Origin of the sequence: Streptomyces sp. NPDC055243, assembly GCF_044544025.1 — a bacterium.
GTDB lineage: Bacteria > Actinomycetota > Actinomycetes > Streptomycetales > Streptomycetaceae > Streptomyces.
Map to the genome: position 1 here is coordinate 286,641 of NZ_JBITWR010000002.1, position 57,671 is coordinate 344,311.

Annotated in this window: 46 protein-coding genes (1 of these 46 only partly in view); 21 read left to right on the forward strand and 25 right to left on the reverse strand. The window is 71.1% G+C overall.

The genetic code is table 11. From position 1 onward, the window contains the following. Positions 1-577: the start of a cytochrome P450 gene (locus tag ACIGXX_RS06155; protein ID WP_399973198.1), read on the reverse strand. 626 nt of this gene lie to the left of the window's left edge; the window shows 577 of its 1,203 coding nt (coding positions 1-577); the start codon lies at positions 575-577; its stop codon lies off the left edge, out of view. 251 nt (positions 578-828) lie between these two features. Between ACIGXX_RS06155 and ACIGXX_RS06160 the strand changes: the two genes are divergently transcribed. Next, entirely contained in the window at positions 829-1,671 is an 843-nt protein-coding gene (locus ACIGXX_RS06160) for a dienelactone hydrolase family protein (RefSeq protein ID WP_399973201.1), read from the forward strand. Here the strand turns inward: ACIGXX_RS06160 and ACIGXX_RS06165 are convergent. Then, complete coding sequence (locus tag ACIGXX_RS06165; RefSeq protein ID WP_351158635.1) at positions 1,641-2,666, reverse strand: AraC family transcriptional regulator; 1,026 nt, start codon at positions 2,664-2,666, stop codon at positions 1,641-1,643. The genes ACIGXX_RS06160 and ACIGXX_RS06165 overlap by 31 nt on opposite strands. A 69-nt stretch (positions 2,667-2,735) precedes the next feature. Between ACIGXX_RS06165 and ACIGXX_RS06170 the strand changes: the two genes are divergently transcribed. The 3 genes from ACIGXX_RS06170 (at position 2,736) to ACIGXX_RS06180 (ending at position 7,504) form a co-directional block, all read left to right on the forward strand. Next, entirely contained in the window at positions 2,736-4,358 is a 1,623-nt protein-coding gene (locus ACIGXX_RS06170) for a flavin-containing monooxygenase (protein ID WP_399973205.1), read from the forward strand. Positions 4,359-4,576: 218 nt separating this feature from the next. Next, on the forward strand, positions 4,577-5,704 hold the full coding sequence (rsgA, locus tag ACIGXX_RS06175) for a ribosome small subunit-dependent GTPase A (RefSeq protein WP_399973208.1): 1,128 nt from the start codon (positions 4,577-4,579) through the stop codon (positions 5,702-5,704). 447 nt (positions 5,705-6,151) lie between these two features. Continuing rightward, entirely contained in the window at positions 6,152-7,504 is a 1,353-nt protein-coding gene (locus tag ACIGXX_RS06180; protein ID WP_399974318.1) for a DNA-3-methyladenine glycosylase 2 family protein, read from the forward strand. A gap of 192 nt (positions 7,505-7,696) precedes the next feature. Here ACIGXX_RS06180 and ACIGXX_RS06185 read toward each other — a convergent pair whose 3' ends face one another. The 6 genes from ACIGXX_RS06185 to ACIGXX_RS06210 all read right to left on the reverse strand — a co-directional run bounded on the left by ACIGXX_RS06185 (position 7,697) and on the right by ACIGXX_RS06210 (position 12,218). Then, complete coding sequence (locus ACIGXX_RS06185; protein WP_351158643.1) at positions 7,697-8,065, reverse strand: PPOX class F420-dependent oxidoreductase; 369 nt, start codon at positions 8,063-8,065, stop codon at positions 7,697-7,699. Positions 8,066-8,074: 9 nt separating this feature from the next. Beyond that, on the reverse strand, positions 8,075-9,073 hold the full coding sequence (locus ACIGXX_RS06190) for a glycosyl hydrolase family 95 catalytic domain-containing protein (RefSeq protein WP_399974321.1): 999 nt from the start codon (positions 9,071-9,073) through the stop codon (positions 8,075-8,077). Further along, positions 8,961-9,953, reverse strand: coding sequence for a hypothetical protein (locus ACIGXX_RS06195; protein ID WP_399973213.1), 993 nt, complete (start codon positions 9,951-9,953; stop codon positions 8,961-8,963). The genes ACIGXX_RS06190 and ACIGXX_RS06195 overlap by 113 nt, the downstream gene beginning before the upstream one ends. 58 nt (positions 9,954-10,011) lie before the next feature. Next, entirely contained in the window at positions 10,012-10,473 is a 462-nt protein-coding gene (locus tag ACIGXX_RS06200; RefSeq protein ID WP_384311902.1) for a hypothetical protein, read from the reverse strand. A 209-nt stretch (positions 10,474-10,682) separates the two neighbouring features. Next, positions 10,683-11,165: a DUF456 domain-containing protein gene (locus ACIGXX_RS06205; RefSeq protein WP_351158646.1), complete on the reverse strand. Its 483-nt coding sequence runs from the start codon at positions 11,163-11,165 to the stop codon at positions 10,683-10,685. Positions 11,166-11,234: 69 nt separating this feature from the next. After that, positions 11,235-12,218, reverse strand: coding sequence for a helix-turn-helix transcriptional regulator (locus tag ACIGXX_RS06210; RefSeq protein ID WP_399973217.1), 984 nt, complete (start codon positions 12,216-12,218; stop codon positions 11,235-11,237). Positions 12,219-12,472: 254 nt separating this feature from the next. On the opposite strand from ACIGXX_RS06210, the gene ACIGXX_RS06215 reads away from it, so the two are divergent. The 3 genes from ACIGXX_RS06215 (at position 12,473) to ACIGXX_RS06225 (ending at position 19,668) form a co-directional block, all read left to right on the forward strand. Further along, positions 12,473-16,246: a S8 family serine peptidase gene (locus ACIGXX_RS06215; RefSeq protein WP_399973220.1), complete on the forward strand. Its 3,774-nt coding sequence runs from the start codon at positions 12,473-12,475 to the stop codon at positions 16,244-16,246. Positions 16,247-16,375: 129 nt separating this feature from the next. Next, positions 16,376-17,863, forward strand: a complete 1,488-nt coding sequence (locus ACIGXX_RS06220) for a protein phosphatase 2C domain-containing protein (RefSeq protein WP_383817345.1) — start codon at positions 16,376-16,378, stop codon at positions 17,861-17,863. 62 nt (positions 17,864-17,925) lie between these two features. Further along, a complete protein-coding gene (locus ACIGXX_RS06225) occupies positions 17,926-19,668 on the forward strand; it encodes a pyruvate dehydrogenase (RefSeq protein WP_351158655.1) in 1,743 nt (580 codons plus the stop codon). Positions 19,669-19,684: 16 nt separating this feature from the next. Here ACIGXX_RS06225 and ACIGXX_RS06230 read toward each other — a convergent pair whose 3' ends face one another. Beyond that, complete coding sequence (locus ACIGXX_RS06230; RefSeq protein ID WP_399973224.1) at positions 19,685-22,741, reverse strand: alpha-mannosidase; 3,057 nt, start codon at positions 22,739-22,741, stop codon at positions 19,685-19,687. A gap of 216 nt (positions 22,742-22,957) precedes the next feature. Here ACIGXX_RS06230 and ACIGXX_RS06235 point away from each other — a divergent pair, with 216 nt between their 5' ends. Next, positions 22,958-23,440: an ATP-binding protein gene (locus tag ACIGXX_RS06235; RefSeq protein WP_351158659.1), complete on the forward strand. Its 483-nt coding sequence runs from the start codon at positions 22,958-22,960 to the stop codon at positions 23,438-23,440. A 39-nt stretch (positions 23,441-23,479) separates the two neighbouring features. Here ACIGXX_RS06235 and ACIGXX_RS06240 read toward each other — a convergent pair whose 3' ends face one another. Beyond that, complete coding sequence (locus ACIGXX_RS06240; RefSeq protein ID WP_351158662.1) at positions 23,480-24,544, reverse strand: DUF2637 domain-containing protein; 1,065 nt, start codon at positions 24,542-24,544, stop codon at positions 23,480-23,482. Positions 24,545-24,776: 232 nt separating this feature from the next. Continuing rightward, positions 24,777-25,628: a (2Fe-2S)-binding protein gene (locus ACIGXX_RS06245; protein ID WP_361474279.1), complete on the reverse strand. Its 852-nt coding sequence runs from the start codon at positions 25,626-25,628 to the stop codon at positions 24,777-24,779. A 136-nt stretch (positions 25,629-25,764) separates the two neighbouring features. On the opposite strand from ACIGXX_RS06245, the gene ACIGXX_RS06250 reads away from it, so the two are divergent. Next, the gene (locus ACIGXX_RS06250; protein ID WP_351158668.1) at positions 25,765-26,550 is read left to right on the forward strand and encodes a GntR family transcriptional regulator; all 786 of its coding nucleotides are present in this window, start codon (positions 25,765-25,767) and stop codon (positions 26,548-26,550) included. A gap of 140 nt (positions 26,551-26,690) precedes the next feature. Here ACIGXX_RS06250 and ACIGXX_RS06255 read toward each other — a convergent pair whose 3' ends face one another. Together ACIGXX_RS06255 and ACIGXX_RS06260 are read right to left on the reverse strand one after the other, a co-directional pair. After that, positions 26,691-27,452 (reverse strand): hypothetical protein, encoded by a 762-nt coding sequence (locus tag ACIGXX_RS06255; protein WP_351158671.1) that lies wholly within the window; start codon positions 27,450-27,452, stop codon positions 26,691-26,693. A 154-nt stretch (positions 27,453-27,606) separates the two neighbouring features. Further along, a complete protein-coding gene (locus ACIGXX_RS06260) occupies positions 27,607-29,307 on the reverse strand; it encodes a PucR family transcriptional regulator ligand-binding domain-containing protein (protein WP_351159349.1) in 1,701 nt (566 codons plus the stop codon). A 348-nt stretch (positions 29,308-29,655) separates the two neighbouring features. Between ACIGXX_RS06260 and ACIGXX_RS06265 the strand changes: the two genes are divergently transcribed. From ACIGXX_RS06265 to ACIGXX_RS06290, 6 genes are all read left to right on the forward strand, one after another. Next, the gene (locus tag ACIGXX_RS06265) at positions 29,656-30,546 is read left to right on the forward strand and encodes an FAD binding domain-containing protein (protein ID WP_351158673.1); all 891 of its coding nucleotides are present in this window, start codon (positions 29,656-29,658) and stop codon (positions 30,544-30,546) included. Next, entirely contained in the window at positions 30,546-31,139 is a 594-nt protein-coding gene (locus tag ACIGXX_RS06270; protein ID WP_351158675.1) for a (2Fe-2S)-binding protein, read from the forward strand. The genes ACIGXX_RS06265 and ACIGXX_RS06270 overlap by 1 nt, the downstream gene beginning before the upstream one ends. Positions 31,140-31,141: 2 nt before the next feature. Further along, positions 31,142-33,532 carry a xanthine dehydrogenase subunit D gene (pucD, locus tag ACIGXX_RS06275; protein WP_351158678.1) on the forward strand — a complete coding sequence of 797 codons (2,391 nt, stop codon included), beginning with the start codon at positions 31,142-31,144 and terminating at the stop codon, positions 33,530-33,532. Between the two features lie 277 nt (positions 33,533-33,809). Beyond that, entirely contained in the window at positions 33,810-35,288 is a 1,479-nt protein-coding gene (locus ACIGXX_RS06280) for an NCS2 family permease (RefSeq protein WP_351158680.1), read from the forward strand. Between the two features lie 37 nt (positions 35,289-35,325). Then, positions 35,326-36,483, forward strand: a complete 1,158-nt coding sequence (locus ACIGXX_RS06285; protein ID WP_399973233.1) for an XdhC family protein — start codon at positions 35,326-35,328, stop codon at positions 36,481-36,483. 92 nt (positions 36,484-36,575) lie between these two features. After that, a complete protein-coding gene (locus tag ACIGXX_RS06290) occupies positions 36,576-37,802 on the forward strand; it encodes an FAD-dependent monooxygenase (protein WP_399973236.1) in 1,227 nt (408 codons plus the stop codon). A 226-nt stretch (positions 37,803-38,028) separates the two neighbouring features. Here the strand turns inward: ACIGXX_RS06290 and ACIGXX_RS06295 are convergent, their stop codons facing one another. The 3 genes from ACIGXX_RS06295 to ACIGXX_RS06305 form a co-directional block, all read right to left on the reverse strand. Next, positions 38,029-38,517: an SRPBCC family protein gene (locus tag ACIGXX_RS06295; RefSeq protein ID WP_351158686.1), complete on the reverse strand. Its 489-nt coding sequence runs from the start codon at positions 38,515-38,517 to the stop codon at positions 38,029-38,031. Positions 38,518-38,556: 39 nt separating this feature from the next. Further along, positions 38,557-39,360 (reverse strand): polysaccharide deacetylase family protein, encoded by an 804-nt coding sequence (locus ACIGXX_RS06300; protein ID WP_383817364.1) that lies wholly within the window; start codon positions 39,358-39,360, stop codon positions 38,557-38,559. 111 nt (positions 39,361-39,471) lie between these two features. Beyond that, positions 39,472-40,833, reverse strand: a complete 1,362-nt coding sequence (locus ACIGXX_RS06305; RefSeq protein WP_399974326.1) for an aminopeptidase P family protein — start codon at positions 40,831-40,833, stop codon at positions 39,472-39,474. 239 nt (positions 40,834-41,072) lie between these two features. On the opposite strand from ACIGXX_RS06305, the gene ACIGXX_RS06310 reads away from it, so the two are divergent. From ACIGXX_RS06310 to ACIGXX_RS06335, 6 genes are all read left to right on the forward strand, one after another. Next, positions 41,073-42,251, forward strand: a complete 1,179-nt coding sequence (locus ACIGXX_RS06310) for an NAD(P)/FAD-dependent oxidoreductase (protein ID WP_399973239.1) — start codon at positions 41,073-41,075, stop codon at positions 42,249-42,251. Beyond that, positions 42,248-42,595 carry a (2Fe-2S)-binding protein gene (locus tag ACIGXX_RS06315; protein ID WP_361472060.1) on the forward strand — a complete coding sequence of 116 codons (348 nt, stop codon included), beginning with the start codon at positions 42,248-42,250 and terminating at the stop codon, positions 42,593-42,595. The genes ACIGXX_RS06310 and ACIGXX_RS06315 overlap by 4 nt, the downstream gene beginning before the upstream one ends. Then, positions 42,592-44,244, forward strand: coding sequence for an FAD-dependent oxidoreductase (locus tag ACIGXX_RS06320; protein WP_366463684.1), 1,653 nt, complete (start codon positions 42,592-42,594; stop codon positions 44,242-44,244). The genes ACIGXX_RS06315 and ACIGXX_RS06320 overlap by 4 nt, the downstream gene beginning before the upstream one ends. Before the next feature lie 50 nt (positions 44,245-44,294). Further along, entirely contained in the window at positions 44,295-45,203 is a 909-nt protein-coding gene (locus ACIGXX_RS06325; protein WP_383817372.1) for a dihydrodipicolinate synthase family protein, read from the forward strand. A 49-nt stretch (positions 45,204-45,252) separates the two neighbouring features. Continuing rightward, positions 45,253-46,254: a proline racemase family protein gene (locus tag ACIGXX_RS06330; RefSeq protein ID WP_366463683.1), complete on the forward strand. Its 1,002-nt coding sequence runs from the start codon at positions 45,253-45,255 to the stop codon at positions 46,252-46,254. Positions 46,255-46,323: 69 nt separating this feature from the next. Beyond that, positions 46,324-47,019: a GntR family transcriptional regulator gene (locus ACIGXX_RS06335; protein ID WP_351158698.1), complete on the forward strand. Its 696-nt coding sequence runs from the start codon at positions 46,324-46,326 to the stop codon at positions 47,017-47,019. 24 nt (positions 47,020-47,043) lie between these two features. On the opposite strand, the gene ACIGXX_RS06340 is transcribed toward ACIGXX_RS06335, so the two are convergent. From ACIGXX_RS06340 to ACIGXX_RS06380, 9 genes are all read right to left on the reverse strand, one after another. Then, positions 47,044-47,985: a hypothetical protein gene (locus tag ACIGXX_RS06340; RefSeq protein WP_399973245.1), complete on the reverse strand. Its 942-nt coding sequence runs from the start codon at positions 47,983-47,985 to the stop codon at positions 47,044-47,046. Next, positions 47,982-49,733 carry a CotH kinase family protein gene (locus ACIGXX_RS06345; protein ID WP_399973248.1) on the reverse strand — a complete coding sequence of 584 codons (1,752 nt, stop codon included), beginning with the start codon at positions 49,731-49,733 and terminating at the stop codon, positions 47,982-47,984. The genes ACIGXX_RS06340 and ACIGXX_RS06345 overlap by 4 nt, the downstream gene beginning before the upstream one ends. A 119-nt stretch (positions 49,734-49,852) precedes the next feature. After that, a complete protein-coding gene (locus ACIGXX_RS06350; RefSeq protein WP_361472044.1) occupies positions 49,853-50,419 on the reverse strand; it encodes a hypothetical protein in 567 nt (188 codons plus the stop codon). 34 nt (positions 50,420-50,453) lie between these two features. Further along, positions 50,454-50,885, reverse strand: coding sequence for a hypothetical protein (locus ACIGXX_RS06355; RefSeq protein ID WP_351158708.1), 432 nt, complete (start codon positions 50,883-50,885; stop codon positions 50,454-50,456). Between the two features lie 33 nt (positions 50,886-50,918). Continuing rightward, a complete protein-coding gene (locus ACIGXX_RS06360; protein ID WP_351158711.1) occupies positions 50,919-51,734 on the reverse strand; it encodes a hypothetical protein in 816 nt (271 codons plus the stop codon). A gap of 57 nt (positions 51,735-51,791) precedes the next feature. Further along, a complete protein-coding gene (locus ACIGXX_RS06365; protein ID WP_399973253.1) occupies positions 51,792-52,337 on the reverse strand; it encodes a hypothetical protein in 546 nt (181 codons plus the stop codon). Positions 52,338-52,380: 43 nt separating this feature from the next. Beyond that, positions 52,381-53,958, reverse strand: a complete 1,578-nt coding sequence (locus ACIGXX_RS06370) for a hypothetical protein (RefSeq protein ID WP_399973256.1) — start codon at positions 53,956-53,958, stop codon at positions 52,381-52,383. 9 nt (positions 53,959-53,967) lie between these two features. Then, a complete protein-coding gene (locus ACIGXX_RS06375) occupies positions 53,968-55,494 on the reverse strand; it encodes an aminotransferase class V-fold PLP-dependent enzyme (RefSeq protein ID WP_351158719.1) in 1,527 nt (508 codons plus the stop codon). Positions 55,495-56,246: 752 nt separating this feature from the next. Next, positions 56,247-57,566 carry a phytase gene (locus ACIGXX_RS06380; RefSeq protein ID WP_351158722.1) on the reverse strand — a complete coding sequence of 440 codons (1,320 nt, stop codon included), beginning with the start codon at positions 57,564-57,566 and terminating at the stop codon, positions 56,247-56,249. Between the last annotated feature and the right edge of the window lie 105 nt (positions 57,567-57,671).

The following is a 57,671-nucleotide window of genomic DNA, read 5'->3' on the forward strand; positions in this document are numbered from 1 at the left end:
CGTCCAGTTCGTCCCGGGCGCGCTCGGTGTCCTCGGCGCGCGGACCGCGCAGCAGCCGGCGCGACTGCTCCTCGAAGAACTCGTGGTCGGCGTAGGGGACGCCGAGGAGGGCGCAGATCACCATGGAGGGCACCGGCAGCGCGAACGCGTTCACCAGCTCGGCCGGTGAACCCTGTGCGGCCATGGCGTCGATGAGCCGGTCGACCGTCTCCTGGATGCGGGGGCGCAGGGCGGCGATCCGCTTGACGGAGAAGCTGGGGATCAGCATGCGGCGCTGCGTGTTGTGCACGGGGTCGTCGACGCCGAGCAGGGCGACTCGGCGGTTGCTCACCTTCGCGAAGCGCTCGGTCGGCGCGGGGAACGCCTCGTTCTCGCGGTCGGTGGACAGGCGTGCGTCGATGAGCAGGTCACGGGCCGTTCCCTGTCCGGTGACCACCCAGACGGAACGGCCGTCGAACAGCCGGACCCGGGAGAGCGGCCGGGCTTCGCGGAGTGGTTCGTACGAAGTGGGCGGGTGGTAGGGACACGTGCGGTCCTGCGGGAAGGCGACTGGTTCGGACGCGACTGATTCCGTCATGGACGTACCTCACAAGCGGAGGGGCTCCTTTTACCTCTCTCATTGGATGCCTGGGGCATCTACTTGGTCCACGACAAGACAAGCCAGATAGCGGCCCGTTCGGCGGACGATTCTGGCCGGAATCACACCCTCCGCTCAACCTTCCCGCGTCCATGGCCGCAGGCCGGGGCGACCGGCGGGCGAAGCCGCGCCGTACGGTGATCCCGTACGACAACATCCTGTGCCGGACGCCGAGTTGGAGGCTGTGATCCGTGGCTGACCACGACCTGACGGGATTCACCCGGAGCCGGTTCACGCACGAGGGCACCACCCGCAAGATCCTGCGGCGCGGTGAAGGCCCCGCCGTCGTCGTGATGGCGGAGATCCCTGGCATCACCCCCAAGGTCCTCGCCTTCGCCGAGAAGGTCGCCGCCATCGGCTGCACGGCGGTGCTCCCCGTCCTGTTCGGCACGCCGGGCCGGGACGCCCACCCCACGGCCCACGGTTCGCTGCGGTCGGGGCTCTACACGGCGTCGTCCGTCCTGAAGGTGTGCGTGAGCCGGGAATTCAACCTGCTGGCCACCGGCCGCAGTTCGCGCGTGGTGACCTGGCTGCGCGCCCTGGCCGCGCACGAGCACGAGCGCTGCGGCGGCCCGGGTGTCGGGGCCGTCGGCATGTGCCTCACCGGCGGCTTCGCCCTGGCGATGGCCACCGACGACCGGCTCCTCGCGCCGGTCCTCTCCCAGCCCTCGCTGCCGCTGGCCGTCACCGGCCGCCGTGCGTGCGCCATCGACATCTCCGACGAGGAACTCGCCGTGGTGAAGGGCCGTTGCGAGCAGGACGGGCTGCGGGTCCTCGGGGCGCGGTTCCGGGGCGACCGGCTGGTTCCCGGCGACCGGTTCGCCTTCCTGCGCCGCGAGCTCGGCGATGCGTTCACCGCCGTCGAGCTCGACGACGGCGACGCCAACCCCGAGGGCGTCCTGCCGCCGCACTCCGTCCTGACCGAGCACCTCGTCGACGCGCCGGGGCAGCCGACGCGGGCCGCGCTCGACGAGGTCCTCGACCTCTTCCGTACGCGACTGCTTCAGGAGGCCGACGGCTCGGCGGCTCCGTAGCCGCGCGCCCGCACCGCTCGCGGCGTCACGCCCCACCAGCGCCGGCAGCAGCGGTTCAGGGCCGACTGCTCGGAGAGGCCGAGGAGCAGGGCGACCTGGCCCAGCGGCAGGTCGGTCTCCACGAGATAGCGGCGGGCGGCGCCGCGGCGTTCCTCGTCCAGCACCGCGGCGAAGGTAGTGCCCGCGGCGCGCAGCCGGCGCTGCAGGGTCCGCGGATGGACGTTCAGCAGGCGCGCGACGGTGTCGATCTCCGGCGGTGAGGTGCCCAGCGAGCGCTCGACGACGGCGCGGACGCCGCTGACGACGTCCGTCCGCTCCTTGGGCAGTTGCTCGTCCAGGTGCGCGAGCGCGAGGCGGCGCAGATGGGCGTTGCCGCCGTCGAGCGGCCGGTCGGCCAGGCTGAGCGGGACCCGCAGCAGGGCCGCGGGGCGGTTTGTCTTCACGGGTACGCCGAAGAAGTCCTCGTACACCGACAGCGGGGCGAGCAGCGGATGCGGCAGTTCGACGGAGCCGAGGCCGTACGGGCCGACCAAGTAGACGATGGCCCGGTGCATGAAGCCCAGGGAGAGGTCGATGCCCTGGGGCGGCGCCTCGACGCCCTCACGCACGCCGTAGCGCAGCGCGGCGACCCCCGGCGTGCCGTACGGATCGGGCTCCAGGCTGAGGCTCAGCGAGCGCGCGTGGACGAACAGATAGCGCGTGGTGCACTCCAGGGCGTCCCCGAGCGTCGCGGAGTTCTGGATGGCGAGCGCCAGGGCGCCGAGCATGCCCAGGTCCTGCCGGGCCGCCATGCGCAGACCGAGATCAGGACAGCCGAGATCCTCGGCGGCCAGTTCGAGTACGGCGGCCATCGCCTCCTCGGGCACCAGGAGGTCGTCACCGTCGAGCGCGGCGACGGGGCAGCCCGCCTGCCGGGCGTAGAACTCGGCGTCACCGCCGAGCTCCGCCACCGTGGCGCGGAAGCCGCGCAGCCCCGCCGATCTGATCACGGACATGTCGTCCAGGGTCAAAGATCTGTCGTCCCGGGTCAATTCCTGCCGGGTGTGCTTCCGGACACTGAAGGAATGACGCACTCCGTAGACTCAAGCACCGCCGGTACCGGCAGCACCGACGCCCCGGGCGAGCACGACGGCATCGAGCACATCGACGTGGTGATCGTGGGCGCCGGTCTCTCCGGCGTCGGCGCCGCCTACCGGCTGCAGACCGAGTGCCCCGAGCGTTCGTACGCGATCATCGAGGCGCGGCAGTCCATGGGCGGTACGTGGGACCTGTTCCGCTACCCCGGGGTGCGCTCGGACTCCGACATGTTCACCCTGGGCTACGCCTTCAAGCCCTGGCGCGAGTCGAAGGTGCTCGCCGACGGAGAGTCCATCCTGAGCTACATCAAGGAGACCGCCGCGGAGTTCGGCATCGACCGCCGGATCCGCTACGGGACCAAGGTCGTCGGCGCCGACTGGTCCACCGCGACGGCGCGCTGGACGGTGACCCTGGAACGCACCGGGGAGGACGGCAGCCGCACCCTGACCACCGTCACCTGCGACTTCCTCTACTCCTGCGCGGGCTACTACGACTACGACCAGGGACACGCCCCCGAGTTCGCGGGCGTCGACTCCTTCGCCGGCACGGTCGTGCACCCGCAGTTCTGGCCCGAGGACCTGGACCACGCGGGCAAGCGCGTGGTCGTCATCGGTAGCGGCGCCACCGCCGTCACGCTGGTGCCCGCGATGGCGCGGAGCGCCGCGCACGTCACCATGTTGCAGCGCACCCCGACCTGGATCGGCTCGCTGCCCTCGCGGGACATCCTGGCCGACGGCATCCGCGCCGTACTGCCCGCGAACGCGGCCCACCGGGTCGTGCGGACGAAGAACATCCTCTTCGCCATCGGCCTCTACCAGTTCTGCCGCCGCAGCCCGAAGGCCGCGCGGCGGGTGCTCACCGGCCTCAACAAGCGCATCGTCAAGGACGACCAACTGGTCGCCGACCACCTCACGCCGTCGTACGACCCGTGGGACCAGCGGCTGTGCGCGGTGCCCGACGCCGATCTGTTCCAGGTCCTGAAGACGGGCGAGGCCGAGATAGTCACCGACCACATCGACCGCTTCGTCCCCGAGGGCATCCGGCTGAAGTCCGGCCGCGTCCTGGAGGCCGACGTGGTCGTGACCGCCACCGGACTCCAACTGCTCGCCTTCGGCGGCATCGCGCCGCACGTCGACGGCGAACCCGTTGAGCTGAACCGGCAGTTCGTGTGGCGCGGCGCGATGATGACGGGCGTCCCGAACTTCGCCGTCTGCATCGGCTACACCAATGCGTCCTGGACCCTGCGCGCCGATCTCACGTCGCGCCTCGTGTGCAAGGTGCTCAACCACATGCGCGAGAACGACTACGCGGCGGTGGAGCCGAGGCCCACCAGCACCCTCAACGAACGCCCGCTGCTCGACCTGGCCTCCGGATACGTCCAGCGCTCCATCGACGCCTTCCCCCGGCAGGGCGACCGCGGCCCCTGGAAGGTCCGGCAGAACTACGTGCTCGACGCGGCGTCGACGATGCGCACCAACCTGCGCAAGACGCTCGCGCCCACACCGCTCTCCGCCGTGCGCGGGGCCCGTACGGCGGTCTCCGAGCAGCCCGCGGTGGGCGCGGCAGCAGCTGCCGGGCCCGGCCCCGAAAAGAGCTGGCGCTCCGCCTGAGCCCGGGGCTAGGGTTCCTTCTGTTCGCCCGGCGGCCTCTCTGGCTGCCGGTGCCGGTTGAGTGTGTACCAGGAGGTGTGACCGATGGCTGTCGTTGAGATGGGCGCTGCCCGCATCGAGAAGTCCGTTCATTCCACCTCCGTGGTCACCGGCTGACCTTCCTCTTTTCCGCGCCAGTGTGCGCGTGCGCCGGGGCCACCCCTGTGAAGGGTCCCCCCTTGTCTTCCTCTGCATCCCAGCAGCCTTCTTCTTCCTCTTCTTCTCCGACTTCGCACCCTCTCGCGCCCTACGGCTGGGACGAGAACTGGGAAGCCGACTTCACCCCGTACGCGGCGCAGGGCCTGCTGCCCGGCCGGGTCCTGCGGGTCGACCGCGGTCAGTGCGACGTGGTCACCCCCGACGGCACCGTGCGGGCCGACACCGAGTTCGTCGTGCCCCGCGACCCGATGAAGGTCGTGTGCACGGGCGACTGGGTCGCGCTCGACCCCGAGGGCGGCGACCCGCGGTACGTCCGTACGCTGCTGCCGCGCCGCACCGCCTTCGTGCGCTCCACCTCGTCCAAGCGGTCCGAGGGGCAGATCCTCGCGGCCAACGTCGACCACGCGATCATCGCGGTCTCGCTCGCCGTCGAGCTCGACCTCGGCCGGATCGAACGGTTCCTGGCCCTGGCCTGGGAGTCCGGGGCCCAGCCCCTGGTCGTCCTCACCAAGGCCGACCTGGTCCCGGACGCCACGGGCCTGTCCTACCTGGTCGAGGACGTGGAGACGTCGGCACCCGGCGTGCAGGTGCTCCCGGTCAGCGCCACGACGGGAGAAGGAGTCGACATCCTCTGTGCCGTCGTCTCCGGCGGCACGTCCGTCCTGCTCGGCCAGTCCGGAGCGGGCAAGTCGACCCTGGCCAACGCCCTGGTCGGCGAGGACGTCATGCACGTCAACGCCGCCCGTGACGTGGACGGCAAGGGCCGCCACACCACGACGACCCGCAACCTCCTGGTGCTCCCCGCAGGTGGCGTCCTCATCGATACGCCGGGCCTGCGAGGTGTCGGCCTCTTCGACGCGGGGTCGGGCGTCGGCCAGGTCTTCTCCGAGATCGAGGAGCTCGCGGCCGACTGCCGCTTCCACGACTGCGCCCACACCGCCGAGCCCGGCTGCGCGGTCCTCGCGGCCGTGGAGGACGGCACGCTCCCGGGCCGCCGCCTCGACAGCTACCGCAAGCTGATCCGCGAGAACCAGCGCATCGTCGCCAAGACGGACGCGAAGCTCCGGGCGGACATGCGCCGCATGTGGAAACTGCGGGGCGCGGAGGGCAAGGCGGCCATGGAGGCGAAGCGGGGGCGCATCCGCTAGGGGGCGGCATCGCGGTGCGGGGTGGTGAGAGCGCCCCGCACCGCACCGGCGGGGGTCGGCTGGGCGTGGCCCCGGGAGCGCCCGGTGGCGGCGCGGGATGCTGGCTGCTTGGCTCCTGGGCTTTGTGTATCTGCCTCCGGGGGAGAGTCTGTGCCTCGCCGGCTGGGGCTTGGCGGGGCGTGGCCCGGGAGTACCGGGTGACGGCGCGGGGTGTTGGCTGCTTGGCTCTCGGGTCCTTGCGCACCTGCCTCCGGTGGCGGAGAGGCTGGTGCCTGTCGGAGGGGGCTTGGCGGGGTGCGGCCCCGGGAGCGCCCCGGGACGGCGCAGGGCGCGGGCCGCTTCGCCCCTGGTTCCTTCGTCGTGTGCCCGGCCTGCCCCGTTCCGTCCAGCGTGGCGTCCGAATTCCGCCAGCCGAAGCGTCGGCGGCGTCGCACACTGGGAGACGTGATCGATGAAGAGACCAGGTACGAGGCGGTTCGCAGCCGCGACGCGCGCTTCGACGGGGAGTTCTTCTTCGCCGTCGAGACCACCGGCATCTACTGCCGGCCCAGCTGCCCCGCCGTCACCCCGAAGCGCAAGAACGTCCGCTACTACACCACCGCGGCAGCCGCCCAGGGCTCCGGATTCCGGGCCTGCCGCCGCTGCCGCCCGGACGCCGTGCCGGGGTCCGCGGAGTGGAACGTACGCGCGGACGTCGTAGGCCGCGCCATGCGCATGATCGGTGACGGCGTCGTCGACCGCGAGGGCGTCTCCGGTCTCGCCGTGCGGCTCGGCTACAGCGCCCGGCAGGTGCAGCGCCAGCTCACCGCCGAGCTGGGCGCGGGGCCCGTCGCACTCGCCCGGGCCCAACGCGCCCACACCGCACGGGTATTGCTGCAGACCACGGATCTGCCGATCACGGAGATCGCGTTCGCCGCGGGGTTCGCCAGCGTGCGGCAGTTCAACGACACGATCCGGGTGGTGTACGCCCTGACGCCCACCGCGCTGCGGGCCGCTGCGCCGCGTGGCGGGGGCGCGGGGCGGGCGACCCCGGCGGCCGGGGTGCCGCTGCGGCTCGCCTACCGGGGGGCCTACCAGGCCGGTGCGGTCTTCGACCTGCTCTCCGACGAGGCCGTCGCAGGCGTCGAGCAGGTGAGCGGGGAGCGGGGCGGTCGGACGTACCGGCGTACGTTGCGGCTGCCGTACGGCACGGGGATCGTGGCCGTCGAGGAGAGCGACCACGGGCCGGGCGGCTGGCTGGACGCCAGGCTCCACCTGACCGATCTGCGGGACCTCACGACCGCCGTGCAGCGGCTGAGGCGGCTCCTCGACCTCGACGCGGACCCGTACGCGGTGGACGAGCGGCTCGGCGCGGACGCGCGGCTCGCTCCGCTGGTCGCGGCGCGCCCCGGCCTCCGCTCGCCGGGCGCGGCGGATCCGGAGGAGTTCGCGGTGCGGGCGCTGGTGGGGCGGGGGGAGGCCTCGGTGCTGGTGGAGCGGTACGGGAAGGCGCTGGACGCGCCGTGCGGAGAGCTGACGCACGTCTTCCCGGAGCCGGGCGCACTGGCCGGGGAACCGGGGCCGCTGGGGGAGTTGGCCACTGCCCTTGCCGATGGGCGGGTGCGGCTGGACGCGGGGGCGGATCGGGAGGATGCGGAGGCGGGCCTCTTGGCCTTGGAGGGGGTGGGTGCGGGGGTTGCGGCGGTTGTTCGGATGCGGGCTCTGGGGGATCCGGATGTGGGTTTGCCGGGGGTGGATGTGCGTGAGGGGTGGCGGCCTTGGCGGTCCTATGGGGTCCGGCACTTGCTGGCGGCAGGGTAGGGAATTCTCCCCAACCCCGCCTTGGCTGCCGTCATCACCGGCTTCGCCGAGTTCGTCCTCACACGCCGGACGGGCTGGAAATCCAGCCCGTCCGGCGTGTGAGGACATCTTGTCCGGGGTCTGGGGCGGAGCCCCAGGTAGGCCCGGGGCGCAGGCACGGTTTTCGGGAAGGGGCGGGGTCGGGGGGACTCCTCACTCCTCCAGCCCCCAGCTGTGGATCCGCCGAGGATGAATCCGAATCAGCTCCTCACTGAAGTGAGGGCCCAACTCGTGCGGCCCCGTGAGGAGTTCCGCATCGCCCCGGATGTCCACCCCCCGCACCTTCCACGGCCTCTCGCTCACCACGTCGTCCACCACCAGCGACACCTTCGGATTCCCCTGTAGGTTCCGCCACTTCTTGGTGGTCCCCAGCGCATAACCACCGATCAAGATCGTCCCGTCGTCCTGCGGGAAGAACCCGACAGGATTCGCCTGCGGCTGCCCCGTCGCGTCGACGCTGGCCATCCGGCCCAGACGCTGGGACTTGAGGTACGCCCGCTCGGCCTCGCTGAATTCGGTCATGGCGCGAGCCTAAGCCGCGGGCAGGCCCCACCGCGGCGCCTCCCCGTTCGGTTCGACCGGCGCGATCCGCAGATCCGGCCGGTCGCCCCTGGCCGTGATCAGCGCCGACTCGCCCCGCCCGATGGCCACCTTGACGGCGCCCCCTCCCACGTCCTCGTACGACAGCCGGCGCCCCCGCCCGTCCCGCACCTCGATCGCCCCCGCGATCCCGTGCCGCACCACGCACGGTGCCCCCGCCTCGCTCACGAGCCGTACCCACCGGGTCGTCCCGCCCTTCCGCACCGCGCTGAGCAGGAACGCCCCCTGCGTACGGAAGTTGTGCACCGTGAGGTCCGCCCACGCCGCAGGCAGGGCGGGGAAGACGCGGATGACGTCGCCCCAGGACTGGCAGACCATGTCGTGCAGGGACTGCGCGGCGGAGAGCGGGGTCTCGATGACCGGGCCCGACTCCTTGTACATGGTGTTGGGCTGGATGAAGCGCGACATCAGCTGCCCGAGGTACTTCAGCGCGTCCTCGCCCTTGCCGAGCAGCGCCGACATGGACGCGGCGCCCGTGAACGTATAGCCCTGCAGGGCCCCCTCGAAGCCCACCCAGTGGGCCAAGGACCGTTCGATCAGGGCGCGTTCGTCCGCCGTGCGGCCCGTCACCTCGTACAGCGGGTACACCGCGAGCATGTGGGAGTAGTGGCGGTGCGACTTCGCGAAGGGGATGTCCGCGCCGATCATGTAGCCGTTCGCGTCGGCCGGGTACGCGGCCAGCCTGCTGCCCACCTCCCTCCAGCGCGGCACCAGATCGTCTTCCACGCCCAGGATTTCAGAGGCCTCCAGCAGGGTGCGGCAGCCCCACCTCAGGAGCATCAAGTCGTAGTTGCAGTCGCGCGAATTGCCGCCGTACTCAGGCGAGTACGTCGCCGGGAGGTGCAACTTGCCGTCCGCGCCCGGCTCCAGGAAGTGCAGGTAGTAGTTGATCGCCTTGCGCAGGAGCGGGAAGAGCACGTCGCGCAGGATCGACTTGTCCATGGTGTGGCGGTAGCTCAGCCAGACGTTGTGCAGAGCCCACGTGAGGTTGCCCACCTCGGGAGTTGGGGGTCCCCCCTGCTCCTTGAGAGTTTGGGGGAGGGTCCTGGCCGGGGATGCCGACTCCGTACCCGCCGTCCGTGACCGATGCCCCGTTCACCAGGGACGGGTCCGTGGTGCGCGGGATGCCGAGCGAGTCGGCGCGGTAGGGGGCCGCCATCTCCTTGGTGAGGTTGGACCGGAACTCGCTCAACGCGCGCGTGACGGCGTCCAGTTCGAGGTGGTTGGAGCCGTGGATCAGCCAGTACTCCAGCTGCACGTTCAGGTTCCACCAGGTGTTGGGCCACGGCGTCGGCTCCAGCCAGGGACCGCAGGTCGCCATCACCGGCGCGTCGCGGCGGGCGGCGGCCGCCGTCTTGTAGAGCTGGATCCAGTAGAAGCGCTGCATCCGGGCGTCGGGCAGCGACAGGAAGCTCTTGCGGTAGTACGCGTGCCACCAGGCCCGGTGCGACGCCGCGAGACCGTCGTACGAGAGGCCCGCCGCACTCCGCACCGCCCGCACCGCACGGTCGCGCGCCGTCGTCCCGGGGTGCGAGTGCGCCACGTTCACGTACAGCGTCCTGGCCGCGCCCCGCGTCCGCTCCCGCCACGCGGTGACGTGCTGGCCGCCCGCGAGCAGCGGCTGCACGGCGGCCGTGACACCGTCGTACTCCTTGACCTCGGCGGGCGGGTTGCCCCCGTACCCCTCCGGCAGCGGCTTGAACGTGGCGCGCGGGCTGATCGCATCCGCCGGGTGGAACACCCACCGGAAGCCGCGCTCGCCCGCGCTCGGGGTGACCTCGACGGCGAGGACGGAGCGCGTGGTGTGCACCTGCGCGCGGAGCTCCAGGGTGCCCTTGTCCGTGGTGAGGGTGCCGGTCAGCTCGGCGTCACGCAGCCGCAGGCGCCAGTCGATGCCGGTGATCGCGCCGACGGGTTCGAGCGTGAAGTGGCCGATCGGCAGGCGGGCGAGCCCGAAGAGGGAGCCGAACTCGGGATGGGGGTCCCCCCTGCTCCTTAAGAGCTTGGGGGAGGTCCTGCACCTCGGAGTGCTGGACGTTGAAGCGCAGTGCCGTCGTCGCGCCGTCCTGCTGTGCGCCGGGCTGCGTGCTCGGCCGCGTGCTCGGCTCGGCGTAGATCCCCGAGCCGAGGAAGCCGTTGCCGAGGTAAGGGCCCTCGTACCAAGTCTTCGGCAGCTTTTGCCAGACCAGATCGGCGTCGTCGAGCACGGTGCGCCAGGGGTCGCCGGGCGCGCTCACCTCCGTGGGCTCATGTGACGCGGCGGCGGCCTGGGCGGGCAGGCCGCCCGCCATCAGTGCGCCGCCGACCGCGGTTCCGGTGGTGGCGAGCACGGTTCTTCTGGACGGGCTTGGCATCGCTTCTCCCGGAGTCATCGGCTGAGTCATCGGAGCTTTACCTCGCTGAAAGCTAGAGAGGGTGCGGCATCCAGTCAATGAGTCGGGATAGATCCGATGGGAAGACATGTACGTGAACGTGCGTGGGGGGTGTGTGGGCAAGTGGGCATGTGCGCGCGTGGCGAGTGGGTGGCCGGCGGGGCTGCTCAGCCCCAGATCACGGCCCCCAGCCACGCCCCCGCGATCAGCAGGCACGCGAACAGCTCGGTCAGCACGCTCCAGCCGCCCGCCCGCATGGCCGTCCGCGTCGCCGCCACCGCCTCCCCGTGCCTGCCGAGCCGCAGCCGCTCCGCCAGGTAGATCCCCCCGACGAACCCCGGGAGCGATCCGATCACCGGCACCACGCAGAACCCGACCAGGGCCCCGGCCCCCGCGTACACGGCCGTCCGGCGCGTGGCGCCGCTCTGCCGGAAGCGCCGGGGCGGCAGCAGCCATCGGATGCCCTGTGCCACGAGGAGTACGACGGACGCGCCGACCAGGACTCCCCAGGCGACCGGCTCCGGGTCCTGCAGCGCCCACCACAGAATGGCGGCCCACACCAGCCACGGTCCCGGCACCCCGGGCACAAGCACTCCGCCGATTCCCAGCAGCAGCACCACTGAGACCAGCAGGAGTTCCCACGCTCCCATCTGCCAAGCGTGCAGGAAACGGGAGAAAACCGCAGGTCGCGCGAGCCCCGTCGGCCCCGTTCCGGCCGACTACCGGGCCACCCAGCCCCGCTCGTACGCGTGCCAGCCCAGCTGGAGCCGTGTCGTCACGCCCGTCAGCTCCATCAGGCGCTTGACCCGGCGCTGCACCGTCCGAAGGCCCAGGTCGAGCTGTTTGGCGACGCTCGCGTCCGTCAGGCCCGCGAGCAGCAGCGACAGGATCTCCAGGTCCGCGCCGTCCGGCCCCTCGGGGGCGTCCTCGGTGACCGCGTGGCCGCCCTCGCCGAGCCGCAGCGGCAGCGCGTCCCGCCACACCGCCTCGAAGAGGCCCGTCAGGGATTCGAGCAGGCCGCTCGCGTGCACCACGAGCGCGGCGGGCTCCGCCCTGCGCGAGGTCAGCGGCACCATCGCGAGCGAGCCGTCGGCGATCACCAGCTTCGTCGGGACGCGGTCCACGACGCGCACCTGTTCGTCGCGGCCGATCGCCGTCGACAGTTCGACGAGGCCGGTGGGGAGCGCGAGGACGGAGCGTTCGACCACCACGCGGTAGGTGACGCCGCGGCCCGCGGCCTGCTCCTCCGCGTCGTTCTCCATGCCGGTGATCGCCACGGGGTTGCCGGTGACCAGGGCGCACACCTCGTCGCTCGCGCCCAGCTGGAGCTGGAGGAAGCGCTGTGCGACCGCGCCGGCGCCGGTGACCACCTCGACCAGGTCGTGCACCGCGGGCTCGGCGGCCTGGGCGCGGTACTCCTCGGCGAGCAGTTTCGCCGCAAGCTCGGCCTTCTCCAGTTCGTGCCGCTGCTGGGTCAGGAGCGCGCCGAGAGCGACACCCGGCGGGCCAGCCACCCACCGGCCCGCCTTGCCGGACGCCTGGGCCGCGAGGCCGTGCAGTTCCAGGTGGCGCAGCGCGCGCACCGTCTCCGGCTCGCCCAGCGAGAGCCGCCGCGCGAGATCGGGCACGTCGGCGGCGCCCACCGCCACCAGGGCGCGGTACGCCGTCTCGTGCGTCTCGTCCAGACCTATCGCAGCCAGCATGCGGCGACGTCCCTCCCCAAGGATGCGTTCCGACGGCGCCCTGGCGGAAAACAGCCACGGCGTAAACCCGCCCCGGGACATCATCCCCGCACCCCCCGCCTCTCTGCCAAGGTGACGCCACCGCAGCACCAACGGCAGCCGCGAATACGGCCATTGGTCCCGATTTCGGCTGTGGTTCCGCATGCCCGACAGCCTTCATGCCCGACAACCCGCATGCCCGACAACCCGCATGCCCGACAACCCTGGGGAGAGCGATGCGCCCGATATCGCGTACGGCCTTGGGGGCGGCGACCGCCGCCGTCCTCGCCGTCACCGCGGCCGTCCCGTCCGCGGCCGAGCCGCGCGCGGCCACGGCGGACACGAGTGCGCCGGTGGGAAGCGCGGGCGGCGCGGGGGGTGCCTCGCGCGGCGAGGGAAGCTCCCTCGTCACCCTCGTCACCGGCGACCGCATCCTGGTCACGTCCGACGGCAAGGACCGCGCGGGCGCGAGCGCGCTGCCCGGCGCCGACGGCACGGCGCCCCTGGTCCAGACCAGACAGTCCGGCAAGGACCTGTACGTCTACCCCGAGGGCGCCGTCCACGCGATCGCCGAGGGCAAGGTCGACGAGGAGCTCTTCAACGTCACCGGGCTGGTCCGCCAGGGCTACGACGACGCGCACGCCAAGAAGCTGCCGCTGATCGCCGTGTACGACACGTCCGTCGACGTCACGCGCTCGGTGCCCGCGACGCCGCGCGGCGCCGAACGCGGGACCGTCCTCGAACCCGTCGACGGCGTCGCGCTGAAGACCGACAAGAAGAAGGCCGCGGACTTCTGGGCGGACATCACGTCACCCACGTCCCGGTCCGCGTCCGACCTGAAGAAGCTCTGGCTCGACGCCAAGGTCGAGGCCACCCTCGACCGGTCGACGAAGCAGGTGCACGTCCCCGAGGCCTGGGCCGCGGGCTACGACGGCAAGGGCACCAAGGTCGCCGTCCTGGACACCGGCGCCGACGCCGGGCATCCCGATCTCAAGGGCCGTATCGGCGCCACCAAGAACTTCACCGACTCCCCGGACGGCGAGGACCGCCAGGGCCACGGCACCCACACCACCTCCACCGTCGGCGGCACCGGCGCGGCGAGCGACGGCAAGAAGAAGGGCGTCGCGCCCGGCACCGAGCTGCTGCACGGCAAGGTCCTCAACGACAGTGGCTCCGGCGCCACTTCGTGGATCATCGCGGGCATGCAGTGGGCCGTCGACGAGAAGGCCGACGTCGTCTCCATGAGCCTGGGCAACCCGGCGCGGACCGACTGCACGGACCCCATGAGCACGGCCGCGGAGGAGCTCGCGCAGGCGAGCAAGGACACGCTCTTCGTCCTCGCCGCGGGCAACACAGGACCGAGCCTCAACTCCGTGTCCTCGCCCGGCTGCGCGCCGAGCGTCCTGACCGTCGGCGCCGTCGACCGCGACGACTCGACGGCCTCCTTCTCCAGCCGGGGGCCCGCGTACGGCTCGCACACCCTCAAGCCGGAGATCGCCGCGCCCGGCGTCGACATCTCCGCCGCCGCCGCGGGCGGCAGGGGCGTCTACGCGTACCGGTCCATGAGCGGTACGTCGATGGCGGCCCCGCACGTCGCGGGCGCGGCCGCCCTGGTCAAGCAGCGCCACCCGGACTGGAGCGCGCAGCAGATCAAGTCGGCCCTCGTGTCGTCGGCGGACAGCGCCATCCCCGGAGACGTGACCGAGACGGGCGGTGGGCGCCTGGACGTGAAGGCGGCCGTCGACCAGAAGGTGCTCGGCTCACCCGCCGTGCAGGGCGGCAGCTTCGGCTGGCCCCAGGACGCCTCGGACCGCACCACGGTCGACGTCCCGTACACCAACACCACCGACAAGGAAGTGGAGTTGAAGCTGTCCGTGCAGGGCGTCACCGGCAACGACGGCTCCGCCGTGCGCTCGGACATCGCCAGGCTCGGCGAGCGCTCCGTGAAGGTTCCCGCCGGGGCCACGGTCGAGGTCCCGCTGAAACTGGACCCCGACGCGGACCTCAAGAACGCCCAGTACGGCGACGTCACCGGCCGCGTCCTGGCGAAGGCCGACGGGGGCGTCGCGGTCTCCACGCCCTTCTCCCTCTACGTGCAGCCCCAGACCGTCAGCCTCCGCGTGAAGCTCGTCGGCCGCGACGGAAAGCCCGCCGACGGGCCCTCGTCCGTCGACCTCATCGGCACCGACGACGCCACCGGCGAGCGCCGCTTCAACGAGGGCGCGAACGACCAGACGTACCAAGTCCGCCCCGGCTCCTACTTCCTGACCGGCTTCATCGCGACCCCGGACGCGGACGGCGGCACGCTCACCGACTCGCTCACGCACATCGCCCGGCCCCAGGTCGAGGTGAAGAAGGACATGACCGTCACGCTCGACGCCCGCAAGGCGCACCGCCTCACCGTCAGGACGGACAAGGAGTCCGAGGTGCGCGGCGCGACCCTCGGGTTCGCCCGCACCTGGGGCACCGACAACTGGCTGCACGCGGGCACCGCTTCGGGGCCGCGCTCCATCCGCGGCTTCTACCAGTCCGTCGAGGGCAAGGCGACCGACGGCACCTTCGAGTCCGGCAGCTACTGGCGCGCCGCGGCGCCCCTGCTCTCCGAACTCGCCGTGGTGGGCGGCAGGTCGCTGCACGCCGTGACCGCGTCCACCGGCTCGGCCAACCTCGACGGCACGGGCAGGGCGGCGCTCGTGGACGCCGGGTCCGGTACGCCGGCGGAGCTCGAGGCCGCCGGGGTCAAGGGCAGGATCGCCCTCGTCAAGGTCCCGGACGGCGGCAGCGCGAACGCCGCCGCGACGAACGCGAAGGCGGCCGGAGCGCTCGCCGTCGTCGCCCACCGCACGGCCCCGGGCCGCTGGTACCCCTCGGTCGGCCTCGGCGGCTCCCCGCTGCCGGTCCTCGGCATCGAGACCGGCGACGCGGCAGCGCTCCTCGACCAACTCTCCGACGGGCCCGTCGAGTTGAAATGGAAGGGAACGGCGAAGAGCCCCTACGTCTACAACCTCGCCTTCCCCGAGACCGGCCAGATCCGCGACGACCGCACCTACCGGGTGCGCGACAAGGACCTCGCCGCGAACGAGGCGACGTACCGCGCGATGGGCACCGCCACGGACTACGTGGACCTGCCGTCCGCCGTCCGCCCCTCGGGCCTCGAGGTCTACTTCGCCGACATCGAGTCGGTCCCGGCCCCCGGCAAGCGCACCGAGTACTACTCGGCGGGCACGACCGGCTGGGGCCACCAGGTGTCCAGCAGCTTCCCGTTCGGCGAGTTCATGATCGACCCGGTGCGGACGTACGAGAAGGGGGAGCGGCGCAGCGAGAAGTGGTACGAGGGAGTCCTCACGCCCGTCGCGCCGCGGGACGCCGACGGCGGGCTCGGCCTCGCGGGAGAGCGGCAGGGCAACCTGATCGGTGTCGCGCCCGGATTCTGGGGCGACGGTGAGCACATGGGAATCCAGGGCGGGTTCGGCGACATCGGCGGTGTGCAGCTGAAGCGGAACGGCGAGATCGTGGGCGAATCGGGCTGGCCGTTCGGGGTGTTCACGGTTCCGGCGGAGGACTCCGCGTACGAACTCACGCTCCACACCCAGAAGATCGGCTCGAAGGTCTGGAAGCGGTCCACGGGCACGCGGACCACCTGGGCGTTCCGCTCGCACCTCGACGAGGAGGTCCACTCCCAGGGCATCCCGATGCTGTTCCCGCGCTACCGGCTGCCGGAGGACGGCATGAAGACGCTGGCGGCGAAGGACGGCCAGAGGATTGGGATCACGGCGACAGGGCACTCGGGCTACAAGCCGGGGCCGATCAAGTCGGCGGCCCTGTCCTACTCGTACGACGAGGGCGAGACCTGGACCGAGGCAACGACGTCCGCGTCCGGTGGGAAGTGGACCGCGACCGTGGACCACGCGGGCGCCTCGGGCAAGCAGGTCTGGCTCAGGGCCGAACTGACGGATGCGAACGGAAGTTCCGTCACTCAGACGGTGGCCCGCGCCTACGACGTGCGCTAAACACACAGACACCGCCGGGCGGTCCTCCCGTGGGGGGTGGGCCCGCCCGGCGGCCCCCATCACTCTTCCGGTGGCCGGAATTTCCGGATGAACCGTTTTCGTGCGGCCTTCGCGGTGGACAATAGGGGCATGAGCCAGCAGGGGGAGAGGCACTCCGGGGCCTCCGGCCAGGAGGACGACTGGTGGGGTCAGCTGTACGACGACTCCGCTCATGACACGGGTCCGGCCGAGGCGGCCGACACCCTCGACGACAGGTTCGCCTCGGCGGTCAGCGCGTCCGCCGGCGAGGACGAGGGCGGGGGCGCGAGCGGCGACGCGGTGGCGGACGCGGTGCCGCCCGGAGCCCGCAGCGGCGAAGGAACACTTCCGCGGTCCCCGGAGCCCGCGCCCCCGCGCGAGCCCCCCGCTCCACCCCCCGCCCCGCCCCCGGCCCGCACCCCCGGCGCCGCCCCCTGGGAGCCGCCCGCCGCACCCACAGGACCGGTGACCTTCCCGCCGGGGCCCAGGCCGCCGAACCCCGAGCCGGAAGCACCGTCCAGCCGCACCACCGCCGTCCCCGCGCCCCGCCCGCCCGACGTGTCCGCGGTCGCGCCCAGCGGGCCTGCCCGGGAGGCCGCCGCCGTGTCGGCGCCCGCCGTGGACGCCGTCGCGTACGTGGGGGACGGACCGCCCACCTACGACGCCGAGCCCACGGTCCTGCCCGTCGCCGACCCGGACGACCTCGGCGATCTGGTCGCCGACACCGTGCTCGACGGCGCCCGCTACGGAAACTCCACGCTGCGCGCCGTCTCCGTGCGCGGCGACTCCGCGCGCTACCGGGGCGAGCCGCGGCGCGACTCACTGCTCACTGCGCGGTTCGGCACCGGGGAGAGCGCCCTGGTTCTGGTGGCCATGGCCACCGGCGCGCGGGCCACGCCGGGCGCCCACCGCGCCGCCGCCGAGGCCTGCGCCTGGATCGGGCGCGCAGTGGGCCGCAGCCACCAGCGGCTCTCCGAGGACATCAGGGCCGCCCGGCGCGGGGACCTCAAGAGCGGCCTGCACCGCCTGACGGACCGCAGCCTCGGCAAGCTCCGCGCGCACGCGGCCGACCTCGGCATCGAGCCCGAGGAGTACGCGGCGTCCCTGCGCTGCCTCCTGCTGCCCGCCGACCCCGAGTGCCGCACCCGCGTCTTCTTCGGCGTCGGCGGCGGCGGACTCTTCCGGCTGCGGGACGGAGCCTGGCAGGACATCGAGCCCCAGGTCAGCGAGTCCGCGAGTGACGCCGGGCCCCCTGTCGTCGGCTTCGGGTCCGTGCCTCCGGAGACCCCGGACGGCGATCGGCTCACCATGGACATGGGGATCATCACGCCCCCGAGTCCGTACGAGCCCGCCCCCGAGCCGCCGCCCCGCGAACCCTTCCGCTTCCGCGCCTCCGTAGCCCGCCCGGGTGACGCCCTGGTGCTCTGCAGCGGCGGCCTCGCGGAGCCCCTGCGCGGCGAGCCCGAGCTCGCCGCGCACCTCACCCAGCGGTGGGCCAAGAGCGGTCCGCCGGGTCTTGCGACCTTCCTCGCGGACGTCCAGGTCAGGGTCAAGGGGTACGCGGACGACCGAACGGCGGCCGCCGTTTGGGAGGCGTGAGCGCCCCAACCGTGAATTCATGGACCCAAGAGAGTCCAGGGGACTGAAGGGTTCGTGAAGCCATGGCCAAGCAGAACGTCGCCGAACAGTTCGTCGACATCCTCGTCAGCGCCGGCGTGCGCCGCATGTACGGAGTCGTGGGCGACAGCCTCAACCCGGTCGTGGACGCGATCAGGCGCACCAAGGGCATCGACTGGGTGCAGGTCAGGCACGAGGAGACCGCGGCCTTCGCGGCCGGTGCCGAGGCCCAGATCACCGGGAACCTCGCCGTCTGCGCCGGTTCCTGCGGGCCCGGCAACCTCCACCTGATCAACGGCCTCTTCGACGCCCACCGCTCCATGGCGCCCGTCCTCGCCCTGGCGTCGCACATCCCGTCGAGCGAGATCGGCCTCAGCTTCTTCCAGGAGACGCACCCCGACCGGCTCTTCCAGGAGTGCAGTCACTACAGCGAGATGATCTCCAGCCCGAAGCAGATGCCGCGGCTGCTCCAGACCGCCATCCAGCACGCGATCGGGCAGTCCGGCGTCAGCGTCGTCACCCTGCCCGGCGACATCGCCGACCAGGCGGCCCCGGACAAGTCCCCCGAGAGCGCCCTGGTCACCTCGCGCCCCTCCGTACGCCCCGGCGACGCGGAGATCGACAAGCTCGCCGCGATGATCGACGAGGCCGACAAGGTCACCCTCTTCTGCGGCAGCGGCACGGCCGGCGCGCACGCCGAGGTCATGGCGTTCGCCGAGAAGATCAAGTCCCCGGTGGGCCACGCCCTGCGGGGCAAGGAGTGGATCCAGTACGACAACCCGTACGACGTCGGCATGAGCGGGCTGCTCGGCTACGGCGCCGCCTACGAGGCCACCCACGAGTGCGACCTGCTCATCCTGCTCGGCACGGACTTCCCGTACAACGCCTTCCTGCCCGACGACGTCAAGATCGCCCAGGTCGACGTGCGTCCCGAACGCCTGGGCCGCCGCTCGAAGTTGGACCTCGCCGTCTGGGGCGACGTACGCGAGACCCTGCGCTGTCTCACCCCGCGCGTCACGCCCAAGACCAACCGCAAGTTCCTCGACAAGATGCTGAAGAAGCACGCGGACGCGCTCGAAGGCGTCATCAAGGCCTACACGCGCAAGGTCGAGAAGCACGTCCCGATCCACCCCGAGTACGTCGCGTCCGTGGTCGACGAACTCGCCGCCGACGACGCGGTGTTCACCGTCGACACGGGCATGTGCAACGTCTGGGCCGCGCGCTATCTCTCCCCGAACGGCAAGCGCCGCATCATCGGCTCCTTCAGCCACGGCTCGATGGCCAACGCGCTGCCGCAGGCGATCGGCGCCCAGTTCACCGACCGCGGGCGCCAGGTCATCTCCATGTCGGGCGACGGCGGCTTCTCCATGCTGATGGGCGACTTCCTCACCCTGGTCCAGTACGACCTGCCGGTGAAGATCGTGCTCTTCAACAACTCCTCGCTCGGCATGGTCGAGCTGGAGATGCTGGTGGCCGGGCTCCCTTCGTTCGGCACGGCCAACCACAACCCCGACTTCGCCGCCGTGGCCCGCGCCGCAGGTGCCTACGGCGTGCGGGTGGAGAAGCCCAAGCAGCTCGCGGGCGCCCTGAAGGACGCCTTCTCGCACAAGGGTCCCGCCCTCGTCGACATCGTCACGGACCCGAACGCCCTCTCCATCCCGCCCAAGATCAGCTCCGAGATGGTGACCGGCTTCGCGCTCTCCGCCAGCAAGATCGTCCTGGACGGCGGGGTCGGCCGCATGGTCCAGATGGCACGCTCCAACCTGCGGAACGTGCCGCGTCCCTGACGCTCCGTCGAGCGGCTCAGGCGGGCCGCAGCCGCAGCGTCACGATCTGGAACGGGCGCAGGGCGAGCACGAGCCCCGCGTCGTCGGTGTGGGCCGCCTCCAGCGGGCGCTCCAGGAGGTCGGTCACCTCGGCCGCGCTCACCGCGAACGACGTGGTGAGCGTGGCCGCCGCGCGCCCGCCCCGCGACTCGTAGAGCCGCACCACGACATCGCCGCTCCCGTCGTCCGCGAGCTTGACCGACTCCACGGTCACCGCCGGATTGTCGACGCTCACCAGGGAGGGCAGGACGGGCGCCGCGGCGACCCGCAGCGGCAGGTTCAGGGCGAGCCCCTCCTCGACCGCGTCGCCCGTCGTCGCGCCGGGCAGCAGGGCGTACGTGAACCGGTGCACGCCCAGGTCCGTCTCCGGGTCGGGGCTGTGCGGGGCGCGAAGGAGCGTGAGCCGCACGGTGGTGCCGAGCCCCTCGCCGTGCGGCGTCCGCGTCACGTCATGGCCGTACGTCGAGTCGTTGAGCACCGCCACTCCGTACGCCTCCTCGGCGACCCGTAGCCACCGGTGCGCGCAGATCTCGAAACGGGCCGCGTCCCAGCCGGTGTTGGCGTGCGTGGAGCGGTGCACGTGCCCGAACTGGATCTCGGCGGCGGACCGTTCGGCGTGCACGTCCAGCGGGAAGGCGGCCTTGAGCACCTTCTCCGACTCCCGCCAGTCGACCTCCGTGACGACGTCGATGCGACGGCTGCCCGCCGCGAGCCGGATCTCCTGGGTGATGCGTGACTTCCCGAAGGCCCGCACCACGCGCACGGCGACCCGCAGTGGCCCGTCCTCGACCAGCTCCACGGACTCGGCGTCCGTGAGGTCGGTGTGCGTGTTGCGGTAGTGCTTGTCGAGGTCCCACGCGTCGTAGTGCGTGGGGTGGTCGGGGTGCAGCTGGAGGAGGTTGCCGCGCGCGCCGGGGGAGAGGACCTCGCGGTGCGCGTCCACGTCGTGCACGGAGGTCAGCAGGCCGTCCGCGTCGATCGCGACGTGGAGGTGCTCGTTCAGGAGCCGGATCTCGCCGTCGGCGAGGAGAGCGGTCGCGCCGGTCTCCCGCGTGTACGAGGCGGCCTCATCGAGGCTCTTGCTCCCCAGGGCCGGGACGTTGACGTGCACCAGGGTGCCGTCTTCGGCCGTGACGACCTCACTGCGCGGGTACGGCGACGCGTTGAGCGCGGCGGGGCCTCCCGCGCCGAGGGAACGGACCGCCGACGCGGTGAGCTCGTCCAGCTCGGCGAGCACGCGCGCGTAGGTGTCGCGGGCCTCGCGGTGCACCCACGCGATCGACGACCCCGGCAGGATGTCGTGGAACTGGTGCAGGAGCACCGTCTTCCAGAGCCGGTCGAGGGTCGCGTAGGGATAGACGTACGCGGGCTCGCGCACCGCGGCGGCCGTGCACCACAACTCGGCCTCCCGCAAGGCATGTTCGGTGCGGCGATTGCCGCGCTTGGTCGCCGCCTGCGTCGTGTACGTCGCGCGGTGCAGCTCCAGATAGAGCTCGCCGGACCAGACCGGTGCCTTGGCCCCGTACTCCTCCTCGGCGGCGGCGAAGAACGCCGACGGCTTCTCGATCTCGACGCGCGGCGATCCCTCCAGGGAGCGCGTGCGCCGCGCCTTCTCCAGCATTTCGCGGGTCGGCCCGCCACCGCCGTCGCCCCAGCCGAACGGCACCAGGGAGCGCGAGGCGCGGCCCTTCTCGGTGAAGTTCTTCTCCGCGTGGGCGAGTTCGGCGCCGTGGATCTGGGAGTTGTAGGTGTCCACCGGAGGGAAGTGCGTGAAGACGCGGGTGCCGTCGATGCCCTCCCACCAGAAGGTGTGGTGCGGCATCTTGTTGGACTGGTTCCAGCTCAGCTTCTGGGTGAGGAACCAGCGCACGCCCGCGAGCTTGGCCAGCTGCGGGAACGCCGCCGTGTAGCCGAAGGAGTCCGGCAGCCAGATCTCCTCCGTCTCCACGCCCAGTTCCTCGCGGAAGAACCGCATCCCGTGCGTGATCTGCCGGGCCAGTGCCTCGCCGCCCGGCATGTTGGCGTCCGACTCGACCCACATGGAGCCCACCGGAGACCAGTTGCCGTCCGCGACGGCCTTCTTGATCCGCTCCCAGATGTGCGGCTGGTGCTCCTTGACCCAGGCGTACTGCTGGGCCTGCGAACAGGCGAAGACCAGCTCGGGATAGTCCTGTGCGAGAGCCGTCACATTGGCAAAGGTGCGGGACGCCTTGCGCACCGTCTCGCGCAGCGGCCACAGCCAGGCGGAGTCGATGTGGGCGTGCCCGGTCGCCGAGACCCGGTGTGCGCTGGCGTGGGCGGGACTCGCCAGGACCTCCGTCAGCTCGGCACGGGCGGCCGCGGCCGTGCCCGACACGTCGTGCAGATCCAGCGCGTCGAGCGACCTCTCCAGGGCGCGCAGAATCTCGTGGCGCCGCGGACGCGCGGCGTCCAGTTCGTACATCAGCTCGGAAAGGACCTCGATGTCCAGGGTCAACTGCCAAACGTCCTCGTCCAGTACGGCAAGGTCGGCAGACGCGAATCGGTAGATGGGGCCATCGCCCGCGGTCAGTACGTCGCCCAGGGGTGTTGGTTCGAAGTCATGCAGAACGGTCGGGTTGGCCGCGGCCTCCAGGAGGAGGTGCACCGGCTCACCGCCCTGTGCGGCAGCTGCCACGGGAATGTGCCGGTTGCGGGGGTGAATCCCCTTGATGGGGACGCCCGCCGCGTCGTACACCAGACCCTCCGCCTGGAAGCCGGGACCGTCACCGGTGAAGCCGGGGTCGACCACCACCTCGACGTGGCGCCCGCGCCATGTGTCGGGCACCTGACCGCGCAGCCGGAACCAACTGGTTGACCAGGGTTTTCCCCACGCGGTCCCCGTCTCGAAGGGCACGTACGAGGCGTCGAGGGCCTCGGCGACGGGGACCGGTTCGCCCGGCGCGTGCCAGACGGAGAGGGTGAGCGGCACACGGTCCGCGTACTGGGCGGGGCGGATGAACTGCCGCAGGGCGTGCTCCAGGCGTCCCTCCACCAGCAGTCGGTCGTCGTGCACGGCGGCTCCTCGGAATGCTCGGGCGGGCCCGGTGTGGCGCGTGCGGGCCCGGTCGGGATCAAGCAGAAACGGTCCACCGCTTCACTTCCCCGCCGGGCTCGGGTGCACCCACTCCAATGGTTGATAAATGGACATGAGTGCCGCCAACCGGGTGGGGCATGCATTCCGTGAGCGTGTTCGAGCGGGGAGGAACTGACTCGTTTGTGGGCGGGGATCATGACAAGGCAGGTAAGAGGGGGCGGTCCCATTCATCTTGGGGCCTCCTCGCCGAAAGCAAGGGACGAGCCGACCGACAACAAGCCGGTGGAGCTCCACAGAGCTCAACTCCGCCGCAGATTGGGGCGATCCGACCTGCGGGCGGTGCCCGAGGTGAGGGGCGCGCTGCGCGAACTGCTCCGGTCCTGGGGGAGGCCCGGACGATCCGAGATAGCCGAGCTGCTGACCAGCGAACTGGTCACCAACGCACTGGTGCACACCGACCGTGACGCCATCCTGACGGCGACCTTGCGGCCCGGCAGGCTGCGGGTCGAGGTCAGGGACTTCGTGGGGCGCCGCCCCAAGCTGTGCGTGCCGAACGCCGACGACAGCACGCACGGCCGGGGTCTCATGCTCGTGCAGTCCCTCGCCGACGCGTGGGGCGTGCGGGCGCACGGGGTCGGGAAGGTGGTGTGGTTCGAACTGGACGGCGGCCCGGCATGATCCGGACCGCCGCCCGATTCCCGTCGCGCGCTGCTGACATCAGCCGAACTGCTGCTCCAGATCCTTGAGCTTGCGCTCCAGGGAGTCGAGCCGTGGCAGCGCCTGGGTGTCGTCCTCGGCGGTGAGGTCGACGGTGACGGGTTCAGGGCCGTTCTGTACGGCCTGGAGGGAGGGACGGGAGCGCAGCGGCAACTGATCTTGCTCCTGCTGCGCTATGACAGGGTCCGCGCCGACCTGCGCGGACCCGGTGGCCGGTGCGACCGCCGGCAGGTCGACCTGGCGCCCGCCACCGCGACCGGGGAGGCTGCGATGGCCGCGGCTGATCGCCTTGAGCTGCGCGCGCTCCAGCTTCTCGCGGCCCCGCCTGGTGATCCGGGTGCGCTCCTTCTCGCGCCGGTCCTCGCGGACCTCCTCGACCGCCTCGTCCAGGGTGCGTACGCCTTCGAGGAGCATCAGCGACCAGGCGCCGAAGGTCTCCCGGGGCGCGCGCAGCCACCGCACGATCCGGATCTGCGGCAACGGCCGTGGCACCAGGCCCTGTTCACGCAGTGCCGCACGGCGGGTCTGCTTCAGGGCGCGGTCGAAGAGCACCGCTGCCGAGAGCGACATCCCGGCGAAGAACTGCGGGGCGCCCGCGTGGCCGAGTCCCCTGGGCGCGTGCACCCAGTTGAACCAGGCGGCCGCGCCCGCGAACGTCCACACCAGGAGCCGCGAGCCCAGGGCCGCGTCACCGTGGCTCGCCTCGCGCACGGCGAGTACGGAGCAGAACATCGCCGCGCCGTCGAGCCCGAACGGGACCAGGTACTCCCAGCCGCCGGTGAGGTTGAGGTTCTGCCGGCCGAAGCCGACCAGGCCGTGGAAGGAGAGTGCGGCGGCGACCGCCGCACAGCAGAACAGCAGAACGTACGAGGCCGTGCCGTAGACGGCTTCCTTGCGCCTGCGGCGCTCCTCGCTGCGTTCCCAGGAGTCGTCGTTGGAGGCGCCGGCGGCGGCCTTGTGGCCGGCGCGCTTGCCGCGTGCGAGTACCGCCACCGCCACCAGCATGCCCAGGAGCAGGACGCCGCCCGGAAGCAGCCAGTCCAGCGATATGTCGGTCAGTCTCATCTGGGGTCCCTTGCGTCGCGGTAGGGCGTTCGGGCGCCATAGTGACCCAATCCCGATGGCCCCCAGAGGGGTTTTCGGGCAAGAGAACGCCTAGGGGGGTGCAAAGGGGTGCGGCGCGCGCCGTTTTGCTCGAACTCAGGGCCCGGTCGGGGGAGTTCAGTTCGATTAAACGAACACGAAAGGGTGGTTCAAGGGGGAGGGGTTGCGATTTCGGTTCGGAGCGGGGCTCCGGTCAGGCCGCCGCGGCGGCGCTCAGGCGTGCGACACGCTCCGTGTCGCAGGTGCGCGGGCAGGTCACACAGGTGTCCTCGGGGCGCAGCGTGTAGAACATGCAGCAGCTCGCGCGGTCCCGCGTCGGCAGGGACTCGCCGTTCGGCCCCCTGAGCTCACGGAACCCCGCCGTCCCCACGTACGGCTTGGTGGCGCCCGGAAGCAGCCGCTCCAGCTCGGTCGTGGCGCGCTGCTCCTCGCCGAGCAGATGGGCGATGTACCAGAGCCCCTCGACGATCTCGTCCGTGGCGACGCTCCACAGGGCGCGCGAGCGGCGCCGCATCCGGGGCCCGAAGGCGTCCAGGAGCGGTCCCAGGTGCTCGGCGACGGCGGCCCGCACCTCCGCGCGCAGGGCCTCCTCGTCCGGCACGACGTGGGCGCCGGGCAGCGAGGCGGCCGGGTCGTCGGGCAGGCAGGCGAAGCCCGTGCTGCGGACGGCCAGGCGGCCCAGGGTGCGCTGGAAGGCGACGTTCTGTACGGGGAAGCGGGGCACGCGGCGGTGCAGGAACCACGGCATGGTGATCAGCAGGGTGGCCGGCCAGGCGTAGCGGTGCAGCGCGAAGCTCGCGATGACGTCCGGACGCCCCGCCTGTCCGTAGTCCTTCAGTACCTGCGCCTCGTCCCACGCGAGAAACGCGTCGAGGTCGGCCCCGCCCTCCGCGAGCCGGGAGGCGGTGACCCAGCCGCCACCCTGTGGGGCCTGTTCCTCGTCGCCGAGCTCGGTCACGCGCAGTCCGGGGAACACCTCGTTGAGGCGTGCGTAGGCGTCCGCGAGGGCGCTCGGGGCGCGCTTGGCCAGGGTGGGAACGGACATAGGGGGGACCACCGAATCGCGATCGATTGCAGGTAAGCCTAACCTTACCCGGAATGATCGAGGTTTCAACTGCGGGGCTGTCCGCCTATGGTGCCTCTCGTACCTTTCGGACCGAGCGGACTTTGGGGTGGACCTCGTGGAGCAGGCCGGAGCGCATGACGCGTACCGCCTCGCCGTCCGTGTGCCGGAGCAGGTGCGGGCCTCGTCGGCCCGGGGCGAGCACACGCACGGGGAAGCGGCGGGGCCCGACGTGCCGGTGGTGCCGACCGTGCCGGTGGTGCCCGCGCCCCGTAAGACGGTGCGGCGCAACTCGGTCCGCGGACAGGTCCTGGACGCCCTGCGGGCCGCGCTCGTCGGGGGCGACCTCGCGCCGGGCGAGGTGTACTCGGCGCCCGTGCTCGGCGAGCGCTTCGGGGTCTCGGCGACTCCCGTGCGCGAGGCCATGCAGCAGCTGGCGATCGAGGGAGCGGTGGAGGTCGTACCGAACCGCGGCTTCCGCGTCACCGAGCGGAGCGCGAGCGAGCTGGGGGAGCTGGCGGAGGTGCGGGCGCTGATCGAGGTGCCGGTGATGCTGCGGCTGGCCCGTACGGTGCCCGCGGCGCGGTGGTGCGAGCTGCGGCCGCTGGCCGAGGCGAGTGCGGTGGCGGCGGCCGGCGGGGACCTGGCCCGGTACGCGGAGGCGGACCGGGCCTTTCACGGGGCCGTGCTCGGCCTCTCGGGCAACCGGCAGCTGGTGCAGGTCGCGGACGACCTGCACCGCCGGTCGCAGTGGCCCCTCGTGAGCGGCCCCGTCGCCGGACGGCGCGCGGATCTCGTCGCCGACGCGGCGGAGCACATGGCGCTGCTGGAGGCGCTGGTGGCACAGGATTTCGGGGTCGTCCAGGTCTTGGTGCGGGAGCACTTCGCGGGGGCGGGGGACTAGGCTCGGGCGGTCCCGCGGGGGCTCCGCCCCTGGCCCGGTGCAAGATGTCCTCAAACGCCGGGCGGGCTGGAGATCCAGCCCGCCCGGCGTTTGAGGACGAACTCGGCGAAGCCGGTGATGACGGTACGCAAGGCCCTGCCTCAGGCCGCCGGCGCCGGCGGCGACAGATGCTGCGCCAGCCAGGACGGCACCCCGCCCATCAGGCGGAACAACCGCGCCGCCTCGGCCCGCAGACGCCCCGCCTCGGGCTCCGGCTCCGCGTCGGCGAGAGCCGCGAGCGCGGGCGCCGTGCCGATCAGGTACCCCAGCTCCTCCCGGATCCGCAGCGACTCCGCGAAACCGTGCCGCGCCTCCGCCAACTCCCCCTCCCGCAGGGCGAGTCCGGCCAAGTGGCGCCAGGTGAAGGACAGCAGCAGGGGATCGCCGTGCGCCGTCGCCCCCGCATGCGCCCGCCGGTAGGCGGCCCGCGCCGCCTGGGGCGAATCCGCGATGTGCTCGGCGATCAGGCCCCGGCGGAAGTCGAGGAGAGGGCGCCCCGAGGCGTTCGGGGCCAGCAGCGCCGCCGCCCGCCCCAGCGCCGTACGCGCCTCGTCCGCCCGGTCCCGCACGGCCAGCACCGTGGACGCGTACGCCAGCTGACCGCGCTCGCACGCCGCCGCCCCGCGGTCGTCGTCCGCCACGGCCTGCGCCTCGGCGCTGCGCAGGCCGTCCTCCGCCTCCGCCCAGCCCTCGCCCGTGAACAGGCAGCGCTCGACCAGGAGCGAGGTTCTCTGGAGCGCTGCCGCGGGCCCCTCGCGTGAGGCCAGCAGCGCGGCCGCGTCGGTCCAACAGCCGCGCGAGCGCAGCCGCCATACCGCGGTCTGGAGTGGATCGTCCCCTGCAGTCGTTCCGGAACCAGACATGGCGGTATGCGCCACGTTGCCCTCCCCGAGCACGCCATTGAGCTGTTGAGTCGTGGGCGCATCTCAGCACGGATCGGCGCACCCGGCCAAGGGGCTGGGTGAAAGAATTCACAAAGGGCTGGCCATGAAAGGTGTTTGACCGAGGTCGCCCGTGTCAGCTCATCCGCAGTGCCAGGAAGAAATCGAGCTTGTCCTCGAGCCGCGAAAGGTCACGACCCGTCAACTGCTCGATACGGCCCACCCGGTAGCGCAACGTGTTGACGTGCAGGTGCAGCCGCGCCGCGCAGCGCGTCCAGGAACCGTCGCAGTCGAGGAACGCCTCCAGGGTCGGGATGAGCTCCGCCCGGTGGCGCCGGTCGTAGTCCCGCAGCGGGTCCAGGAGGCGGGCCGTGAACGCCCGGCGCACGTCGTCCGGGACGAAGGGCAGCAGCAGGACGTGCGAGGCAAGCTCCTGGTGGCCCGCCGCGCAGACCCGCCCCGGGCGCGCCGCCGCGACCCGCCGGGCGTGCCGCGCCTCCTCCAGGGCGCCGCGCAGGCCCTCCGCCGAGTGCACGGACGCGCTGACGCCGAGCGTGAGGCGCCCGTCGCCGTCCAGGCCCGCCGACAGGGGGTCGCGGACGGACTCCAGGAGAGAATCGGCCAGCAGGCCCGTCTCCGAGCCGTCGTGCTCCGAGGAGACCGCGGGCAGCGGCACGAGGGCGATCGCCTCGTCACCCGTATGGGCCACCGCGATGCGGTCGGACGGTTCGGGGCCCGCGGAGAGCGGGTCCACGAGGATCTCCTCCAGGAGGGACTGGGCCACCGGGCCGCCCTCGATCTCGCCCCCGTCCCACTCGACGCGGGCCACCACGACCTGCCAGTGCGGTGCCGCGCCCAGGCCGGGCAGCAGCACGGGGGCGGCCACCCGCAGGCGCGCCGCGATCTCCGCGGGGGCCGCGCCCGTCTGGACCAGTTCGAGCACCTCCTGGGCCAGCCTGCGCCGCACGGTGCGGGCGGCGTCGCGCCGGTCGCGCTCCACCGAGATCAGCTGGGTGACGCCCTGCAGCAGGTCGAGCCGCTCCTCGGGCCAGTCGCCCGCGTCGGCCTCGACCGCGAGGAGCCAGTCCGAAAGGACCGTCTCGCGTACGTCGCGCAGGGCCGCCGTGCTCGCGGCGGCCGCGGCGGAAGTCGCACCGCGCCCACTGCTCCGGACGGGGAACAGGGAGTACGTCGCGCCCTCCACCTGGACCCGGTGCGGGCCCCGCCGCCCCGTCCTGGCCGCGGCCAGGTGTTCGGCTGCCAGGCGCGCGCACACCGCCGTGGGCAGGGCGGGGCCCGCCGCGCTCGACCCCGCGATGGCGCGGCCCGCGGAGGACAGGACCCAGGCCCGCAGGTCCAGGTCGGAGCCGAGCAGGTCGAGGACGACGTCGGGGCCGCCGCCGGTCGGGCCCGAGGTCATCAGGCGGCGGTGGCGGTCCACGACGGCGGCCAGGTCACCGGCCCGCTCGCCGGAGACCTGGCGGACGACGTGCTCGGTGATCGTGGCGAAGGCGACCGACTCGTTCACGGCGAACAGCGGCAGGCGGTGGCGTGCGCAGGCCTCGACGATGTCGTCCGGGATGTCGCCAAGCTCGGCCTCGCCCGCGGCGAGCGCGGCCACCCCGGCGCTCGCGAGAAGGCGTACGAAGGGCTCGGTGTCCGAGGCGTCGCGGCGCCAGGCGAGGCCGGTCAGGACCAGCTCGCCGCCCGCGAGGTACCGGCTGGGGTCGCGCAGGTCCGTGGTCATCACACCGCGCACGGTGCGGTCGAGCTCTTCCTCACCGCCGAGCAGCCGCAGGCCCAGCGCGTCGGTGTCAAGGAGTGCGCGCAGCCGCATGGTGGTCGCCGCCGATCTTGTCTCGAATGGGATGTACAGACAGTTCACGTCTGTCGACTCTGTGTCGCCGACAGTCGACCCGGGCCCCTCGTGTCCTGGGGTGCCTCCGGTTTCCAGGGGGAATCCGCGAGGTTACTGAGGCCCGTTCTTCATACGAATCTACAAGACGCGCGGCTTGGCCAGCCAACTCCTTCATGGTTTCGGTGACTGACCCCATCGGACGACGGGGCGGTGTACTTGGCCCACTCCGCGTTAACAGCACATGAACGAGCAGTCGAGGGACCTCCGGTCCGACTTGGCTGGATCTCTCGAACGAACGACCCTCGATATGAAGAAGAAGAGAGCCTCATGGACTTCCTTCGCCCCGCCAGCTGGGAGGAGGCGCTCGCCGCGAAGGCCGAGCACCCCACCGCTGTGCCGATTGCGGGTGGCACCGATGTGATGGTCGAGATCAACTTCGACCACCGTCGTCCCGAGTACCTGCTTGACCTCAACCGCGTCGCCGAGCTGAGCGAGTGGTCGGTGGGCGAGGAGACGGTCCAGCTGGGCGCCTCGGTTCCCTACACCACGATCATGGAGGAGCTGCGCACCGAGCTCCCCGGTCTCGCGCTGGCCTCGCACACGGTCGCATCCCCGCAGATCCGCAACCGCGGCGGCGTCGGCGGCAACCTCGGCACGGCGTCCCCGGCCGGTGACGCCCACCCGGCGCTGCTCGCCGCCGACTGCGAGGTGGAGGTGGAGTCCGTGCGGGGCTCGCGCCTCATCCCCATCGACGACTTCTACACCGGCGTGAAGCGCAACGCGCTCGCCCAGGACGAGCTCATCAAGTCCGTCCACATCAAGAAGGCGGACGGCCCGCAGCAGTACTCGAAGGTCGGCACCCGCAACGCGATGGTCATCGCGGTGTGCGCCTTCGGCATCGCGCTGCACCCCGAGACCCGGACCGTGCGGACCGGCATCGGCTCCGCGGCCCCGACGCCCATCCGGGCGAAGGCGGCCGAGGAATTCCTGAACGCCGCGCTCGACGAGGGCGGCTTCTGGGACAGCAAGAAGATCATCACCCCCTCGATCGCCAAGCAGTTCGCGGAGCTCGCCTCCGGTGCCGCCAACCCGATCGACGACGTCCGCGGCACGGCGAACTACCGCCGGCACGCCGTCGGCATCATGGCCCGCCGCACGCTCGGCTGGACCTGGGAGTCGTACCGCGGCAACGGCCGCAGCACTGAGGGAGTCGCATAATGCGCGTGAACTTCACGGTCAACGGCCGTCAGCAGGAAGCCGACGACGTCTGGGAGGGCGAGTCCCTTCTCTACGTCCTGCGCGAGCGCATGGGGCTTCCCGGTTCGAAGAACGCCTGCGAGCAGGGCGAGTGCGGATCCTGCACCGTCCGCCTCGACGGCGTACCGGTCTGCTCCTGCCTCGTCGCGGCCGGTCAGGTACAGGGCAGGGAGGTCGTCACCGTCGAGGGCCTGGCGGACTACGCCAAGCACCGCGACGACGCCCACCCGGGCGGCGCCTGCGGCTCCGTCTGCGGCGGCACCAGCCTCCAGGAGGCCCGCCAGTGGCAGGCCAAGGGCACCGACGGCCAGACGGGCGAGGGCGGCGAACTCTCCCAGATCCAGCAGGCGTTCATCGACGCCGGCGCCGTCCAGTGCGGTTTCTGCACCCCCGGTCTCCTCGTCGCGGCCGACGAGCTCCTGGAGCGCAACGCGTCGCCGTCGGACGCCGACATCCGTGAGGCGCTCTCCGGCAACCTCTGCCGCTGCACCGGTTACGAGAAGATCCTGGACGCGGTCCGCCTGGCGGCCGCCCGTCAGGAAGAGACGGTCTGATCATGGCTGGAACCAAGACCACCACGGGCGCGCCCACCGACGTCACCCAGAAGCACAACAAGGGCGGCATCGGCGAGTCCACGCTCCGTCCGGACGGCACCCTGAAGGTCACCGGCGAGTTCGCCTACTCCTCGGACATGTGGCACGAGGACATGCTCTGGGGCCAGACGCTCCGCAGCACCGTCGCGCACGCCGAGATCGTGTCGATCGACACCGTCGAGGCCCTCAAGACGCCCGGCGTCTACGCCGTCCTGACGTACGACGACCTGCCCGCCGCGATGAAGAACTACGGCCTGGAGATCCAGGACACCCCGGTGCTCGCGCACGGCAAGGTCCGTCACCACGGTGAGCCGGTCGCCCTCGTGGCCGCCGACCACCCGGAGACCGCACGCCGTGCCGCCGCGAAGATCGTGGTCGAGTACAAGGAACTGCCCGTCATCACCGACGAGGCGTCGGCGACCGCTCCGGACGCCGTCCTCGTGCACGAGGACCGCAGCGACGAGTACATCCAGCACGTCCCGCACCCGAACATCGTGCACAACCAGCCGATCGTCCGGGGCAACGCCGAAGAGGCCGCCAAGAAGGCCGACTTCATCGTCAGGGGCGAGTACACCTTCGGCATGCAGGACCAGGCCTTCCTCGGCCCGGAGTCCGGCCTCGCCGTACCGGCCGAGGACGGCGGCGTCGACCTGTACGTCGCCACCCAGTGGCTGCACTCGGACCTCGAACAGATCGCCCCCGTCCTCGGCCTGCCCGAGGAGAAGGTGCGTATGACGCTCTCCGGCGTCGGCGGCGCGTTCGGCGGCCGCGAGGACATCTCGATGCAGATCCACGCCTGCCTCCTGGCGCTGCGCACCGGCAAGCCGGTCAAGATCGTCTACAACCGCTTCGAGTCCTTCTTCGGCCACGTGCACCGCCACCCGGCGAAGCTCTACTACGAGCACGGCGCCACCAAGGACGGCAAGCTCACGCACATGAAGTGCCGGATCGTCCTGGACGGCGGCGCCTACGCGTCGGCGTCCCCGGCGGTCGTGGGCAACGCCTCGTCCCTGTCGGTCGGCCCGTACGTGGTCGATGACGTCGACATCGAGGCGATCGCCCTCTACTCCAACAACCCTCCGTGCGGCGCGATGCGCGGCTTCGGCGCCGTCCAGGCCTGCTTCGCCTACGAGGCCCAGATGGACAAGCTCGCCGACAAGGTGGGCATGGACCGGGTCGAGTTCCGCCAGCTCAACGCCATGTCGCAGGGCACGCTCCTGCCGACCGGACAGCCGGTCGACTCGCCGGCCCCGGTCGCCGAGATCCTGCGCCGCGTCAAGGCCCGCCCGCTGCCGCCCGAGCGCCAGTGGGAGTCCAGCGAGGGCGCGGACGTCCGCGCGCTGCCCGGCGGACTCTCCAACACCACGCACGGCGAGGGCGTCGTCCGCGGCGTCGGCTACGCGGTCGGCATCAAGAACGTCGGCTTCTCCGAGGGCTTCGACGACTACTCCACCGCCAAGGTGCGCATGGAGGTCATCAACGGCGAGCCGGTCGCGACCGTGCACACCGCGATGGCGGAGGTCGGCCAGGGCGGCATCACCGTCCACGCGCAGATCGCCCGCACCGAGCTCGGCGTCCAGCAGGTGACCATCCACCCCGCCGACACCCAGGTGGGCAGCGCCGGCTCGACGTCCGCGTCCCGTCAGACGTACGTCACCGGTGGCGCGGTCAAGAACTCCTGCGAGCTGGTGCGCGAGAAGGTCCTGGAGATCGGCCGCCGCAAGTTCGGCTCGTACCACCCGGCGTGGGCCACCGCCGAACTCCTCCTGGAGGGCGGCAAGGTCGTCACCGACGGCGGCGAGGCCCTCGCGGACCTGGCCGAGCTGCTCGAAGGCGAGAGCGTCGAGGTCGAGGCCGAGTGGCGGCACCGCCCGACCGTGGCCTTCGACAAGAAGACCGGTCAGGGCAACGGCCACGTCCAGTACTCGTTCGCCGCGCACCGCGCGGTCGTCGAGGTGGACACCGAGCTCGGCCTGGTCAAGGTCATCGAACTGGCCACCGCCCAGGACGTCGGCAAGGCGCTCAACCCGCTCTCCGTGGTCGGCCAGATCCAGGGTGGCACCACCCAGGGCCTGGGCGTCGCGGTGATGGAGGAGATCATCGTCGACCCGAAGACCGCGAAGGTGCGCAACCCCTCCTTCACGGACTACCTCATCCCGACCATCCTCGACACGCCGACCATCCCGGTGGACGTGCTCGAACTGGCCGACCCGAACGCGCCCTACGGCCTTCGCGGCATGGGCGAGGCCCCGACCCTCTCGTCCACCCCGGCCGTCCTCGCGGCGATCCGGAACGCGACGGGCCTGGAGCTGAACAAGACGCCGGTCCGTCCGGAACACCTCACGGGTACCTGACCGGCGCCTGGTCCCACGATCTCTCCGGGCGGCGCGTGCCTCCCACGGAACGTCACACTTCCCGTCGCCCGTGCCGCCCGGAGAACCCCAGTACCGCACCGCTCGCGGTCATCGCAGTACCTACGCAGCACCCATGCTCCTCGGAGCCCCAGTTCGTCTCGGGCCGTCCCCCGGGTCGTGCAGCCAAACGCACCATCCCAAATCCCGCAGTCTCCACAGGTCCCGGTAGGGAACAGCCTGTTGCGGGTGCCCCTTTGAACCTTGGGAGTTAGGCACCATGACCCAGCAGTCAACGGAGCCGAAGACCACGGCAGAGGACGCGGGCAACGGCTCACGCGTCCCGGCCGGCAGGTCCTGGCTCGACCGGTATTTCCACATAACGCACAGAGGATCGACGGTCGGTCGGGAGGTGCGTGGCGGCATCACCACCTTCATGGCGATGGCCTACATCATCCTTCTGAACCCGGTGATCCTCTCGGTGCCCGACGCCACGGGACACCGGCTCGACGGTGATCAGCTGACCACCGCCACCGTCTTCGCGGCGGCCGCCACCACCCTCGTCATGGGCATCCTCGGCAATGTGCCGCTGGCCCTGGCGGCGGGACTCGGTGTCTCCGCCGTGATGGCCTTCCAGGTCGCCCCGGAGATGACCTGGGGCAACGCGATGGCGATGTGCATCATCTACGGCGTCATCATCATCCTGCTGGTCCTGACCGGTCTGCGGACCCTGATCATGGACGCGATCCCGCTGGCCCTGAAGCACGCCATCACCATGGGCATCGGCATGTTCGTCACGCTGATCGGCCTGGTCCAGGCGGGCTTCGTCACCTCCATGCCGTCCAAGCACGGCGACATGGGCGCGAAGCCGATCCAGATGGGCATCGACGACAAGCTCATCGGCTGGCCCGTCCTGTGCTTCGCCGTCACCGTCCTGCTGATCTTCCTGCTCCAGGTCCGCAAGGTCCCGGGCGCGATCCTCATCGGCATCGTCGGCGGCACCGTCTTCGCCGCGATCGTCAACCAGGTCGCGGGCATGAGCCAGCAGGACTGGGGCCTCAACGCCCCGGAGCTCGACGGCTCCATCGTCTCGTCGCCCGACTTCGGCCTCTTCGGCGAGGTGTCCTTCAGCGGGATCGGCGACATCGGCGCCATCACCGTGGGCGTCATCGTCTTCACCCTGGTCCTCGCCGGCTTCTTCGACGCCATGGGCACCATCATCGGCATCGGCCAGCAGGCCAACCTGGCCGACAAGGACGGCAAGATGCCGGGCCTGAACAAGGCGCTGGCGATCGACGGTGCCGGTGGTGTCGTCGGCGGTTTCGCCGGTGCCTCCGGGCAGACCGTCTTCGTCGAGTCCACGGCGGGCGTCGGCGACGGCGCGCGCACCGGCTTCGCGAGCGTGATCACCGGTCTCGCCTTCACCCTGTGCCTCTTCTTCACCCCGCTGGCCCAGCTCATCCCGACGCAGGTCGCGGCCGCAGCGCTCGTGGTCATCGGCGCGATGATGCTGAGCAACGCCCGGCACATCGACTGGACCGACCAGGCCACCGCCATTCCGGTGTTCCTGACCACCGTCCTGATGCCGTTCACGTACTCCATCACGGTGGGTATCGCGGCCGGTGTCATCGCCCACGTCCTGATCAAGGCCGCCCAGGGCAAGGTCCGTGAGATCGGCTGGCTCATGTGGGTGCTGGCGCTCGTGTTCCTCGCCTTCTTCGCGCTCCACCCGATCGAGAACTGGATGGGCGTCAAGTAGCCCATCCTGGTCATCACACACCCGTTAGGAGACGGACATGCTGGACATCGCCGAAGAGCTGAACCGGTGGGTCGAGCAGGGACGCGACTTCGCGGTCGCCACCGTGGTGGCGGTCGGCGGCAGCGCGCCCCGGCAACCGGGCGCGGCCCTGGCCGTCGACGCCGACGGCACGGCCATCGGGTCCGTCTCCGGCGGGTGTGTGGAAGGCGCCGTCTACGACCTGTGCCGGCAGGCACTCGAAGACGGCGAGAGCATTCTTGAACGCTTCGGATACAGCGACGAGGACGCCTTCGCCGTGGGCCTGACCTGCGGCGGCATCATCGACATCCTCGTCACCCCGGTCCGCGCGGACTCCTCCGTGCGGCCGGTCATCGCCGCCGCGCTCGCCGCGGCCGCGTCGGGCGAGGCCGCGGCCGTCGCCCGCATCACCTCCGGCCCCGCCGAGCTGGTGGGCCGCGCTCTTCTCGTACGTTCCGACGCCGACGCCGGCTTCGAGGGCGGGCTCGGCGGCCATCCCGAGCTGGACCGCACCGTCGCGGGCGAGGCCCGCGCGATGCTGGACGCCGGGCGCACCGGCACGACCGAGATCGGCGAGGACGGCTCGCGCTGCGGGCAGCCCCTCACGGTCCTCGTCGAGTCGAGCGTCCCGCCGCCCCGCATGATCGTGTTCGGCGCGATCGACTTCGCGTCGGCGCTCGTCAGGATCGGCGCGTTCCTCGGCTACCGCGTGACCGTGTGCGACGCGCGGCCCGTCTTCGCGACGGCGGCGCGTTTCCCCGACGCCGACGAGATCGTCGTCGAGTGGCCGCACAAGTACCTGGAGCGCACCGAGGTCGACGGCCGCACCGTGCTGTGCGTGCTGACCCACGACGCCAAGTTCGACGTGCCCCTGCTCGAACTGGCCCTGCGGCTGCCGGTCGCCTACGTGGGCGCGATGGGATCGCGCCGCACGCACGAGGACCGCAACGAGCGCCTGCGTGAAGTCGGCGTCACCGAGCTGGAGTTGACCCGCCTGCGCTCACCCATCGGCCTCGACCTGGGTGCGCGCACCCCGGAGGAGACGGCCCTGTCGATCGCCGCGGAGATCGTCGCGAACCGCCGTGGCGGCAGCGGTGTCTCGCTGACGGGCGCGCACACGCCGATCCACCACGACGGCTCGCGGCGTCCCGCGGGGCGCATAGGGTCCGTGGCCTGACGTCCCGGCTCGGTCCGCCGCCCGCCCGAGATCCACGGGATCGACCGTCACCCCTGCTACGTTGCGTCACAAAATGACCACTTTGTGACGCAATGGGAGCACGTGTGAAGGTCGCCTGCGTCGGCGGCGGTCCAGCCGCCCTGTACCTCTCGATTCTGCTCAAGCGGCAGGACCCGTCCCACGACATCACCGTCCACGAGCGGAACCCAGCCGGATCGACCTACGGCTGGGGCGTCACCTACTGGGGCGGCCTGCTGGAGAAGCTCCGCGACGGCGACCCCGAGTCCGCGCGCGCCGTGGCCGAGCACTCGGTCCGCTGGAGCGACGGCGTCGCGCACGTCGGCGACCGCACCACGGTCCACCACGGCGACGAGGGCTTCGGCATCGGGCGCCACCGGCTGCTCGACATCCTGGCCACCCGGGCCCAATCCCTGGGCGTACGCGTCGAGTTCGAGCGGGAGATCACGGACGAGGCGCAGCTGCCCGACGCCGATCTGGTCGTCGCGGGCGACGGCGTCAGGAGCGCGCTGCGCGAGCGGCACAGCGGCCACTTCGGCGCGGAGGTCACGCTCGGGCGCAACAAATACATCTGGCTCGGCACCACCAAGGTCTTCGACTCCTTCACCTTCGCCTTCGTGGAGACCGCGCACGGCTGGATCTGGTGCTACGGCTACCGCTTCAGCGACGAGAAGAGCACCTGCGTCATCGAGTGCTCCCCGGAGACCTGGACGGGTCTCGGCCTGCACGAGGCGAGCGAGGCCGACGGGCTCGCCCTGCTGGAGCGGCTGTTCGCGGGGCCGCTCGACGGGCACCGCCTGATCGGCCGCGCGCAGTCCGACGGCAGCGCGCAGTGGCTCAACTTCCGTACGCTGACCAATCGCACCTGGCACCGCGGCAACGTGGTCCTGCTCGGCGACGCCGCGCACACCACGCACTACTCCATCGGCGCGGGCACGACGCTCGCCCTGGAGGACGCGATCGCCCTGGCGGGCGCACTGCGCAAAAGCCCGGAGCTGGGCCCCGCCCTGGCGGAATACGAGCGCGAGCGCAGGGCCGCCCTCCTCTCCGTGCAGAGCGCGGCCCGCTACAGCGCCCAGTGGTACGAGAACCTGCCGCGCTACATCGGCCTGGACCCGGCCCAGATGTTCGCGCTCCTGGGCCAGCGCCACTCGCCGCTCCTGCCGCACATCCCGCCGCAGCTGTACTACCGAATCGACCGCGCGGCCGAGCAGTTGGAGCCGCTGCGCAGGATGAAGCGGTGGCTGGGGCCGCGGGTGGCGCGGACGCTGCACGGCCGGTCGCAGGCTTCGCGGAACTGAGCCGAGGGCTTGCGCGGGGGAGGGTACGGACACCTGGGGTGATCTTGATCTCCGACGTCCCGACCCCGCGGGCCGCGATCTCCACGGGGAGGCGGACCGGCTGCGGCAGCACGGCCGTGCCGCCCTGGCCGAACTCCCCGACGGCATAGGGGCCTGGGCCCCGACGCGGTACGGCGTACGGACGCACCGCGGCCGCGCATCGAGGAGCTGACCGGGGGCGTCCCCGTCACGCGTAGGGGCGGGGCGGGGGAGAGGAGAGCAGGCCGTCCACCGCCCGGCCGAACATCCACCGCGCGGCGGCCAGGAGCACCCGGTCGAAGACCCGCGGCAGCCACCGCACCCGTAGGTCCTCCCGCCAGGCCACCGTCGACCCGGACCCGGACCCGGACCCGGACCCGGAGCCGGAGCCCGTCGCCCCGGGGGAGACCTCGATCTCCGCCCAGCCGGTCACGAACTGTCCCCGCTTCTCCAGGCGGCACAGGCCCCCGCCCCCGGCGGCCGGGCGCCACGTCACGACCTCCATCACGTCGTCGAAGCCCACCGGACCGATCCCGGTACGCGCGACGAACACCGTCCCCTCCCCGCTGGGCGGCGGCGTCCGGACGGTCACCCGCGTCAGCGGGACCACATCGGCATGCCGCTCCCACGCGGTGAGCCGGCGCCAGACCTCGTCGGCGGGCAGGGACGATTGCCGGTCGATACGGAAGAGAGCCACAGGGAGATCCTGCCAGGCCCCGGCGCGGAAACCCGCAGGCTAGGGCCGGTAGATCTTCCCCGGTTCCGCCTTGCCCGGCGCGAGCAGCTGGGGCACCGTCACGAAGACGTAGCCGCGCTTCTTCAGCTCGTCGATGATGCCCGGCACCGCGGGCACCGTCCCCTTGTAGATGTCGTGCAGCAGGATGATGCCGTCCCGCCGGGTCTGGTCGACGACGCGCTTCTGGATCAGGGCGGAGTCGTTGGTCGTGTAGTCCTTGGCGGTCACGCTCCACAGGACCTCCGAGAGGCCCTCCTCGCGCGAGATCTCGTTGACGTCGGGGTTGGTGCGCCCCTGCGGCGGGCGCATCAGCGTCGGCTTGTGGCCGATCAGCTTCTCTATCGCCTCGTTGGTCCTGCGCAGTTCCCGGCGTGCCTCGTCCGGCGTGATGTCGGTGAGGATCTTGTGCGACCAGGTGTGGCTCGCCACCTCGTGGCCCTCGTCCGCCATGCGCTTCACGAGGCCGGGGTGCTCGGCTATGTGGTTCTTGCCGAGCAGGAAGAAGGTGGCGGGCACCTTCTCCTCCTTGAGGATGTCGAGCAGTCGCGGCGAGTTCTCGCTCGGCCCCGCGTCGAAGGTCAGGGCCACGCACTTCGCCTTGCGGCAGTCGACCGTCCCCAGCTTCGCCTGGCTCTTGAGGCTCACGGCCGCCGCGTCCTTGCGGACGGAACTGGGTGCCGTGGTGTCCACCTTGGTGCATCCCGTCAGCGCGACGGCCATGGCCGCGGAGGCCATGGCCGTCAAAGAAGCGGCGCGACGGAACCCCTTGACGGATCTCTTCATCTTGCTTTTCGCAGCGGACATGCGAGCACTATACATAGCGCGTATACACACAGTGCATAGAGGGGTCGTCAAGTGTGCGCCGCCGCTGTGTGCGGCAGATGTACGCCGGAGGTGCGGGCCGCGGGTGCCCGCTCAGCGACCGCCCGCCAGGCCGCTCATCCAGGCCTCCACCGCCGCGGCGCCGCGCGGCAGACCCGCCGACAGGTTCTCGTTGCCGTCCGCCGTGACGAGGATGTCGTCCTCGATGCGGACCCCGATGCCCCGGTACTCCGCGGGCACGGTGAGGTCGTCCGGCTGGAAGTACAGGCCGGGCTCGACGGTGAGCACCATGCCCTCTTCGAGTACGCCGCCGACGTACTCCTCGGTGCGTGCCTGGGCGCAGTCGTGCACGTCGAGGCCGAGCATGTGGCCCGTGCCCGCCATGGTGAAGCGCCGTTGCAGGGCGAGCTCGAAGACCCGCTCCGGGTCGCCTTCAAGGAGGCCCCACTCGACGAGCTTGTGCGCGAGGTACCGCTGCGCCGCGTCGTGGAAGTCGCGGTACGCGGCGCCCGGCTTCACGGCGGCGATGCCGGCCTCCTGTGCCTCGTACACCGCGTCGTAGATCTTGCGCTGGAGCGGGGTGAAGGTGCCGTCGATGGGGAGGGTGCGGGTGACGTCGGCGGTGTAGAGGGTGTGGGTCTCCACGCCCGCGTCCAGGAGCAGGAGTTCGCCGGGGCGCACGGGGCCGTCGTTCTCCTGCCAGTGCATGATCGTGGCGTGCTCGCCGGCCGCGCAGATCGAGCCGTAGCCGATGTGGTTGCCCTCCAGGCGGGCGCGGCGGAAGAAGGTGCCCTCGATCCACCGCTCCGAGGTGGCGACGGCGGTGGCCAACTCCCGTACGACATCGGTGAATCCGCGGACCGTGGAGTCCACCGCCTTGCGCAGCTCGCCGATCTCCCAGTCGTCCTTGACCAGGCGCAGGCCGGAGAGTGCCTTCTCCAGCTCGGCGTCGCGCTCCTCGTCGGTCGTCAGGGCCTCCTCCAGCGCCGGGTCGTGGCCGCGCACGATGCGGGTCGGCACGGCGGGCGACGCGGCAAGCTCGGCCGGGGCGTCGCGCACGTCGCGGCAGGGCAGGCCCAGGAGCAGCTCGGACTCGGCGAGGCTGCGCCTGCGGCCCATCCACAGCTCGGCCGTCATGCCGATCCAGAACTCGTCGCTCTCCCGGCTGTCGCGCGGGAGTTGGTAGAGGTGCGCGTCGTGGCCCTCGCCTCCGGCGCGGGGTTCGAGGACCAGGGCGCAGTCCCGCGCCTGGTCGCCGGTCATGTGGACGTACGCGGAGTACGGGCGGAAGGGGTAATGGCTGTCGTTCGAGCGGATCTTGAGCTGCCCGGAGGGGATCACCAGGCGCTCGCCCGGGAACAGCGCGGACAGGGCGGCGCGGCGCCGCGCCGCGTGCGAGGACTGCTCGGCAGGGCGCAGGTCGCGCTGCTCGGTGTCGGCCCAGCCCGTCCTCATCAGGGCGGAGAGCTCGTCGGAGATCTCGGGGTACAGCCCGTTCTTGCGCACCGTGGACTTGCCGGCCTTGCTGGCCTTGCTGGCTTTGTCGGTCTCGGTGGCTGTGCTGACCTGGTTGGACTCGGCCATGGGGTTCACCTTTTCCTCCCCGTTCCGGGGCTCGTGGCGGAGTGCTCAGTGGCGGTTCCGCCAGCGTAGAGACCCTTGGCCCGTAAGGGAACATGTGACATAGTACTGGCGTGACAAAGCGGCTGACCTGCGATGTTGTGGTAGTCGGCGCCGGGATGGTGGGCGCCGCCTGTGCTCTGTACGCGGCGCGGGCCGGTCTTTCGGTCGCCTTGGTGGACCGCGGTCCCGTGGCCGGCGGCACGACCGGATCCGGCGAGGGAAACCTCCTCGTCTCCGACAAGGAACCCGGCCCCGAACTCGAACTCGCCCTCCTGTCCGGCCGACTGTGGACGGAGCTCGCCGCCGAGCCGGGCGTGGGCGCGAGCATCGAGTACGAGGCGAAGGGCGGCGTCGTCGTGGCGTCGTCCGGCGAAGGGCTCGCGGCGCTCGGGGAGTTCGCCGCCGGACAGCGCGAAGCCGGGGTCGACGCGCGGGCCGTCGCGGCCGACGAGCTGTACGAACTCGAACCCCACCTCGCTCCCGGCACGGCGGGCGGCGTCTTCTATCCGCAGGACAGCCAGGTGATGCCGTCCCTGGCCGCGGCCCAACTGGTGCGCCTGGCACGGTCGTCGGGTGCGGAGCTGCGCACCGGCTGGACCGTCACCGCCGTGCTGCGGACCGCGGGCGGCGAGGTGCGCGGGGTGCGCACCGACCGGGGCGAGATCCACGCCCCGTACGTCGTGAACGCGGCGGGCACCTGGGGCGGCGAGCTCGCCGCCCTCGCCGGAACCGACCTCCCCGTGCTGCCGCGGCGCGGCTTCGTCCTCGTGACCGAGCCACTGCCGCGCATGGTCCGGCACAAGGTGTACGCCGCCGACTACGTGGCCGACGTGGCCAGCGGATCCGCCGCGCTCCAGACGTCGCCGGTGGTCGAGGGAACGGCCGCGGGGCCCGTCCTGATCGGCGCGAGCCGCGAGCGGGTCGGCTTCGACCGCTCCTTCTCCCTGCCGGTGATGCGGGCCCTCGCGGCGGGGGCGACCCGGCTCTTCCCGTTCCTGGAGGGCGTCCGCGCGATGCGCGCGTACGTGGGCTTCCGCCCCTACATGCCGGACCACCTCCCCGCCGTCGGCCCCGACGCCCGGGTGCCGGGGCTCGTCCACGCCTGCGGGCACGAGGGCGCGGGGATCGGCCTCGCGGCGGGGACGGGCCACTTGATCGCCCAGGTGCTTACCGGGGTGAGCCCGGATCTCGCCCTTGCCCCCTTCCTCCCCGACCGTTTCGCCAACTGCCCGCCCCAGGAGGCTTCGTGAGCGACCGCACCCCCCTGAACCTGGTCCGCGCCCGCCCCGCCCCAGCGCACACCGTCACGTTCGACGGCCGCGAGATCCCGGCCCTGCCGGGGCAGACGGTGGCCGCCGCGCTCTGGTCGGCGGGCATCACGGCGTGGCGCACCACGCGGCGCGAGGGCGGGCCGAGGGGAGTCTTCTGCGGGATCGGCGTCTGCTTCGACTGTCTGGTGGAGGTCAACGGCCGCGCGAATCAACGGGCTTGCCTGGTCCCGGCCATCCCAGGCGCCGAGATCCGCACGCAGGACGGCAGCGGGCACGGCGGCGCCGCGGCTTGTGGCGGGCCGTCGACGGGAGGTGGCCGATGAGGACGGCTGAGGGTGCGGTTGCGGCCCCGGCCCGGAGGCCCACGCTCGCCGTGATCGGCGCAGGGCCCGCGGGCCTCGCGGCGGCGCTCGCCGCGGTGCGGCGCGGTGTGCACGTGACGGTGCTCGACTCGGCGCCGCAGGCGGGCGGCCAGTTCTACCGCCAGCCCGCCGAAGCGTTCCGCGCGCGGCGCCCGAAGGCACTGCACCACCAGTGGCGGACGTGGGAGCGGCTACGGTCCGGCCTCACGGAGGAGATCGCCGCGGGCCGCGTCACGTACTTGACGGAACATCACGTCTGGTTCGTGGAACGCCACGCCGGGGCGTCGCCGACCGGACGACCGCCGACGCCGGGGCCGGGCAGGGGAGCCGAAGCACGCCCTGACGCACTGGCTTCCGGCGCGTCGGGCGGCGCCTCTGCTTATGCGCCTGGCGGGCAGTTGCCTGCCGGGGTGTTGGGTGACGGGGTCGGGGCGGTGTCCCCCGGGGTGCCGGGTTCGTCCGTTGCGGGGCTCGTGGTTGATGCCGGGGGAGGTGGGTTTGTCGTGCATGCGCTGCTCGGGCCCGAGCAGGAAGAGTCCGTAGCCGTGCGTGCCGATGCCGTGCTGCTCGCCACGGGGGGATACGAGAAGGTCCTGCCGTTTCCCGGATGGACCCTGCCCGGGGTGGTCACCGCCGGTGGTGCGCAGGCCATGCTCAAGGGGGGTCTCGTGCTGCCGGGGCGCACCGTCGTCGTGGCGGGGACCGGGCCGCTGCTCATGCCCGTCGCCGCCGGGCTCGCGACCGCAGGTGCCGACGTGGCCGCCTTGGTCGAGTCCGCCGGCCCGAAGGCCTTCGCGCGGCACACGGCCACCCTCGCCGCCCATCCGGACAAGCTCGCCGAGGGGGCGCAGTACGCCGCCCGGCTCGCCCGGCACCGCATCCCGTTGGTCTCCCGGCACACCGTCGTCGAAGCGCACGGCAAGGACGCCGTCGAGGCGGTGACCATCGCCGCGCTCGACCCGGCGGGACGCGTCAGGCCCGGCACCGGGCGGCGCATCCCCTGCGACACCCTCGCCGTCGGTCACGGCATGCTGCCGCACACCGATCTCGCCGAGGGACTCGGCTGCCGCGTAGACGGCCTGAACGTCGCCGTCGACGCCGAGCAGCGCACCGACGTCCCCGGCGTCTGGGCCGCCGGAGAGGCCACCGGCATCGGCGGCGCCGCCCTCTCGCTCGCCGAGGGCCACATCGCCGGACGCTCCGCCGCCGCCCGGCTCCGGGGGATCACCCCCGACCCGCGCGCATGGGCCGCCGCCGCCAAGTCCCGTACGAGGATGCGGGAGTTCGCCGCGGTGCTCGCCTCCGTCTACACACCGCCCGCGCACTGGGCCGAACAGCTCCACGACGACACCCTCGTCTGCCGCTGCGAGGAGGTCCCCGCATCAGCGGTCCGCGAGGCCGTCGACGAGCTGGGGGCCACGGACGCGCGGACCGTGAAACTCCTGACCCGCGCCGGCATGGGCTGGTGCCAGGGCCGGATGTGCTCGGCGGCCGTCGCCGGGCTCGCGGGCTGCGCGGAGCGTTCCGCGCGGCGGCCGTTCGCCCGGCCCGTCCCGCTCGGCGTACTCGCACGGGCCGCCGACGACCGGCCGGACCCCGACCCCTCCTAGCCGCCGCACCCAGCCGCACCCAGCCGCACCGCACCGAAGGGAACACGCCCATGAACGCGCCCATGAACAGCCCTCACCCCCGCCCCTGGCACGGCGTCCTCGTCGCCACCGCGCTCCCGCTGAACGACGACCTGTCCGTCGACTACGGCCGGTTCGCCGAGCACTGCGCCTGGCTCGTCGAGAACGGCTGCGACGGCGTCGTGCCCAACGGATCGCTCGGCGAGTACCAGGTGCTCACCCCCGAGGAGCGCGCCAAGGTCGTGGAGACCGCCGTCGAGGCGGTCGGCGGGCAGCGGGTGCTGCCCGGCGTCGCCGCCTACGGCTCCGCCGAGGCCCGCCGCTGGGCCGAGCAGGCCAAGGACGCGGGCTGCGCCTCCGTGATGCTCCTTCCGCCGAACGCCTACCGCGCCGACGAGCGCTCCGTCCTCGCCCACTACGCCGAGGTCGCGAAGGCGGGCATCCCGGTCGTGGCGTACAACAACCCCATCGACACCAAGGTCGACCTGGTGCCGGAACTCCTCGCGAAGCTGCACGCCGAGGGGTACGTGCACGCCGTCAAGGAGTTCTCCGGAGACGTCCGCCGTGCCTACCGCATAGCCGAACTCGCCCCCGAGCTGGACCTGTTGATCGGCGCCGACGACGTCCTGCTCGAACTCGCCGTCGCGGGCGCCAAGGGCTGGATCGCCGGCTATCCCAACATGCTGCCCGCCGCGTGCGTCGAGCTCTACCGCGCCGCCGTGGCGGGCGACCTGGACACGGCGACCAAGCTCTACCGGCAGCTGCACCCGCTGCTGCGCTGGGACTCCCAGCCCGAGTTCGTCCAGGCCATCAAGCTCTCCATGGACATCGCCGGACGCCACGGCGGCCCCTGCCGGCCGCCCCGAGTGCCGCTGCTTCCCGAGCAGGAGCAGGCGGTGCGCACCGCCACCGAGCGGGCCGTCGCCGCCGGGCTCGCCTAGCCGCGTCCCCCGCCCCGCCCTCGTAGGACTCGTACGAAAGGCACCGCCCATGCGCAGCAAACTCGTCCTGCACGCGGTCGACTCGCACACCGAAGGGATGCCGACGCGGGTGATCACCGGCGGCATCGGCACCGTCCCCGGCGCGACGATGAACGAACGCAGGCTGTACTTCCGCGAGCACCGCGACGACATCAAGCAGCTCCTGATGAACGAACCGCGCGGCCACGCGGCGATGAGCGGCGCGATCCTCCAGCCGCCCACCCGGCCCGACTGCGACTACGGCGTGATCTACATCGAGGTCTCGGGCTATCTGCCGATGTGCGGGCACGGCACCATCGGCGTCGCCACCGTCCTCGTCGAGACCGGCATGGTCGAGGTCGTCGAGCCGGTCACCACGATCCGCCTGGACACCCCGGCGGGCCTCGTCGTCGCCGAGGTGGCCGTCCAGGACGGCGCGGCGAAGGCGGTCACGCTCAAGAACGTGCCGTCCTTCGCCGTCGCCCTGGACCGCAAGATCACCCTGCCCGACGGCCGCTCGGTGACGTACGACCTGGCCTACGGCGGCAACTTCTACGCGATCCTGCCCCTGGAGCAGTTCGGCCTCCCCTTCGAGCGCGACCGCAAGGACGACATCCTCGCGGCGGGCCTCTCGCTGATGGCGGCGATCAACGCCGAGGAGGAGCCGGTGCACCCGCAGGACCCGTCCATCCGCGGCTGCCACCACGTCCACCTCTACGCGCCCGGCGCCACCGCCCGCCACTCCCGGCACGCGATGGCCATCCACCCCGGCTGGTTCGACCGCTCGCCGTGCGGCACCGGGACGAGCGCGCGCATGGCCCAGCTGCACGCGCGCGGCGAGCTGCCGCTGGACACCGAGTTCGTCAACGAGTCCTTCATCGGTACGAAGTTCAGCGGGCGGCTGCTGGGCACCACCGAGGTCGCGGGCACCCCCGCCGTGCTGCCCAGCTTCACCGGGCGCGCCTGGGTGACCGGCACCGCGCAGTACCTCCTCGACCCGGACGACCCCTTCCCCGCGGGGTTCGTCCTCTAGGGGCCCGCCCGGCCCGGCGGGCTGGGATACTCGTGGCACGTGACATTGCACCAAGGAGGAACCGCCCCCATGGCCGCCCAGCGCAACCGCGCGCCGTCCGCCCCCGCCGGTCCCGCCCTGCCCAACCTGGGCGGGACCCGCAGCAGCTACCGCGAGCGGGTCGCGGACGCGCTCCGCGCCGCCCTCATCGCGGGCGAACTGCGCGCGGGCGAGGTCTACTCGGCGCCCACCCTCGCGGTGCGCTTCGGCGTCTCCGCGACTCCGGTGCGCGAGGCCATGCTGGACCTCGCCAAGGAGGGGCTGGTCGACACGGTGCCGAACAAGGGCTTCCGGGTCACCGCGGTCTCCGGGAAGCAGCTCGACGAGTACAAGCACGTCCGCGCGCTGATCGAGATCCCCACCACGGCGGAGCTCGCCACGTCGGCGGACCCCGCCGAGCTGGAGGCGCTGCGCCCGGCCGCGCGGGAGATCGTCACCGCGGCGGCGGACGGCGACCTCATCGCGTACGTCGAGGCCGACATCCGCTTCCACCTCGGTCTGCTCGCGCTCTCGGGCAACGACCACCTGGTCGAGGTGGTCGGCGACCTGCGCAAGCGCTCACGTCTGTACGGACTTCAGGCGCTCGTCGACGCGGGCCGTCTGGAGGCGTCGGCCGAGGAGCACCTGGAGATCCTGGACGCGCTGCTCGCCCGTGACGAGGAGGCGGTGCGCGCGGTGATGACCCGCCACCTCGGTCACGTGCGCGGCCTGTGGGCGGCCGACTAGCTCGGCCGGCGCGCCCGGCGGGCGTCAGATGTTGTTGCCCGGGATCAGGAACAGGTGGACCGACTGGTCCTTCTCGCGGAACCGGGAGTTCTCCGCGCCCTTCTTCGCCCGGTCGGACACGATCACCACATGGTCGGCCGAGACCCAGGACACGCCCTCCGGGTTGCCGTAGACCGTGCGGCCCTTGCCGTCGGTGGGCAGGCGGTAGACCGTGCCCTCGTCGACCTGCCACTTCTTGGTGGAGATGCGACCCACCCAGAGCGCGGACGACGCCTGGGACAGGACGGCGATCCGTCCGTCGCGCACGGACACACTGGCGTAGTCCTCGAAGGGCAGCGACTTGGGCAGCTGGATCGTGCCCGTGTTGATCCAGCGTTTGCCGCCCTTGCGGAAGACCTGGATGCGGCCGCCGCCCGGCGTCCTGCCCTTCTTGCCGCCCTCGCACCGGTTTCCCTCGCACAGGGCGAGGAGGTGGCCCGTGCCCGAGCGCTCGACCCACTCCAGGCCTTCCATGCCCTTGTTGGCGTCCGCCAGGTCGAAGTCCAGCTGCGCCGATCCGATGGGGCGCAGCTTCTCGTCGTACTCGTGGACGCGGGCGCGGAAGCCCTTGGGCTTGACCGGCTCGGCCTCGCTCAGCGTGAAGTAGTGGTCGTGCAGCTCGTCGTGGGCGAGATCCTCGTACCCGACGTTCGCCTCCGAACCGCCCGCCTTCTTGGCCTTGTTGTGGGTCAGGACGCCGTTCTCGGGAGCCTTGGGCGAGAGTTCGCTGCTGACCCGGATGAGAGAGGGCAGGTTGTCGCAGACGATCAGGAACGCGCCGTCGCGGTAGAGGACGCCGCTCGCCTCCAGGCGGGTGCCCGCGTCGTCGCCGATCAGATCCTGGATCTTGGCTTCCTTGACCAGGCGCAGCTCCCTCGGCTCCTTGGCCTTGGTCCTGGACTTGTCCGACTTCTTCGTTGCGGTCATGAGGGCAGTACCTCCATCGCACCGGGGAACGCCGCCCCACTGGCGCCGTTGGGATAGGTCTTGCGCAGTTCGGCAAGCTGCTGACGTGCGTGGTCGTAGCGCATGCGCGTGTAGTGGAAGATCCCGTACGTGAACTGCGAGCCCCGGCTCAGCTCCCACTGCCGGTACGCGGCGCGGTACACCTCGTCGTTGGTGAACTGCCGCCCGGTGAAGGGCTGTCCGTGCGGGCTGGTCGACTCGCCGTACGCGGCGGACGAGATGAGCTGCCACAGGCCGTCGGACCGCCCCGAACCCTCCGAGCCGAGCAGCGCGGCGACCCGCTCGGGGCCGAACTCCGTGTCCAGGAGGTATTCGAGGTGGTCGAGGTAGTACTGGCAGAAGTCGTGGTGCCGCAGCAGATTGGTGAACAGCGGCAGGTGTGACACCTCGTGCGGCGCGTGCGTGATCCGGCAGTAGTTGCGGCTCATCGCGGGCCAGTCGAGCAGGTCCGTGTACTGCCACTGCGTCGAGAAGAAGTCGATGCCCGAGCTGTTGTCGTAGTCCCAGGGGATGAACGTGAAGTACGGGCGCACCATGAAGCCCGTCGGGTCGCCGAGCCGGCCCGAGTTGTAGAGGTAGTAGTTCGACGGCGTCGCGAAGTAGTTGTCCCAGCTGCCCAGGAGGACGTTGGCGCCCGCCCAGCGCAGGAACGCGGGGACGTTCAGGACCTGCTCGACCGAGTCACGGAAGGCGTCGGTCGCGAACTTCCCCTCGCCGCCGCCCAGTTGGACGCCGTTGATGGTCCGCACGAGCGTGGCGAGGTCGTCGTAGGTGTTGGCCGACGGGTTGTCCTCGTTCGTCTTCAGGCGGTACGTACGGTCGTCCTCCAGGCTGCCCGCCGTGAAGTACTGCCGCCCGCTGTCGACGCCGTCCGTGCCGGTACGGTGCTCCAGGGTCGCGCAGCCGACGTCGCCGCAGTACGCCTTGTAGAGGTTGCCCTCGGAGTTCTTGCCGAAGTGGTCCTTCAGGAACTTCTTGTCGACCTGCTCGATGACCGAGAAGAGACCCATGTAGCGGTCGTTGATCGAGAACGTCGCGTACGTGTGCTGCGCCGCCGGGATGCCCGCGCGCTCCAGGAGCCGCCAGGCGACGGCCTCGCGCATCTGCGAGGGGTCGTTGTACATCGCCTTGAGGTTGATCCGCTCCATGCCGTAGAGCCGGTCCTCGCTCTCGCCGACCTCGAAGTCGATCTTCCAGGAGCGCTTGGGCGCGTGCGCCGTCAGATTGCCGCTGTTGACCATCGAGAACGAGGGCGTCGAGAGCAGTGTGTCGTCCGGGGCGTTGCTCCTCGCCAGGGTCAGCCGGGCGCCCTGTGGCGCCTGGATCACCTCGTCGGCCGTCAGGACGCCGGGCGGCCAGCCGGTGACCTTGACCTGATACATGTCCTGAGCGAAGAACTCCGCTTTGTTCTCGGCCGAGTTGAGGTACTCGTCGACGATCCGGCCGATCGCGGTCAGCTGCCCGTCCGCGTCGAGGAGTACGAGACTGGCCTCGGCCGATGTGCCCGACGCGCCTGCCTGCTCGGCGAGCAGCAGGTCGTACAACGTGTTGAACTCGGCTTTGGTCCGCAGCGAGGCATCGGTCGGTCCGGCCGCCGCGTTGGCCCGCTCGGCGAGCCGCCGCCCCGTGCCCGGCGCCAGCGCGGAGAGCGCGATGACCTGGTTCTTGAACGCGTCCCGGAACGTGCCCTTGCCGATGGTCCTGTCCACGAACGGCCTCCCTGGGGTTCCTGGGGTGAACCTTTCTCTCTACGCCCGGCGCCGCATGACCGCCAGACCGAGAATCGGCCTGGCGGTCATGCGGTCCGGCAGGGCTCGCACCCGGTCCGTCAGACCCCGAGGATCCTGATCGACGGGTGGATGGCCGTGTTCAGGTACAGCTTCTCCTTCTTGCGGTCCTGCTCCAGCTCCATCACGAGCCGGTACCGGTGCACGCCCGGCTTGGCGGTGCTCAGGACCGTGCCGGCCCAGTAGTAGTAGACCGGCGTCAACGGCGACCGCATGCGGTCCGGCATCCCGTAGATCTTCAGCTCGGTGAAGATCTTCCGCTCGGCCACGTCCTCCTCGTCACCCAGTTCGGTGTCCAGGAAAGTGATGTTGTTGATCTTCGGCATGGGGGGCCAGGTGCCGTCCGGGCGCTTCTCCATGTCGATCGGGCGCACGATCCAGTTCAGGACCTGGCCCTGCTTGCAGACCGTCTCCAGGGACGAGGTGCCCTGTCCTTTGCCGCCGATGCTGTTGTCCATCATGTACATCGAGTCGCTCAGGGAGCCCGTCTCCACCGCTCGCTCCATGTTGATGAGCGTCACGATGTTCAGCTGGACCGAGTTCAGCTGTCCGGGGTTCTGCTTCTGATGCACGCCGCTTGCCGACTTCTCCTGCACGCTGCTGCTCAACGCTCCTCCTTCGCGTACGCCGTCATGCCCGGCCCTAGCCGACGAGGGACGACGACAGAGTGGTGGCGATCGGTTCGTCCCTCGTGCCGAGCTTGAACTTGATCTGGTACGTGACGTTGGCCGCGTCCTTCTTCACCGTGCCGATCCAGTAGGCGACGTCGGTGCCCGGGTAGACCTTCCGCTCCGGCACGCAGATGGAGCTGTCGATCACGATGCCGTCGATGGCGACGTACGCCTCGCACTCCAACGCGAGTGCGTTCCAGAGGAGTTGGTCGCCCTTGCGCACGTGCGTCTGGAGCTCCTCGGTGCCGAAGCCGGTGGATCCCGCGGACTTGTTCGTGTCGTACATGTACAGGTGGCCCTGCATGTTGCCGGCTGCCAGGGCGCCCACACAGTCCACAACGGCGGTGATGGAGACGGGCCGCTTCGCGGCACTGTTCTCCCGCCGCCTGGGCGTGGTGGTCATCTGCTCCTCCTTCTGACTGAAGTCCGTGCGGGATCAGGGGGTGCCGGGGTGTGACGCCGCGTCCGGGGGGATGGGCAGCATGCCCATGCCCGCCTTGGTGAAGGCGTTCCGCCGGGGCTCCGAGGTGATCTTGAGGGCCGAGGGGCAGACCAGGTTGACCGCCTCCCACCGCAGTTCGCCGTTGAGCCCCACCAGCTTGTGCAGCTGGATCCGCATCACGTACGAGTAGGTGCCCGGCCGCGAGGTGTCGACGGTCGCGGACCAGTACCAGCCGTCGGTGACCAGGTCGGGGGAGCCGTACTCCGCCGGATACATGATCTTCGAGTCGACGGCCTCGCCGTAGATGTCGGTGATCACCGGCGCGGGGTAGGTGTAGGCCGCCGTGTTGTCCTCGGTGAGGACCTTGCCGGTGACGTCCAGGATCTTCTGCCCGGAAAGACGGCCGCGCGTGCGCCGCGTGGTCTTGACGCGGGCGCCGACGGTCTTGCGGACCTGGCTCAGCTGCTCGGTCTGGTCGGTGCCGGCGACCGAGGACTTGCTCGCGAGGTCCTGGAGCTCGGCCAGGGCCTGCTCGTCGGTCTGCCGCGCCCGGTCGAACTCGTAACCGCGCGGCACGGTGGGCGGGATGGAACCGAGGCTGTACGGAAGCCAGTTGAGCACCTGCTCGCTGGCCTGCGATCCGTCCCTCCAGTAGGAGCCGTTGATCGCGGTGACGAGCTCACCGGTTCCCTGATTCGTGGAGCCCTGGAGCTTCATGTTGTCGAAGAGGTAGGTGTTGCCTTCGAGTGACTCGGACTCCAGCGCACTGCCGACGTCCACGAGCACGATGATCGCCAATTGTTGGGGCATGATTCCGCCTTTGTCGCCGCTACTTGATTCCCGGCCCTTGCCGTCGCGCTCCGGCTGCTACTGACACATCAACGCGGGTGTGTCGACGTGCATGACGCTGTTCTCGCCCTCGTACATCTGGAGTTCCAGGCGGTACTGGTAGGCCACTCCGGGCGTCAGCCAGTTGGGCACCACGCCGGTCCAGACGTCGAGGTCGAGCTTGTCGCCCTCGGAGTGGTTGCCGCCCTGGGCGCCTTGGGTGCCCTGCGGGTGGGCCTGGCCCTGGGGTTGCTGGCCGTGGGGTTGCTGGCCGTGGGGTTGGCCGGGCTGCTGGCCCGGCTGCTGGTCGGGCTGCCGGCCCGGCGTCCGGCTCTGCGTCTGACCCCCGTTCGCGGGCACGAACGAGATGTTCTTGATCTCGACCGGCGTCTGCAGGTCCACGGCGAGCGCGGTCCACGACACGACCTGGCCGGGCCTGACCACGGTGCACAGGTTCGGCGTCCCCTGATGGGCGCTGTTGTGGCCGCCGTCGTCCATCATGCAGAGGTTGCCGTCGAGCAGTGTGCTGCCCGAGAGCGCTCCGATGACGTCGACGACCGCGATGATGTTGACTTGATGCTTCATCCTCACTCCTCCTTTAGGCGCGGTGGTGCCTGGCGCTGAGGCGCTAGCCCCGGTCCCGCACCAGCGGGACCTTGCCGACGGCCGTCCGCTCGATCTCGGCCGAGAGCCGGGGCACGAACTTGAGCTGGAAGCTGTAACCGGTCTTCTCGATCGACGCGGGGTTCGCCTCCCCGTGGTTGAACAGCGAGAGGGAACGCGGCAGGGCGTTCACGAACACCTGCTGGACGCCGTAGGGGCCGAGGGCCGTGTCCGTCCGGTACGTCATGCCGAGCACGTCGTCGACCGAGACGAACAGCGTGATGGTCCTGCCCTCGCGGTTGTTCACGAACTGGACCTCGTGGGCCACCGCGTCCAGGTCCACCGCCTCGACCGCCTTCAGCTCGTCGCGCAGCGCGGCGTAGGCGCGGGCGGCTGAGTACTGGCTGTCGTTGATGTGCAGCACGTCACCGGTACGGCCGGCGAACTCGAACCGCTGCGTCTTCAGGCCGGGGCCCTCGGTCCGGGGCCGCCGGATCATCCGGTCGCCCAGCTTGAGCCGCAGGAGGGGCGCCTCGTGGGCGTGCAGCCGGGTGACGACGAGCTCGCCCTCCTCGCCCTCGGCCACCCAGCGGCCGTTCTCGTCCACGATCTCGATGAAGTGCAGGCCGGGCACCGCCGACAGGTCGGGTGACCCGGGGTCCAGCTGGAGGCCGATGGTCTCCGCCTGGGTGGCGGCGAAGTAGCTGAGGATCGCCAGGTTCGGGTACAGCGCCTGCAGCTCCACCCGCTTGCGCTGCGAGAGTACCCCGCTGCCGTACAGGGCGACACGGAAGCTCTCCCTGGACTCCCTGCGCATGCCCGCGCCGAGCTCGCTCAGGATGGCGATGCCGGCGGAGATCCCCATCAGGGCCTTGGGGCCCTTGTAGGAGAACATGTGCTCCAGGACGGGGGCCGTGACGGGGCCCGCGCCGACGTAGTTGACGCCGGGCACGTGCTGGAGCACGCCGCCCACCATCGTGCCGCTGCTCCACATCTGGTAGTCGGCCAGCGTGGTGAACAGCCACTTGGGGTCGGTGCCCGCGAGGTACCGGTCGAGCTGATAGGTGCCCATGAAGCGTCCGGCGATCTCGTACGTGTCCTTCAACTCTCGCAGCGAGTAGACGACTTCGAGCGGGCGCCCGCCGCTGGTGCCGCCGCTGGCCACGACCTCGAACGCGCCGCGCGTCAGGGGCACGACCATGCCGGGGCGCGACTCCATGAAGAAGTCGCGCTGGATGTCCTTGTCCGAAAGGGGGATGCGCTGCCACGCCTCGTACGTCTCGGGGGCGTGCACGGTCCCCGCGTTGCGCAGGCGGTCGCGCCACAGCGGATTGAGCATCGCCGTGTTCACCATCTGCTGCAGCCGGCGCAGGACGACGGCTTCCTGAACCTCATGGGCAATCTCGCTGTACGGTGTCTGGCAGACGCGTTCGCATTCCCGCAACTTGTCGGCGAACGAGGGGAGCGCGGTTACGGCTTCGACTGCTTCCGGCAACAACTCCCAGTCCGGGATGAGCCAGTTGGCCAGTTCGCGGGCGCCACCGGGCGACAGTGCGGTCGGCGGAACGTGGTCGGCCTGTGGAACATGCGATGTACTCAACATCCGTCCCCTCTAAGCTGTTTCTGTTCCCGTTTTACTGCTGAGCAGGTCCTGGCCTGTCCTTCTGATTTCGGAGATCAGCATCCGGAAGTGTTCGCCGGTGATCTGATGGTTCATCATGACCACGCGCAGTGCGGCCACCCCATCGACGTTCACCTTTGAGATGAAGAAGTTTCCCCGGAGCTTCACGCTGTTGCGAATGGCGATCTGGAGGCGGTGGACATCCTCTTTCCTGATCCCGGCCGGGTGATATCGGAAGCACAGGATGTTCGCCTCCGGACGGTGCACTGCCTCGAAGTCGGGCTCGGCCCGTACGATGCCGTGGGCCTCCTCCGTCAATTGGCAGAGATACTCGATCTTCTCCGCGAACAAGGCAGGTCCGTACATGGCCCAGAGCGACCACAGGGTCATGATCATCGGCCTTTTCGTGCACTCGAAGTTCTTGCCCCCGCTGTCGTAGGCGGTGTATATGTCCGGCTCCTCGTCGAACACATAACTGGCCTTCTGCCGGAACGCGGTGAGGCTCGCCTCCTTGTCCCGGTAGAAGAGCATCGTGCACGGGGCGGGCACGAACATCATTTTGTGCGCGTCCCAGGTCAGGGAATCCGCCTTGTCGATTCCCCGCAATTTCTCGCGGAGGGTTTCCGACACCAGGAGGCTCGCTCCGTGGGCGCCGTCGACATGCAGCCAGAGATTCCTCTCCCGGGCCAGGTCGGCGAGTTCGTCGATGGGGTCGAAGGCGCCCACCGATGTGCTGCCGGCCGACGCGACGAGACAGAACACCTTCAGGTTCTGCCGCTCGGCCGCCTCCAGGGCGGGCCGGGCGTCCGCCACGGAGATCTGACCCCGGCTGTTCAGCGGCAGCCGCACGAGCTGTGCCTCGCCGATGCCCATCACACCGGCCGCCCGCGCGACGCTGTAGTGCACGTCCGAGCCCACCGCGATGGCGGGCCGCGGCTGCCCGCGCAGGCCGGAGCCGCCCTCCGACCAGTAGCCGGGCAGCTTCTGGTTGCGGGCCGCCAGGAGCGCGGTGAGGTTGGCCAGGGACCCGCCGGACGTGGTCACCATGGTGAACCGGGCCGGATCCCAGCCGATGAACCGGTTCAGTTCGTCAGCCATGATCCGCTCCACCGCGTTCGGCAACTGGGCCGCCTCGTAGAACGAGGCCGGCTGGTTGACCACCGAGCTGACGAAGTCGATGACGCCGGCGAGCGGCACGACGCCCGAGAACTGGCGGCCCATGTACCCGGGCGAGTGCACCTGGATGCCGGTCCTGATGTACAGGTCGATGATCCCCGCGAGCTTCTCCTCGTCGAACGCCGCGACCCGCTCGCGCTCCGTCGTCATCAGGGCTTTCGCCGCCTCCGACAACCGGGCAGGATCGGTCAGTTCGAGACCCCTGATGGAGAGATCGGAAAGGTGCTTCTCCAGCTTCGCAAGAGCCGTTTCGGAGGTTTCCCGGAACAGTTGAGCGTCGAACGCCTCGAGCAGTAATCCGCTCCCGTCGGAGGCGGGATTGTGCGGCCGAGATTCCGTCACGGGGGTCTCCTTCGGAAAGTCCCTGTGTTGCCCGACATGTAGGTGTGGGGCGGACGCGACCTGCGCAGAGTCCGGTGTTTCGAGCATGCCGACGGGCAGAAGGACTTCGAATACCGATTCGATTTCGATGGGTCGGCCCGGCTGGTCAAGCCGGACGGCACCATCTGCTCCGGCGGCGCCCGGTCGGTGGCAGCCGCACAGAACCCCCTGGAAAGAACAGCCTTTGGTGTTACAGGGCGGCGCGGACCCCCCGGTTCTCGCGCCACACCCACACGATCGGCTTCTCCCCCCTCGTACCCCTCGTGTTTCCCCCCACGTGAAGCAACCGTAGAGCCATATGTTTCGAAGAGGTGACTCTCTTCAATGGTCTGTCCAAAAAACAGCGCGGACCGCCTGACGGGCCGTCAATGGCGCTTGGCCACATCCGTATTCACAAGTACCTCGGCCGTCGAGCGGCGTCCGCACCTTTCGGACAGGGGCCCGGTGTTCTGATTCCAGGTCACGCAAGGCGCGAAGGGTGGATTCGCCGACGGGATCCGGTCAGGGGCGTCGGCTTCTTGCCATTGTCATGTGTCCGACGAGTTCGACGTGTTCCGGGCGGGGGGAGCGTCTCATTCCGTCCGGGTGAAATTCTGGCCATGGTCGTCCGTGTGAATTGATCGCCCTTTCACTTGAACGGGAAAGGAAAAGGGTGGCGGTCCATGGGACCGCCACCCTGTGCCCGCCGGCCGTTCCGGCGATGGTCTGTCGCGTCAGTCGTCGACGGCGTCGAGCACGTCGCCCAGGTCCACGAACTTGAAGTCGGTGGAGGGCCGTTCGGCGTCACCGGGCGCGTCGTGACCGTCCTGCACGACGAGCAGGCCGTTCGGGTACCTGTCGCCGAGCGGCTCGTTGAGCACCGCGGCGCCGTCGCACTCCTCGGAGCCGTCGAGCACGGAAGAGGCGGCCGTGACGCGGAAGCCACCCTCGTACTCGTTCTGGTCGGACACCTCGCGGTCGTAGGCGGCGAAGGTGTTGTCGCCCTGGCTGGAGGCCAGCAGGTAGCCGTCGCCGCTGCCGTCGCCCTCGTCGAGCAGCGTCAGACCCTCGACGTCGGCCTTGAGGCGCTTGCCGCCGTAGCCGGGGTCGGTGCCCGCGGTGCACTCCTCGGTGGCGGGGTCGTACGTCCCGGGGACGCCGTACTCCCGCACCTTGTCGACCAGTTGGGGCTTGCCGGTCAGGTCGGCGCGGAGCCGCCAGATGCCGACGTCCTCCTGGCCCGCGTACAGCGTGCCGTTGGCCGGATCCACGACCATGCCCTCCACCTGGGGCAGCTCGCCGGGCTCACCGCACGGTGCCCACGAAGTGCCGTTCGGCAGACGGAAGTTGGCGGGCAGGTCGAGGGTGCGGACCTTGCGGTAGCCGACCGTGCCGTCGCTCTTCGGGGTCAGTTCGAGGAGCGCGACGCGGGTCCGCTCCCGCTGGCTGACCACCGCGTACGACCGGCCCGACGCCGGGTCCGTCCACGTCGCGAGGCCGTACGCGGTGCGCTGCTCGTTGATCTCCTCCTGCGAGGACGAGAAGACGGGCGCGGCGGACGGGTCGGTGACGTCGGTGAGCGGACCGCCGGAGCGGTCGCGGTCGATGCGGTAGACGCGCAGCCGGTCGCTGCCGCGGTCGCTGGTGACGGCGAGGTCCGCGCGGCCCGACGGCAGGCGCAGACCGTGCACCAGGTCAACGTTGTTGAAGCGGCCGGGTGCGTCGTCAGGACCGGGCGCCGCGGGCGCCGGAACGGACTGCACCTCGCGCGCCGCGAGATCGTACACGCGCAGCCCGCCCTGCTTGGCGGTGGCGACCACCAGGCTGCGGTCCGGGTCGGCGGAGTTGCGCCAGATCGCCGGGTCGTCGGCGTCGGCGTCGCCGCCCGCGGCGTCGTCGTGCAGGGCGGGGGTCTCGGCGCGCGGCTGGACGGCGGGCAGCGCGGTGGCCGCGAGGGCGCCGGAGCTCAGGGGCACGGTCGCGGCGACCGACACGAGGGCCGCGACGAGGGCGAGCCGGCCGTAAGCGGGCCGGTGTCTGCGGGACTTGGCCATGAAGGGGAATCCTCTCTGTCATGGGCACTCCATGACAGCCTCCACCCTGTGATCTTGCCGTGAAGGCTTTCCGGCAGATATGCCGTCGGGCAGCGGACCACGAGG

Coding starts and splice junctions, on each gene's coding strand:
- ACIGXX_RS06165 (WP_351158635.1), bottom strand. CDS start 2,666: ATGTCCGTGATCAGATCGGCGGGGCTGCGCGGCTTCCGCGCCACGGTG.
- ACIGXX_RS06170 (WP_399973205.1), top strand. CDS start 2,736: ATGACGCACTCCGTAGACTCAAGCACCGCCGGTACCGGCAGCACCGAC.
- ACIGXX_RS06185 (WP_351158643.1), bottom strand. CDS start 8,065: ATGACCGAATTCAGCGAGGCCGAGCGGGCGTACCTCAAGTCCCAGCGT.
- ACIGXX_RS06205 (WP_351158646.1), bottom strand. CDS start 11,165: ATGGGAGCGTGGGAACTCCTGCTGGTCTCAGTGGTGCTGCTGCTGGGA.
- ACIGXX_RS06210 (WP_399973217.1), bottom strand. CDS start 12,218: ATGCTGGCTGCGATAGGTCTGGACGAGACGCACGAGACGGCGTACCGC.
- ACIGXX_RS06215 (WP_399973220.1), top strand. CDS start 12,473: ATGCGCCCGATATCGCGTACGGCCTTGGGGGCGGCGACCGCCGCCGTC.
- ACIGXX_RS06220 (WP_383817345.1), top strand. CDS start 16,376: ATGAGCCAGCAGGGGGAGAGGCACTCCGGGGCCTCCGGCCAGGAGGAC.
- ACIGXX_RS06225 (WP_351158655.1), top strand. CDS start 17,926: ATGGCCAAGCAGAACGTCGCCGAACAGTTCGTCGACATCCTCGTCAGC.
- ACIGXX_RS06235 (WP_351158659.1), top strand. CDS start 22,958: ATGACAAGGCAGGTAAGAGGGGGCGGTCCCATTCATCTTGGGGCCTCC.
- ACIGXX_RS06240 (WP_351158662.1), bottom strand. CDS start 24,544: ATGAGACTGACCGACATATCGCTGGACTGGCTGCTTCCGGGCGGCGTC.
- ACIGXX_RS06245 (WP_361474279.1), bottom strand. CDS start 25,628: ATGTCCGTTCCCACCCTGGCCAAGCGCGCCCCGAGCGCCCTCGCGGAC.
- ACIGXX_RS06255 (WP_351158671.1), bottom strand. CDS start 27,452: ATGTCTGGTTCCGGAACGACTGCAGGGGACGATCCACTCCAGACCGCG.
- ACIGXX_RS06260 (WP_351159349.1), bottom strand. CDS start 29,307: ATGCGGCTGCGCGCACTCCTTGACACCGACGCGCTGGGCCTGCGGCTG.
- ACIGXX_RS06265 (WP_351158673.1), top strand. CDS start 29,656: ATGGACTTCCTTCGCCCCGCCAGCTGGGAGGAGGCGCTCGCCGCGAAG.
- ACIGXX_RS06270 (WP_351158675.1), top strand. CDS start 30,546: ATGCGCGTGAACTTCACGGTCAACGGCCGTCAGCAGGAAGCCGACGAC.
- pucD (WP_351158678.1), top strand. CDS start 31,142: ATGGCTGGAACCAAGACCACCACGGGCGCGCCCACCGACGTCACCCAG.
- ACIGXX_RS06280 (WP_351158680.1), top strand. CDS start 33,810: ATGACCCAGCAGTCAACGGAGCCGAAGACCACGGCAGAGGACGCGGGC.
- ACIGXX_RS06285 (WP_399973233.1), top strand. CDS start 35,326: ATGCTGGACATCGCCGAAGAGCTGAACCGGTGGGTCGAGCAGGGACGC.
- ACIGXX_RS06290 (WP_399973236.1), top strand. CDS start 36,576: ATGGGAGCACGTGTGAAGGTCGCCTGCGTCGGCGGCGGTCCAGCCGCC.
- ACIGXX_RS06300 (WP_383817364.1), bottom strand. CDS start 39,360: ATGTCCGCTGCGAAAAGCAAGATGAAGAGATCCGTCAAGGGGTTCCGT.
- ACIGXX_RS06305 (WP_399974326.1), bottom strand. CDS start 40,833: ATGAGGACGGGCTGGGCCGACACCGAGCAGCGCGACCTGCGCCCTGCC.
- ACIGXX_RS06320 (WP_366463684.1), top strand. CDS start 42,592: ATGAGGACGGCTGAGGGTGCGGTTGCGGCCCCGGCCCGGAGGCCCACG.
- ACIGXX_RS06325 (WP_383817372.1), top strand. CDS start 44,295: ATGAACGCGCCCATGAACAGCCCTCACCCCCGCCCCTGGCACGGCGTC.
- ACIGXX_RS06330 (WP_366463683.1), top strand. CDS start 45,253: ATGCGCAGCAAACTCGTCCTGCACGCGGTCGACTCGCACACCGAAGGG.
- ACIGXX_RS06335 (WP_351158698.1), top strand. CDS start 46,324: ATGGCCGCCCAGCGCAACCGCGCGCCGTCCGCCCCCGCCGGTCCCGCC.
- ACIGXX_RS06340 (WP_399973245.1), bottom strand. CDS start 47,985: ATGACCGCAACGAAGAAGTCGGACAAGTCCAGGACCAAGGCCAAGGAG.
- ACIGXX_RS06355 (WP_351158708.1), bottom strand. CDS start 50,885: ATGACCACCACGCCCAGGCGGCGGGAGAACAGTGCCGCGAAGCGGCCC.
- ACIGXX_RS06360 (WP_351158711.1), bottom strand. CDS start 51,734: ATGCCCCAACAATTGGCGATCATCGTGCTCGTGGACGTCGGCAGTGCG.
- ACIGXX_RS06365 (WP_399973253.1), bottom strand. CDS start 52,337: ATGAAGCATCAAGTCAACATCATCGCGGTCGTCGACGTCATCGGAGCG.
- ACIGXX_RS06370 (WP_399973256.1), bottom strand. CDS start 53,958: ATGTTGAGTACATCGCATGTTCCACAGGCCGACCACGTTCCGCCGACC.
- ACIGXX_RS06380 (WP_351158722.1), bottom strand. CDS start 57,566: ATGGCCAAGTCCCGCAGACACCGGCCCGCTTACGGCCGGCTCGCCCTC.